Origin of the sequence: Enterobacter cloacae complex sp. XAL002 (assembly GCF_049236805.1) — a bacterium.
Lineage (GTDB): Bacteria > Pseudomonadota > Gammaproteobacteria > Enterobacterales > Enterobacteriaceae > Enterobacter > Enterobacter intestinihominis.
In genome coordinates this window covers 18,783-73,864 of record NZ_JBMKJN010000014.1, presented here as the reverse complement: position 1 = coordinate 73,864, position 55,082 = coordinate 18,783, and the positions used below count along the sequence as shown (strand labels likewise).

Genomic DNA, 55,082 nt, shown 5'->3' with positions numbered 1-55,082 from the left:
GCATGATTGTCGGCATGGGCGTTGGACTGGCGCTGGGCCTTGAGCCGTTCCAGATCTTCTTCTTTATCATTCTGCCGATCATGGCGGGCGGCGTCGGGGAAGGGGCGATCCCGCTCTCTATCGGCTATGCCACCCTGCTGCACATGGATCAGGGCGTGGCGCTCGGCCGCGTGCTGCCGATGGTAATGCTCGGCGGCCTGACGGCGATCATCATCTCCGGTTGCCTCAACCAGCTCGGGAAACGCTACCCGCACCTGACCGGTGAAGGCCAACTGATGCCTAACCGCGCCAACGCCGATGCCACCGTCTCTCAACCCGCGTTCTCCGGCAAAGCGGATGTGACCACCATCGCCTCCGGCGCGCTGCTGGCGGTGCTGCTGTACATGCTGGGCATGCTCGGTCACAAGCTGATTGGTCTGCCAGCGCCGGTCGGTATGCTGTTTATGGCGGTGCTGGTGAAGCTCTGTAATGGCGCCTCTCCGCGTCTGCTGGAGGGTTCCCAGGTGGTGTACAAATTCTTCCAGACCTCCGTGACCTACCCGATTCTCTTCGCCGTTGGCGTGGCGATTACCCCATGGCATGAACTGGTGGCGGCGTTCACCGTCAGCAACCTGCTGGTGATTATCAGCACCGTTTCCGCGCTGGTGGCAACCGGATTCTTCGTTGGCAAAAAGATTGGTATGCACCCGATTGATGTCGCCATCGTCTCCTGCTGTCAGAGCGGGCAGGGCGGTACCGGTGACGTGGCGATCCTGACCGCAGGCAACCGCATGAGCCTGATGCCATTCGCCCAGATTGCTACCCGTATCGGCGGGGCGATTAACGTCTCTGTCTCACTGCTGATTCTGGGCAACTTCCTCGTTTAAGTTTTCAGGAAAGAACAATGAAACTCGCAAGCTTTTTATACCAGGGTAAACGCAGCTACGGCATCGTTCAGGCCGAGGGCGTGATTGATTTAGGCCGCCGCCTGGGCGACCGCTATGGCGACCTTAAAGCGCTGTTGCAGGGGAACGGGCTGGCGCAGGCCACCCGTTTTCTGAACGACGCGGTGGATGTACCGCTGAACGCCATCACCTTCTTACCGGTGATTGTCCAGCCGGAAAAAATTCTCTGCGTGGGCATGAACTATGCCGACAAGCGCAAGGAGTTTGACCAGCACAACCCGGCCCCGACCCTGTTTGTCCGCTTCCCGGATTCACAGACCGGCCACAACGAGCCGGTGCTGAAGCCGCGCCACTCCAGCGAGTTCGACTACGAAGGCGAGCTGGCGGTGATCATCGGCAAAGGCGGGGAGAACATCAGCCGCGACGACGCCCTGCGCCACGTGGCGGGCTACAGCTGCTACATGGACGGCTCCGCCCGCGACTGGCAGCACACCTGGTTCACCGCCGGGAAAAACTGGCGGCAGACCGGGGCGTTCGGCCCGTGGATGGCGACGGCGGATGAGATCCCGGACCCGCACAGCCTGGCGATCCGCACCTGGCTGAACGGCCGCATGGTGCAGGAGGACAACACCAGCAGCATGATCCACAAGGTGGCGGAGCTGATCGAATACATCAGCACCTTCACCCGTCTCAGCCCGGGCGACGTGATCATCACCGGCTCGCCTGGCGGGGTGGGTAAAAAGCGCAACCCGCCACTGTTTATGAAGGAGGGGGATCGCATTGAGGTAGAGATCGAGCATATCGGTCATCTGAGCAACGTGATCGTGGAAGCGCCAGCCGTCGGGCTCGCGGCAGCGCACTGAGTAAGGCGGCAGCATGCAATCGCAACCCATTGATTTTCGCCACACCGTTGTGGCGAAACACCCGGAACGCTTAAGCCAGATCCGCTACCTGCTGGCAGACAGCGGCCTTGGCCTGGACAACGACATCACGCTGTTTGTTGAAGCCTGGTCCGGCGCGCAGCTGGTGGGTTGCGCCGGACTTGCTGCCAACGTCATCAAGTGCGTCGCGGTCAACGAGCAGCTTCGTGGGGAAAACCTCAGCGCGCGTCTGCTGGCAGAGGTGGAAAATGCGGCGCTGGAGCGCGGCCATTTTCACCTCTTCCTCTGCACCCGTCCGTGTAATAAGGAGCGCTTTGGCCGCAGCGGTTTCTGGCCGGTTGCCCAGAGCGGGAACAACGCGGTGCTAATGGAGAACACTCCGCAAGGGATCGTGCGCTACTGCCGATCCCTGCGCGCTAGCCGCAAGTGTGGGGAGAAGATTGGTGCCATCGTGATGAACGCCAACCCATTCACCCTCGGTCACCGTCATCTGGTGGAGCAGGCGGCGGCGCAGTGCGATGCTCTGCATCTGTTCGTGGTGCGTGAAGACGCCTCGTTCTTCCCGTTCAGCGCGCGCTTCGAGATGGTGCGCGCGGGCGTGGCGCATCTGCCGAACGTGGTGGTGCATGAAGGCTCGCAGTACATCATCTCCCGCGCCACGTTTCCGGCCTACTTCCTGAAGGAGACCGGTAAAGTGCAGCAGGCATGGAGCGAGATAGACGTGCTGATCTTCCGGGACTTTATCGCCCCGGCGCTGGGCATCACGCACCGCTTCATCGGCTCGGAGCCGTTCTGCGATATCACCCGCCAGTACAACCAGACGCTGCACGATCTGCTGGCCTCGCACATCGACGTGGTGGAAATGCCGCGCATCAAAGCCACCGGCAACGCTATTTCGGCCTCGGAAGTGCGCCGTTTACTCAAGACACAGCAGTTTTCCCGGATCCGGGAGATTGTTCCGGACTCCACCTTCGCGCACCTCGAAGCACATTATCGTGCGAGTGCGGAAGTCGCATAACTATCAGGAATTTATCATGAATATTGTAAGGGAGGCGCTGGCCGGAACGCAGGAGTCCAGCGACCTGATGGTGAAAATCGCCCCCGCTCACGGTGAGCTGGAGATTGTCATCCACAGTGAAGTGATTAAGCAGTTTGGCGAGCAAATACGCCAGGTGGTCAACGACACATTGCGCGCCATGAATGTGCACCAGGGATTAATCATTATTGAAGACAAAGGGGCGCTGGACTGTGTGATCCGCGCCCGCCTGCAAAGCGCGCTTCTGCGTGCCGCCGATGAACAGGCCATCAACTGGGGGGCGCTGAAATGAGTAAACTCCGCCGCAGTATGCTGTTCCTGCCGGGCGCCAATGCCGCCATGCTCTCCACCGCCTTTATCTACCGCCCCGACTCCATCATGTTTGACCTTGAGGACGCCGTGGCCCTGCGCGAGAAAGACACCGCACGCATGCTGGTGTTCCACGCGTTGCAGCACCCGATGTATCAGGATATCGAAACCGTGGTGCGTATTAACCCGCTGAGCACGCCGTTTGGCCTGCTGGATCTGGAGGCCGCCGTACGCGCGGGCGTAGACGTGATTCGCCTGCCAAAAACCGACACCCCGGACGATATCTACGAGCTGGAGGGCCACCTGGAGCGCATTGAGCAGGAGTGCGGGCGTGAAGTAGGTTCCACCCGCGTGATGGCGGCGATTGAATCGGCCATTGGCGTCATCAACGCCGTGGCGATTGCCCGCAGCTCCCCGCGCCTCATCGGCATCGCGCTGGCCGCCTTTGACTACGTAATGGACATGCAGACCGAGCGCGGCGACGGCACCGAGCTGTTCTACGCCCGCTGCGCTGTGCTGCACGCCGCCCGCGCTGCGGGCATCGACGCTTTCGACGTGGTGTGGTCAGACGTTAATGACGAAGCCGGGTTCCTGCGCGAGGTCGACCTGATCCGCAAGATGGGCTTTAACGGCAAATCGCTGATTAACCCGCGCCAGATTGACCTGCTGCACAACGCCTACGCCCCGACTCAGGAAGAGGTGGATCACGCGAAATGGGTGATTGAAGCGGCAGAAGAGGGCGAGCGTAACGGCCTGGGCGTGGTCTCGCTCAACGGCAAAATGGTGGATGCACCGATTATTAACCACGCGCAGGTGGTGCTGGAGCGCGCGGCGGCCTCCGGCGTGCGTCGGTAAGGATGACATAATGAATCAGACAGAACTTCTCCATGTGAATTTCCCCCATCTGCGGGATCTGAAGCCTTTTGATACCGCCCACAGCGCGACGCCGTGGCTGGCTGACAGCGAGGCGAAACACAACCGTAAGCTTTGCGCCTCCCTCGAAGAAGCCGTCATGCGCAGCGGCTTGCAGGACGGGATGACCATCTCTTTCCACCATGCCTTTCGCGAAGGCGACCGGGTGATCAACACCGTTGTGGCGCTGCTGGCGCGGATGGGTTTTAAAAATTTGACCCTGGCCTCCAGCTCGCTGATGACCTGCAACGACGCGCTGATCGAGCATATTCAAAGCGGCGTGATCGCCCGAATTTACACCTCCGGTATGCGCGGCAGGCTGGCGGAGGCCATCTCCCACGGGTTGATGGACGAGCCGGTACAAATTCACTCCCACGGCGGGCGCGTGAAGCTGCTCCAGGATGGCGAGCTGAATATCGACGTGGCATTTCTCGGCGTGCCGTGCAGCGATGAGTTTGGCAACGCTAACGGCACGCAGGGCAAATCGTGTTGCGGTTCGCTGGGTTACGCCATGGTGGACGCACACTTTGCCCGTAAGGTGGTGCTGCTGACCGAAGAGCTGGTGCCGTTCCCGAATATGCCCGCCAGCCTGGTGCAGGATCAGGTGGACTACATCGTGCAGGTGGAGAGCGTGGGCGACCCGGCGAAAATCAGCGTCGGTGCGGCGCGCGTCACCAGCAACCCGCGCGAGCTGATGATTGCCCGCTATGCGGCGGACGTGATTGAACACTCTGGTTACTTTAAACCGGGCTTCTCGATGCAGACCGGCTCCGGCGCGGCGGCGACCGCCTGCACCCGCTTTATGGAAGAGAAGATGGAGCGCAGCGGCGTGAAGGCGCGCTTCGCCCTTGGCGGTATCACCGGCAGCCTGGTGGATTTGCACGAGAAGGGGCTCATCGAAAAGCTGCTCGACACCCAGTGCTTTGACGGCCAGGCGGCGGCCTCGCTGGCGCGCAACCCGAACCACGTGGAGATCTCCACCAACGTCTACGCCAACCCCGGCAGCAAGGCGGCAAGCTGCGACCAGCTCGACGTGGTGATCCTCAGCGCGCTGGAAATCGACGTCGATTTTAACGTCAACGTCATCACCGGATCCGACGGCGTGATGCGCGGCGCATCCGGCGGGCACTGCGACGTGGCGTCGGCAGCCAACCTGACCATTGTGGTCGCGCCGCTGCTGCGAAGCCGCATCCCGACCGTTGTGAAGCGCGTTACCACGCGCCTCACGCCGGGGGAGAGCATTGACGTGCTGGTCACCGACCACGGTATTGCGGTCAACCCGGCGCGCCCGGAGATCCGCGAACGACTCATGGAAGCAGGCCTGAAGGTTGTAGATATCAACGCGCTCTATGAGCGGGCGATTTCCCTGACCGGCGTACCGAAACCGATTGAGTTCACCGACAAAATTGTCGGGGTGATCCGCTACCGCGACGGCAGCGTGATCGACACCGTTCGACAGGTAAAGGAGTGAATATGACTATTGCGACACCCGTGCGGACGGGTGTCAGCCTGGACGCGCTGCTGGCGGCGAAAGAGCGCCGCGCAGCCCGTCAGGCTGACTGGCTTACGCACCATCAACAACCGGTGATCTCCCTAACGCTGGTCACGCCCGGGCAAATCAAAGACAGCCTGCGCTATCGCAACACCATGGGCGTGGCGTTACAGATGTGTGACCAGCTGCTGTGGGAAAACCGCTGGCAGGTGCTGGACCGCCAGGTGCTCTGGCTACCCACCGGACCTGAAGCGCTGTGGTGCGTCGCGCATCCGGCGGCGGAAATTAAAGCGCACTGTGCTGAACTGGAGCAGACGCACCCGCTCGGCAGACTGTGGGATCTGGATGTGATCTGCCCTGAAAACGGCCACGTTGGCCGTCAGTCGTTGGGTTCACACCTCAGGCGCTGTCTGATTTGCGACGAGCCTGCCCACGCTTGTTCCCGTTCTCGGCACCATCCCGTTGAGCAGGTGGTTTCCCGCGTGGAGAAAATGATAGATGACTGGTTTGCTCGCGACTAAACCGCGCCCGGTTGATGTTCCTGCGCTTGCCGCAGAGGCGCTGTGGCAGGAGCTGGAGCTGACCCCCAAACCGGGGCTGGTGGACAGGCTCAATAACGGCTCCCATCGCGATATGGACCATACCTTATTCCTCCGCAGCATTGCGGCGATTACGCCGTGGTTTGCCCGTTTTGCGGAACTGGGTGAAGCACATGCGGCCAAACCTGCCGATCAGCAGTTGCGGATTATCCGCCCGATGGGAATGGCCTGTGAGCAGGCAATGTACGCCGCCACGGGCGGGGTGAACACGCACAAGGGCGGGATTTTTGCCCTTGGTTTGCTCTGCTTCGCCGCCGGACGTGTAAAAAATATCTCTGCGGATAGCCTCTGTTGTGAGGTAAGTAACATCTGTCGTGGGCTGGTGGCGCGGGAACTGGGCGAGCGCAGCGGACAGGTAACGGCGGGAGAGCGACAGTTTCAACAGTACGGTTTAACCGGCGCGCGCGGTGAGGCAGAAAGCGGCTTCAGCACGGTGCGTAAGGCGCTGGCGCAGTGGAAGGGAAACACCCTTCATGACCTGTTATTGCGCCTGATGGCCATCAACCAGGACAGTAATCTCGTTTCGCGCGGCGGCACTGAAGGGCTGCGCTACGTCCAGGGTTATGCGCAGGAGCTGCTGGCGAACGGCTGGGATCAGGATGCGTTGCTTAGGATGGATAACGCGTTGATTGAACGAAACCTGAGTCCGGGCGGCAGCGCGGATTTGCTGTCGGTGGGGTGGGTGCTGTCTGGAATAAAATAGCCGGGTGGCGCTAACGCTTACCCGGCCTACGGTTTGCGGTTTGTAGGCCCGGTAAGGCGAAGCCGCCACCGGGCACAACAATCAATGCGCGATCGGCTGCGCACCGTGTGGTTCGCGTACGTGCTTGTACTTGAACAGCACGATGAACGCGAAGAAAAGCACCAGTGAGTACCCGGCGAAGATCAGCCACACTGGCTGCCAGTTGGTGATGCCGTTGGTGGTATACATCTCAACCACTTTACCGCTCACCACGCCGCCCAGAATACAGCCGAAGCCGTTGGTCATCATCAGGAACATGCCCTGCGCGCTGGCGCGAATTTCAGGTTTCACCTCTTTTTCTACAAACACCGAGCCGGAGATGTTGAAGAAGTCGAAGGCGCAGCCGTAAACAATCATCGACAGAACCAGCAGCACGGTGCCGAACGCGCTTGGGTCGCCGTAGGCGAACAGACCGAAGCGCAACATCCAGGCAGCGATACTGATCAGCATGACGTTCTTGATGCCGTAGCGGCTCAGGAAGAACGGGATGGTCAGGATGAACAGCGTCTCAGAGATCTGCGAGATGGACATCATCACCGACGCGTGTTCAACGATAAAGCTCCCGGCAAACAGCGGATCGTTATCGAAGCTGTGCAGGAAGGTATTACCGAACATGTTGGTGATTTGCAGTTCCGCGCCCAGCAGCATGGAGAAAATAAAGAAGATCGCCATGCGCTTGTTTTTGAACAGGGCGAAGGCGTCCAGGCCAAGCATGGTGCTCCAGCTCTGGTTTTTCTGCTGGTTAGAAACCGGAATGGTGGGCAGCGTCAGGGTGAACAGCGCCAGCAGCACGGAGAGCGCGGCACCAATATACAGCTGCATGTGGCTCAGCTCGAAGCCCGCGAAGCTCACGCCCCACATTGCCATGATAAAGCCGATGGTGCCCCAGATACGGATTGGCGGGAAGTCGGTGACGATATCCAGACCGGCAGATTTCAGGCGGTAGTAGGAGATGGTGTTGATCAGGCCAAGCGTTGGCATATACGCCAGCGAGTTAAGCAGGATCACCATAAACATCGCCCCCGGCGTGGTCACTTCGGCCGCCATAAACAGCGTCCCCGCACCCACCAGATGGCAAAGCATATACAGCCATTTCGCACTTAACCATTTATCTGCCACGATACCGAGCAGCGTTGGCATGAAAACAGCCGCAATACCCAGCGAGCTGTAGACGGCACCGATTGACGCACCATCGAACTTGAGCGTCACAAACATATAGGAGCCGAGTGTAGTCAGCCAGCTACCCCACAGGCAGAACTGCAGAAACGACAAGATTTTAAGCTGCAGCTTAAGGTTCATGTTACTTTCCTCACAAGTGAGCGGGAGATATGTTGTTATAGGAACATTCAGGGTTGTTATTTGATGCAATTCTATCAGTTGGCAACGATATGTTTTGTTACCTCCCGCAAAAAAATGCAATCCACATTAATTTGCAGTTTGGATTGTGATGCAAATAGCATTTTTGTATGGGTGGGGTGGAGTGAGTGCGGTCTGATGCCCCCTCACCCTAACCCTCTCCCCAAAGGGGAGAGGGAACTTGAACACCCTCTCCCCTTTGGGGAGAGGGTAGGGTGAGGGGTGGTGTTGGTTTCTAGCGACGACGATAGTTCTTCTGCGCCGTATTCACCTTATACAGATAGCGGCGGGATTCCGCAGACGGGTGGCGAGTGGTGAGGGTTGAGTAGACATCCCCCGGCGCCATGCTGTTGATGATGTTCGCGGCCTGCACTTTATCGTTCGAGAAGACGCGCAGGACGCTGCCCGCTCCGCCGTTGTAGGCGGTGATCACCGCATAGCGACGTGAAGTCGGGTTATCAATCCCGCCGAGATAAACATTGTTTAGCATCGCCAGATATGCGGTACCGGTATCAATGTTGCTTTGCGGGTCAAACAGGTAGCTGCGGCTCGGCGTACCGGATTTCCCCTGCGCGCGGAACACGTCTTTACCGGCGCTGTGCTGCACAACCTGCATCAGCCCCAGCGCGTCGGAACGGCTCACCGCATACGGGTTGAACGAGGATTCGGTCTGCATAATCGCCAGGATCAGCGACTCATCCACGCCATACTTACGCGACGCCTGACGCACCATGCCCAGATACTTATGCGCACGCTTGTCGAGGTGGTTCGGCACCAGGTTTATCGTAACGCTATAGATCACCTTCAGGCCATTGGTGCGGCTTTTCAGGCGCGTTTGCAGCAAATAGTCTGCGAAGTTCGTCGCGCGACCTTCCCAGCGAATCGGCTGACCGGTCTGGTCAACGACCTGCCCATACAGGAATGGCTCTTTGGAGATAGTAATGTCATCGGCATCAGAGTAGAGATCGATAGAGCCCGGATCGTCGCCCATCAGCAGGGTTTTGATGATGGCCTGACGTAAATGCGCCGCAGGTTCAGTCCCCGCGATGGTTTCAATCGTAATCGTACCGTCATCGAAGTTGATGTGGCTACGGGTCTGATAGGCGTCGGTATACTTAACGTAGTCCTTCGGTCCGGCAATAAGAACTTCGTTAAATCCCCATATGTTCTCGATGTTATGGGCAAACTGCCCCATCAAAATGTCAAAACCGTTGGTGTCCTTAACCCAGGCTTCGTTATAGCTATCGCCCTTTTTGGAAGAACAAGACACAAGCAACGGCGCAACAAGTGCTAGCGCTAATAGTTTTTTCATCATTCCGGGAGTGCGTGTTGTGTTTGCTTTGAGGTTGCTGTTGCCGGGTGGCGCTGCGCTTACCCGGCCTACATAACCGTAGGCCCGTGCAAGCGCAGCGCCGCCGGGCAGCAGCCGCAGAGTATTATTTTTCCGGTGGCGTATAGCCTTCGATGTGGACGTCTTTACCCTCGAACAGGAAGTTCACCATCTCCTGCTCCAGCAGCTTGCGGTGTTCCGGGTTCATCATGCTGAGCTTTTTCTCGTTGATCAGCATGGTCTGTTTTTTCTGCCACTGTCCCCAGGCTTCTTTGGAGATCTCGTTGTAAATGCGTTTACCCAGGTCGCCCGGGTAGAGCTGGAAATCCTGGCCTTCAGCGTCGCGCTGCAGGAAAGTACAAAAAATGGTTCTGGCCATACTCATTCCTCTTTGTCTTGCCGATGCTAAACCATTGCACCGACACGTAATTGCTGTAACAGGCGCTCCACGGGAGCCGCCAGCCCGACTGATGGCGGTTGCGCTAAGTTATACCAGAGAGCGGTGCCTTCATCCATGCAGGAGGTGAATGAGGACACGGGAAGCCACATAGGCACAATATCCAGATGGAAATGGCTGAAGGTATGACGGAACGCGTTGAGTTGCGTCAGGGTATCGGCCGCAATGCCGCGCTGTTCAAGCCATGCCCGAAGCGAAGCTTCATCCTCAAACTGTGGGAAGCAGTATAGACCACCCCACAGGCCACTCGGCGGGCGCTGGGCGAGAAACACCTCGTCGCCATGCTGCATCAGCAGCATGTACCCGGTGCGTTCAGGCAGCGTCTGCTTCGGTTTTTTCCCCGGATACTGCGCCCAGGAGTGGTTCGCATAGGCCACGCAGAGGTTATTTACCGGGCAGAGTTCGCACTTCGGTTTTGAACGGGTGCAGACCATCGCGCCCAGATCCATCATCGCCTGGTTAAAACGTTCCACCCCTTTCGCCGGAGTGACCGCTTCACTGATCTCCCACAGGCGCTTCTCAACCTCTTTCTTGCCCGGCCAGCCTTCTACGGCGTAGCAGCGTGCCAGCACGCGCTTGACGTTGCCGTCGAGAATAGGGAAATGCTTGCCTAAAGAGAGGGAGAGGATTGCGCCTGCGGTCGAACGCCCGACGCCGGGCAAATCCGCCACCTCGTCGAAGGTTTCCGGGAATTTACCGTTGTGGCGCGTCGCGACCTGCTGTGCGGCCTTGTGCAGGTTGCGCGCGCGGGCATAATAGCCAAGCCCGGTCCACAGGTGCAGCACCTCGTCCAACGGGGCGTTCGCCAGATCGGTGACTGTCGGGAAGCGCGCCATAAAACGCTCGAAGTAAGGAATGACCGTCGCGACCTGCGTTTGTTGCAACATCACCTCGGAGAGCCATACTTTGTAAGGCGTTTTTTCAATTTGCCAGGGCAGGGTTTTACGCCCGTATTTGTCGTACCAGTCCAGCACCTGGGCTGAAAATTGAGAGGCTTGCATGGTCATCGATTCGCTTAATCAGGGAGGCAGATTGCAGCACAGCGTCAATCTGCTGTAAACCGGATCTTTCCCATGCTTGCATAGAAGCCTTAACTTTGGATAATGCCCGTTTCCCGTACACTCTCACAAGCAGACAACTCTTTTATGAAAAACGACGTCATTTCACCGGAATTTGATGAAAACGGTCGCCCGCTGCGCCGTATTCGCAGCTTTGTCCGCCGTCAGGGCCGCCTGACAAAAGGGCAGCAACACGCGCTGGACAACTACTGGCCGGTGATGGGCGTTGAGTTCAGCGAGCAGCCGCTCGACTTTACCGAGCTGTTTGGCCGCGATGCGCCAGTGACGCTGGAGATCGGTTTTGGCATGGGCACCTCGCTGGTCACTATGGCGAAAGCGCGACCGGAGCAGAACTTCCTCGGTATTGAAGTGCACTCGCCAGGCGTCGGTGCGTGTCTGGCAACGGCCCATGAAGAGGGCGTTGAGAACCTGCGCGTTATGTGTCACGACGCGGTGGAAGTGCTGCACAAAATGATTCCTGACAATTCTTTGAACATGGTTCAGCTCTTTTTCCCTGACCCGTGGCACAAAGCGCGTCATAATAAACGCCGTATCGTTCAGGCGCCGTTTGCCGAGCTGGTGAAAAGTAAGCTTAAGCTGGGTGGCGTCTTCCACATGGCGACCGACTGGGAACCTTATGCGGAACACATGCTGGAAGTGATGTCGTCGCTGGACGGGTATAAAAACCAGTCTGAAAGCAACGACTACGTACCGCGTCCGGATTCACGTCCGGTGACAAAATTTGAACAGCGTGGCCATCGTCTTGGTCACGGCGTATGGGACTTAATGTTCGAGAGGGTGAAATAATGGCAAAGAATCGTAGCCGTCGTCTGCGTAAAAAGATGCACATCGAAGAATTCCAGGAAGTGGGTTTCTCCGTTGCCTGGCGTTTCCCGGAAGGCACCAGCGTTGAGCAGATCGATCAGGACGTTGATGCGTTCATCAACGAGGTGATCGAACCCAACAAGCTGGCCTTCGACGGTAGCGGCTATCTGGCGTGGGAAGGTCTGATTTGCACCCAGGAAGTGGGGAAATGCACCGAAGAACATCAGGCGCTGGTACGCAAATGGCTTGAAGACCACAAACTGGAAGATGTCCGCGTCAGCGAACTTTTCGACGTTTGGTGGGACTAATAAAGCAAGAACGGGGCCAGCATTAGCTGGCCCATTTTGTCTGAGGGAGTGTTGAAGATGCGTAAAACGTTGCTGGCGGTTGCTTTACTGGCAATCGGAACCACCGCCCATGCGGAGTATAAATGTAGCGTCACCCCGCGTGACGACGTGGTATTAAGCCCGCAAACCGTGCAGGTTAAGGGCGAGAATGGCAATCTGGTGATCACGCCGGATGGCAACGTGACGTTTAACGGCAAACAGCAAAACCTGACGGCCGCCCAGCGCGAGCAGGCGATGGACTACCAGGCCGAGTTGCGTACCGCGCTGCCATGGATAAACGATGGCGCGCTGACCCGCGTTGAGAAGGGCCGCGTGGCGCTGGATAAAATCATCACCAAAGAGGTGGGGGAGAGCAGCAATATGCGCACCCGCCTGACGAAGCTGGATAAACAGCTGAAAGAACAGATGAACCGCATTATTGAGACGCGCTCTGATGGCCTGACGTTCCACTATAAGGCGATCGATCAGGTGCGAGCCGACGGTCAGCAGCTGGTGAACCAGGCGATGGGCGGCATTCTCCAGGACAGCATCAACGAGATGGGCGCCAAAGCGGTGCTGAAAGGCGGCGGTAATCCGTTGCAGGGTGTACTGGGTAGCCTGGGCGGACTGCAAACCTCAATTCAGAACGAGTGGAAGAATCAGGAAGCCGATTTCCAGCAGTTCGGCAAAGACGTGTGTAAACGCGTGGTGTCCCTGGAAGACAGCCGGAAGGCGCTGGTGGGGACGCTGAAGTAACGCCTCTGCGCGTAGGGCCCCTCACCCCGGCCCTCTCCCCAGGGGAGAGGGAGTAACCAGTTCCCTCTCCCTGTGGGAGAGGGTTAGGGTGAGGGCATCAGGCATTGCAATCGTTGCAGAATAGCCATCAGCATCTCCTCCTCATTAGCCCTGAATTCATGATTCCAGAACCGTACGACTTCCCAGCCGTTCGCATTCAAAAACTCGGTGCGACGAGAGTCATAGGCCTCTTTATCCTGATGTTGCCCCCCGTCCAGCTCAACAATCAGTTTCGCCTTAAAGCAGGCAAAATCCACGATGTACGGCCCAACCGGCATCTGTCGGCGAAACTTATACCCAAAGAAGCGGCGACCTCTGAGCAGATACCAGAGGCGTAATTCTTCGGGTGTCATTTGTTTGCGGAGCTGTTTTGATTTTTCCATCCCCACACTCTGCCAGCCTTTCCCTCAACCAGCAGAACGGGATGTAAAATCCTGAATCAGCCTTCAGGATTTTCAGCGAGGAACAGCTCAAGAAGGGAGTTTAGGAACAGCTTGCCGTGCTCGGTGATCTGCCAGTACTCATTACACTCGGTCAGATACCCCTGCGCCAACGCCTCGTCAATCTGCGGACGAATCACCGACTCTGACAACCCGGTGTAGAGCGCAAACTCCGCGCGCGGTGCGGCTTCCAGCAGACGGAAGCGGTTCATAAAGAACTCAAACGGCTTATCCACCGCCTCGACGTCATGCTGACGCTCCAGGTAGCGGCCTTCCATAAACCCGCGCGGATGACGCGTTTTGGCAGTACGCAGAATGCGCCCGTCCGGGAAGGTCACTTTGCCGTGTGCCCCGCAGCCAATCCCCAGATAATCACCAAAGCGCCAGTAGTTCAGGTTGTGCTGACACTGATAGCCCGGCTTCGCATACGCCGAGGTTTCGTATTGCTGATACCCCGCCGCGGTCAAAAGCTGGTGGCCCTGCTCGAAGATATCCCACAGCGCGTCATCGTCCGGCAGCACCGGAGGACGGGAACCAAACAGGGTGTTCGGTTCAATGGTCAACTGATACCACGACAGATGCGGCGGGTTCAGTTCAATTGCCTGACGCAAATCGTCCAGCGCTTCTTCCAGCGACTGATCCGGCAGGCCGTGCATCAAATCGAGGTTAAAACTGCGCAGCCCAAGCCCCGTTGCCAGGTTCGCCGCGCGCTTTGCCTCTTCCGGGCCATGAATGCGCCCCAGGCGCTTCAGCTTTGGCTCGCTAAAGCTCTGCACGCCGATGGAGATACGGTTCACGCCCGCGCGCTGATACTCGACAAAACGGTCGGCCTCAACGGTGCCCGGGTTGGCTTCCATCGTAATTTCAGCATCCGCTGCCAGGTTCAGGCGTGCGCGCACACCGTCCAGCAGCGTCTGCATCGCCGGGCCTGAAAGCAGGCTCGGCGTACCGCCACCAATAAAAATGGTCTTCACTTCACGTCCCTGTGCGTACGGTACATCGGCATCCAGATCGGCCAGCAGATGCGCGACGTAATCATCGTGCGGCACTTCGCCCTTCAGCGCGTGCGAGTTGAAATCGCAGTACGGGCATTTCTGCACGCACCATGGGATGTGAATATAAAGACTCAGAGGCGGCAAATTAGCCATTACGCAGTGCTTCCAGTAACAGTTTCAGGGCGCGTCCACGGTGGGAGATCGCGCTTTTCTCTTCGCGGGTGAGTTCCGCAGCGGTTTTGCCCTCGGTCGGGACAAAGAAAATCGGGTCGTAACCAAAGCCGCCGTTGCCCGCCGCTTCACGGGTGATCACGCCCGGCCAGCTGCCGTGACAGACAATCGGCGTGGGATCTTCCGCGTGACGCATGTAGACCAGCACGCAGTGGAACTGCGCGGTACGCTGTTCGTCAGGGACGTCGTTCAGGGCCACAAGCAGCTTTTCCAGGTTCTGCTGGTCGGTGGCGTCCACCCCGGAATAGCGGGCGGAGTAAATCCCCGGCGCACCGCCCAGAAAATCCACGGCCAGTCCGGAGTCATCGGCAATCGCGGACAGCCCGGTGATCTGCGCCGCATGGCGCGCTTTCAGAATGGCGTTTTCGATAAACGTCAGGCCGGTTTCTTCGGCGGAGTCCACGCCCAGCTCGGTCTGAGCCACCACGTCCAGCCCAAAATCATGTAATAGCGAGGCCAGCTCGCGCACTTTACCGGCGTTACCGGTGGCGAGAACAACTTTCTGCATGGTTTAGTCCTGTTTTGTCAGAGCCGCGACTTCCGTCGGGATAGATTGCGGGTTAAGGATTTTTACCTGTTTATGCCGGCCAAGTTCACCTTTCTCAATGATGACCTGGCTTTTAGCGACGCGAAACTGTTTTGCCAGATATTTAGTCAGATGCGCATTCGCCTGGCCGTCAACGGGCGGGGCAGTGATGGCGACTTTTAGCTCGTCGCCATGCAGCCCAACAATGCTGTCGCGGCTGGCTTTCGGCTGAATGTACAGCCGTAAAACCAGCCCGTCGGCGCAGGGGCTAACTGCACTCATAACGCCATCCACAGCCCCGGCAGCAGCATATTACCCGTCGCCTGTAACAGTTCCGCGATACCCATATTCAGCACGTACAGCAGCAGAACGAGAAGCATCGGGGAGAAGTCGATTCCGCCCATCGCAGGCAGCAGGCTACGGATCGGACGCAGTAACGGTTCAGTCAGCTGAATCAACGCGTACTCCACCGGGCTACGGCCCCGGCTTACCCAGCTCATAATCGCCATCACCAGCAGGACCCAGAAGATCAGCGAGCCGACGGTTTTAACCAGGATCAGAACGGCTGAAATCCAGATAATCGGCTGGAAAGTGATGACCATAAACAGCACGATCGCTTTGATAACGCTCAGAATAAACGCCATCAGCAGAGATGAGCTGTCAATCGGCCCCATTGCCGGAATGATGCGGCGAAGCGGCCCCACAATGGGCTGCGTGATTTTCACGATAAATTGTGAGAATGGATTGTAAAAATCACAACGGGCCCACTGCATCCAGACGCGCAGTAGCAGCGCCATCGTATACAGTTCAATGACCGTTGAAAGCAGGAAAGTCAACGTCTTCATGGCGTTCCTCAGGTTTCCTTATTATTGGGTGTAATCGCGCGCACCGAAAATTGCTGTGCCGATGCGCACCATGGTGCTGCCTGCCGCGATGGCGGCTTCCATATCGTCCGACATGCCCAGAGAAAGCGTGTCTACCGTGTCATAGCGCGCTTTAAGCGCCTCAAATGCTACAGCCATTTGCTGTGCTACGGCAAACTGCCTTTCATAACTTGACTCTGGTGCCGGAATGGCCATCAGTCCGCGCAGGGTTAAGCGCGGCAACGCCGTCACGTCCGCCGCCAGCGCATCCAGTTCGCTCAGCGTAATGCCGGACTTGCTGTTTTCATCACTGATGTTGATTTGAATCAGCACGTTAAGCGCTGGCATCTCCATAGGGCGCTGGTCGCTCAAACGGGTAGCGATACGCAGACGATCGATGGTGTGACACCAGTCGAAGTGCTCTGCTACCAGACGGCTTTTGTTCGACTGTAGCGGACCGATAAAGTGCCACTGCAGGTCTGTATTTCCCCGCTCCCGGAAAGCGCGAATCTTATCTACGCCTTCCTGCACATAGTTTTCACCAAAGGCACGATGACCGGCGGCTATCGCTTCTGCGATGGCGCTCGCAGGCTTGGTTTTGCTGACTGCAAGCAACGTAATTTCTTCTGAAGCACGGCCGCAACGCGTTGCCGCGGCTGAGATTTTGTCCCGGACCTGTGCCAGGTTATGCGCAATGTCGTTCATTTTCCGAGGAGTTGTCTATGGATGTGGAAGAAATTGTGGCCCTTAGTGTAAAGCATAACGTCTCCGATCTACACCTGTGCAGTGATTCACCACCGCGCTGGCGCAGGTCAGGCCGTCTTGAACCTGCGCCGTTTCCGCCCCCGGATGTGGAGGCGTTATTAAAAGCGTGGCTCAATGACGAACAGCAGGGCGCCTGGTTGGCAAACGGGCAGGTAGATTTTGCCGTTACCCTCACAGGCGGTCAGCGGCTGCGCGGCAGTGCGTTTAAGCATATGCACGGCGTTTCGATCGCGCTACGCCTGTTGCCGCTGACGTGTCCGCAGCTCTCTGCGCTAGGCGTGCCGCGCGCGATCCCGGAGCTTTTGTCCAATGACAACGGCCTGATTCTGGTCACCGGCGCCACCGGCAGCGGGAAATCGACCACCCTGGCCGCGATGGTCGATTTTCTCAATCACCATACGGACGGGCACATTCTGACCCTGGAAGATCCGGTGGAGTTTATGTACCAGAGTGAACGTTGCCTCATCCGGCAGCGGGAGATAGGCCAGCATAGCCCGTCCTTTGCCGAGGCCCTGCGCAGTGCGCTGCGTGAAGATCCGGATGTGATTCTGCTTGGTGAGCTGCGCGACAGCGAGACGATACGCCTGGCGCTGACGGCGGCTGAGACTGGCCATCTGGTGTTGGCCACGCTGCACACGCGCGGTGCGGCGCAGGCGATCGAGCGCCTGGTCGATACCTTCCCGGCGCAGGAGAAAGATCCGGTTCGTAATCAGCTGGCGGGAAGCCTGCGTGCGGTACTGGCGCAGAAGCTGCGTCAGGATGTCCAGGGCGGGCGCGTGGCGCTGTATGAGCTACTGGTGAATACGTCGGCGGCGGCAAACCTGATCCGCGAAGGCAAAACCTGGCAACTGCCGGGCATTATTCAAACGGGGCAGCAGGCGGGGATGCAGAACTTTGAGCAGAGTCTGGCGGAGCGACGGGCGCAGGGGCGGCTGTAGGCCCCGGCGCTCAGTAACCCTGTTCGAAATAGCTTTCGAGGATAATGACGGCTGAAGCTGAATCCACGCTGCCTTTGTTCAACGCCCGGAAGCCACCGTGCTCGAACAGGCCAGCGCGTGCCTCGACGGTGCTCAAACGTTCATCGTGCAGCTTAACGGAGACACCAAAGCGGCCATGAATTTTGTTCGCGAACTTGCGCGCGCGGGCGGTAAGCGGCTGCTCGGTGCCGTCCATGTTCAACGGCAGACCGACAATCACGTCGTCCGGCTGCCACTCTTTGAGCAAGCGCTCAATAAGGTTCCAGTCCGGCGTGCCGTCGTTAGCTTTCAGCGCTGTGAGCGGGCGGGCGGTGCCGGTGATCCGTTGACCCACAGCGACGCCGATGCTTTTGGTGCCGAAGTCAAAGGCGAGAAGGGTGCCGCTCATTACGCGTGCCCCGCAACGCCAGGCATGGTCAGAATATCAATGCCAATCAGTTTTGCCGCGTCACGCCAGCGATCGGCGATAGGGGTTTTAAACAGGATATTCATATCCGCAGGGGCCGTCAGCCAGGCGTTATCCAGAATTTCTTGTTCCAGCTGCCCTTTTTCCCAGGAAGCGTAGCCGAGCGCAACCAGCACCTCAGAAGGCTGATTTGCCGTGCCCAGTGTTTCGAGCACATCGCGAGAGGTGGTGACGACGGTGTTATCGGAGATACGAATGCTGGACGAGAAAACCGGCGGGGTATGCAGGATAAAGCCACGATCTTCTGCAAGCGGTCCGCCGAGCATCACCGGTTTATCAAGACGGATTTCCGGCAGCCGCGCTTCAGCAGGGATTTTCAGCTTGTCCAGAATGCCTTCAACCTGAAGGTTTTCCAGCGGCTTATTGATGATAATCCCCATTGCGCCGTCTTCGTTGTATTCGCAAATATAGACCACGGCGCGGCGGAAAATCGGATCCTGGAGAGCAGGCATGGCAATAAGAAAGTGATGCTGTAAATTCATTGTCAGAGGTACTGTTTCCTGGTTTAAAAAGCGACAGCGCCCAGTATGGGGATAAACACAGGCGCTGTCACAGGTTATTTCTGTAAACGTTTTTCGATAGCGTCCATCAGCATTCCGGTGATCGAGATCGGGAATTCCGCTTCGATCTCACGAATGCAGGTCGGGCTGGTGACGTTCACTTCGGTCAGACGATCGCCGATGATATCGAGGCCAACGAAGATCAGGCCTTTGGCTTTCAGCGTAGGGCCGACGCGGCGGGCAATTTCCCAGTCGCTTTCGCTTAACGGACGCGGTTCGCCACGACCTCCGGCCGCCAGGTTGCCACGGGTTTCACCACCCTGCGGGATACGCGCCAGGCAGTAAGGCACCGGCTCGCCGTCTACAACCAGCACACGCTTGTCGCCGTCTTTAATGGCCGGCAGATAGTTTTGCGCCATGCAGTAGCGGGTCCCCAGCTCGGTCAGCGTTTCGGCAATTACGCCAATGTTCGGGTCGCCCTCTTTCACGCGGAAGATCGATGCGCCGCCCATGCCGTCCAGCGGCTTCATGATGATGTCGCCGTGCTTCTGCCAGAATTCTTTCAGCTGCGTTTTGCTGCGGGTGACCAGCGTTTCCGGTGTCAGGTCAGAGAACCATGCGGTATAGAGCTTCTCGTTGCAGTCGCGCAGGCTCTGCGGCTTGTTGACGATCAGCGTGCCTTTCTCTTCGGCACGCTCAAGGATATAGGTGGAGTAAATGTATTCGGTGTCGAACGGCGGATCTTTACGCATCAGGATGACGTTAAGGTCGGCCAGGGCAATATCCTGCTCGGTGCCGAATTCGTACCATTTTTCGTAGTTCTGCTCGACGTTAACGATGCGGGTACGTGCGCGGGCTTCACCGTTGATCAGGTACAGATCGTTCATCTCCATATAGTGGAGTTCATAGCCGCGACGCTGCGCTTCCAGCAGCATAGCGAAGCTGGAATCTTTCTTAATGTTAATGTTTGCGATGGGGTCCATCACGATGCCGAGCTTAATCATGTTCTTCTCCGGTTATGGGTCAGGCTTTGCTTCAACCCAGATCGCCAAATCGCACCTGTAGGGCGGTAATGGCGGTGAGTGCCGTTGTCTCAGTGCGCAGAACGCGAGGTCCCAACAGAATATCAGTAAACTGGTAACGCGCCGTCATGGCGATTTCGTCAGCCGACAGGCCGCCTTCCGGGCCAATCAGCAGGCGTACGCGCTCAACGGGCAGCGGCAGCGTATTGATGCTGGCGCTGGCGCGCGGATGAAGATTAAGCTTAAGCCCGCTTTCCTCTTCTGCACACCAGTCCTCCAGATCCATCGCCGGGCGGATCTCCGGGATGCGGTTGCGGCCACTCTGTTCACAGGCTGCAATGGCAATTTTCTGCCACTGCTGGATCTTTTTGTTCAGACGTTCCGCATCCAGTTTAACGCCGCAGCGCTCAGAAAAAAGTGGCGTAATGAGGCTTACACCCAGTTCAATGGATTTCTGAATGGTGAACTCCATCTTTTCCCCGCGCGACATCACCTGGCCAAGGTGAATGTGCAGCGGGGATTCCCGGTTGTCCACGTCGCCACGCAGCACCTTCACGTGCACGCTTTTTTTATCGGCGCGCGTAATTTCAGCGTCAAAAATCTGATTAGAGCCGTCAAAGAGCTGAATCGCCTGGCCTGCGCCCATGCGCAGCACGCGGCCTACGTGGTTTGCGGCATCATCAGACAGGGCGATTTCGCCGCCTGGGGTAATCAGTTCAGGGTGATAGATGCGAGGGATGCGCATAGTCAGAAATTCCATGTGTCATGCGATATAAGCGAATTGCCGTAGTGTAGGTTAGCTCTTTTGCGCCTGGCAAGCCCGCTGGACGTAAGGGTTGTGATTCCCCTGGACTTTGGCGATACGTTCGTCGCGCTGGCATTCCCAGTCCGTCACCGGGTAGAGCTTGTCCCAGGCATTGAAGAGCTGCGTCTGCTGGCGGGAAAGGTTGAGATCGTAGCGGTCGCGCATATAGAAGTAAGTGCGGGCGATGCTGCCGCGCGCGCGGGCAGGCGGTTCGGCGAGTTTCTCTTTGAAATCGACCTTCATGGCGCACTGACCGTACTGGCCTTCGCCACCGTTCCACTGGCTGTACATGAAGTTTCCGCGGTCGCCATTGACTTCACCCACGGCGGGTTGCAGGTTGTGCATATCGCTTTCCATCTGGCGGTAGACCGGATCTTTTGCGCAATTTTTACGTCCACCGTCCTGCCAGCACTGGCGCTGGTGGCCAAACTGCCAGGCCGGAACAACGTGTTCCCATTCGATTCGGCTGGCGCGGTTCTCGTTCTTGCGCACCTTATAGCCGCAGGATCCCAGATCCACGACCCCTTTCTTACCCTGCCAGTTAATTTTACAGCCGCAGTAGAAATCACCCGGTACGTCGGCGTTAATCTTTACGCCTGCGGTTTTTGCCTGTGAGAAACTGTGAATACCGTCGGCCAGAGCATGGCCGGAGAGCGCCGTCGCCAGAAAAGCGACTGCGAGAGAAACATTACGGGACATCTTACACTCCGTGTCAAAACGAGCCCGCAACGTAACGAATGTTGTTCCCGTATGCAATCAGTCAGATCAGGAAAGTTCCTGAAAGTTCGAGTGATTATTCCGCCACCAGTGGTTCGCCGCACTTTACGCAGCGATAGGTCGCCTCGCCGCGCACCACGCGGTTGTGACGGCGGACGGTAAGCTGGTGCTGCTGGCACTGGCAGCGGTAGGGAAACGTATTGCGGCGTACCGATTCCAGCTCGAACTGGTGGGTGCGGCGAGCCGGAACGCCGAGCACCGCCTCCATCATCCATTTCCACTCTTTGCCGTGCGGCGCGACGCGGCCAAAGTGTTTCCACACCAGAAGGTGGGCCAGCTCGTGCGGCACCACTTCTTCGATAAACGCCTGCTGATTTTCCATCATCAACACCGGATTCAGGCGGATCTCATACGATTCCAGCCAGGCGGTGCCTGCCGCGGTGCCACGCTGCTGATAGACCAGCTTCGGTTCAGGATAATCGCGGCCGAGCTTCAGGTTGGCCTGGGCGAGTTTTTCCCGCAGGCTGCGCATAACGGCTTGCTGAATGGCGATGGGGAGACGGGGAGATTTCATAGGGGCAGAGCATAAAGCGGGAAGCGGGGAGGCGCAAGAGGCGCCTCCCGCAGGAGGATCAGTCGTGTGCGCCGATTTCGCGCAGAGGACGACCTTTCATCAGGTTACGTTCAATGTGTTCCAGTGAAACATGTTTGGTTTCAGGAACCAGCCAGATCGTGAGAACAATAAAGAACAGGTTCAGACCGGCGTAGACCCAGAAGGTATTGGCATTACCCAGGGTATTGAGCATGGTCAGGAACGTTGCGCCGACGATCATGTTGGCAATCCAGTTGGTTGCGGTAGAGCAGGTGATACCAAAATCACGCCCTTTCAGCGGCTGGATCTCAGAGCACAGTACCCAAATCAGCGGACCGGCGCTCATCGCAAACCCAATAATAAACATCAGCAGCATCGCCACGGCGAAGTACTGTGCCGTTGGGGAGTGAATGCCCATGTGCATCATGGTACCCAGCACGCCCATCCCGATGGCCATGACCAGGAAGCCCAGCGTCAGGGTTGGTTTACGCCCCCAGCGGTCCACCAGACCGATAGCGATAAAGGTCGCCAGCACGTTGGTCAGGCCGACGATCACGGTGCCCCACATCTGTTCGGTGGTGTTGGTGTAGCCCGCCAGTTCGAAGATTTTCGGCGCGTAATACATGATGACGTTCATCCCGGTGAACTGTTGCATGATCTGTAACAGCACACCGAGGAACACCGCGCGGCGGAAGTTGCTGTTCTCTTTGAACAGCGCCCAGCCGGACTGTTTGACCTTCAGGCTTTCGCGGATCTCTTCCAGCTCGTTTTTGGCTTCGGCGCTGGTATCACGCAGGCGTAAGAGCACGCGTTCGGCATCGTGGAAGCGGCGTTTGGCGGCGAACCAGCGCGGGCTGTCCGGCAGGAAGAAGACACCAATCAGCAGCAGAATGGCCGGAATGATGATGACGCCCAGCATCCAGCGCCATGCGCCGCTGTAGCTGAAGGCGGTATCGGAAAGATAAGCCCCCAGAATACCGATGGTGATCATCAGCTGGTACATGGAAATCATGCTGCCGCGGATTTTTTCCGGTGCGATTTCAGACAGGTACAGCGGGGCAGTATAAGACGCCACGCCCACTGCCAGACCGAGCAGCACGCGGGAGAGGATCAGCACTTCAACATTAGGCGCAGCGGCAGAGAACAGTGAGCCGGCAACGAACAGGATCGCGCCGATCATCAGGCTCTTTTTACGCCCGAGCTTAAAGGAGAGCCAGCCGCTGCCGACCGCGCCGACGGCGGCACCGAACATCATGGAGCTGACCACCCATTCCTGAGTGTGTGCGCTAATCTGGAACTCATCGGTGATGAAAGGTAATGCACCGGCAATTACGCCAATATCCAGGCCAAAGAGTAATCCTGCCAGAGCGGCGAGGAAGCAGACGAAGAACGTCATTGCCTTATTGGACGTACGCCCCTGTTTATTATTGTCAGGCATTATGCCCTCCAGTTGGGTTATCAGTTTTTACGATATTAAGAGTAGGTGAGCGGCTCATAAAAATATGTGAGTCAAATCACAACGGTGTAATCGGTTACACTAGTTTGTAACCGTAAAAATAATTAAAGCTTTGAAAATATAGAGGTAAATTAATTGATATGCATCGCGTTTGCACAAATTTCAGACTTAACTGAAAGGGAATGTAACAGCAGAAGAAATGCGATCATGCAAAGAGAATATTCTGAAAGCGGGGTATAGAGAGTGAGGTGTAAACGGTTCCAAACATTGCCGGGTGGCGGCTGCGCCTTACCCGGCCTACCAAAATTCACTACCCGTAGGTCGGGTAAGGCATAGCCGCCACCCGACATAAAAAAGGCCAGCACAAAGGCTGGCCTGTTTAAGCTGCTGGCAGTCGATTATTTCAGACCGGCAGCATCACGCAGCAGGGCGGCTTTGTCGGTTTTTTCCCAAGGGAAATGTTCGCGACCAAAGTGACCGTACGCTGCGGTTTCCTGGTAGATTGGGTGCAGCAGATCCAGCATCTGAATCAGACCGTATGGACGCAGGTCGAAGAACTCACGCACCAGCAGGGTCAGCTGTTCAGAAGGCACTTTTTCAGTACCGAAGGTTTCCACCATGATGGAGGTTGGCTCAGCCACGCCGATGGCGTAGGAAACCTGAATTTCACAGCGGTCAGCCAGGCCCGCAGCAACGATGTTTTTCGCCACATAACGTGCAGCGTACGCCGCAGAACGGTCCACTTTAGACGGGTCTTTACCGGAGAACGCGCCGCCACCGTGGCGCGCCATGCCGCCGTAGGTATCTACGATGATTTTACGACCGGTCAGACCGCAGTCACCCATTGGGCCGCCGATAACGAAGCGTCCGGTTGGGTTGATGAAGAATTTGGTCGCAGAGCTCAGCCATTCAGTTGGCAGAACCGGCTTGATGATCTCTTCCATCACCGCTTCCTGCAGGGATTTCTGGTCAATATCTTCAGCATGCTGCGTGGAAAGAACCACGGCATCAATGCCGACGATTTTCCCGTCGTCATACTGGAAGGTAACCTGGCTTTTCGCATCCGGACGCAGCCACGGCAGGGTGCCGTTTTTACGCACTTCAGCCTGACGCTGCACCAGACGGTGTGCGTAAGTCACCGGCGCTGGCATCAGCACGTCGGTTTCGTTGGTCGCGTAGCCGAACATCAGGCCCTGGTCGCCCGCGCCCTGTTCCAGCGGATCGGCACGGTCAACGCCCTGGTTGATGTCCGGGGACTGTTTGCCGATAGCGCTCAGTACGGCGCAGGAGTTGGCATCAAAGCCCATATCAGAATGTACATAACCGATCTCACGCACCGTGTTACGGGTGATCTCTTCGATATCAACCCATGCGCTGGTGGTGATCTCACCGCCAACCAGAACCATGCCGGTTTTGACATAGGTTTCACACGCTACGCGCGCCTTTGGATCCTGCGCGAGGATCGCATCCAGCACCGCATCGGAGATTTGGTCAGCAATTTTATCAGGATGTCCTTCTGATACGGACTCGGACGTAAACAGGTGTTTTGCCATGTTTTATTTCACCTAAAAGGAATTTGGTTAGCTCGAACTGCTGTGTGGAATAGCCAAAGGAGATAATTCTACCAAGGCCTGCAGGATTTTGACACTGGCAGTCTGAGTGTTAATCGGTATGGATGGATTAACATCTGGACGTCTATTTTAGGTCACTTCTTCACCCGATTTCCAGTTTTTTTTGACTCACCTCTCACTGCGTTGAAAACACGGCTGGAAATTTTTCCTGACGGCGCTGGCAACCTGCGCATTTTTGTTTTGCTTTTTAGCGACCTTCTCGGTATAAAACGCGGCGCGCGGCTCATATAAATTAAGCGCTCGATGAACACATCGTGTCGCCACTTCCAGCCGGGTTAAGCAGTGAACTTTTAGCTTTGGCTTGTGGTCCGTTTCAGCAGAGGCGGCCGTGGAGGTGATACGAGATAATGAACCATTGTTTTCCGCTCATTCAGCGCAGTCGTTCTGGCGCGCATTTGATTCCCACCCGCACTTCTGGTCTAAACACCTGCCGATGTTATACCCATCTCGGTGCTTCTCAGGATTCCAGAGCCGGTCACGCTTTGTGAAAACTGAACAAGGGCGCTCTTGTTAATACAGGAGTTTTCTCGTGGTTTCGCCGAACCTTGTCATACAGAGTTCGGATACGTGTTTTACAATGATATGAATAAGAAACCGGTCGCACGGTCTGGATTTCAGCATACTCTGCTGGGAAATGGAGCCGTTAATGGGTTGTTATCGCCGTATAACGCTGCGATAGTAGTCAACTGTTTTACACTTAATACAAAGAGTTGAGGTTCGCTATGTCTGACGACATGTCTTCGCTTTCGCCTTCGTCAGCAGGCGAACAGGGTGTACTACGTTCTATGCAGGAGGTTGCGATGAGCTCCCAGGAAGCCAGCAAGATGCTGCGCACTTACAATATTGCCTGGTGGGGCAATAACTACTACGACGTTAACGAGCTGGGCCACATCAGTGTCTGCCCGGATCCGGACGTCCCGGAAGCGCGCGTGGATCTCGCTAAGCTGGTGAAAGCCCGTGAAGCCCAGGGTCAGCGCTTGCCTGCACTGTTCTGCTTCCCGCAGATCCTGCAACATCGCCTGCGTTCTATTAACGCCGCGTTCAAACGCGCGCGGGAATCGTATGGTTATAACGGCGACTATTTCCTCGTTTACCCGATCAAGGTAAACCAGCACCGTCGCGTGATTGAGTCCCTGATCCACTCCGGCGAACCGCTGGGCCTGGAAGCTGGCTCCAAAGCGGAGCTGATGGCGGTTCTGGCGCACGCGGGCATGACCCGGTCGGTGATCGTCTGTAACGGCTATAAAGACCGCGAATACATTCGTCTGGCGCTGATTGGCGAGAAGATGGGCCACAAGGTCTATCTGGTGATCGAGAAGATGACCGAAATCGCGATCGTGCTGGAAGAGGCCGAGCGTCTGAACGTGATCCCACGCCTTGGCGTGCGTGCGCGACTGGCGTCGCAGGGTTCCGGTAAATGGCAGTCTTCCGGCGGTGAAAAATCCAAGTTCGGCCTCGCGGCGAACCAGGTGCTTCAGCTGGTGGAAATTCTGCGCGAGCGCGGTCGTCTGGACAGCATTCAGCTGCTGCACTTCCACCTTGGCTCGCAGATGGCCAACATTCGCGACATTGCCACCGGCGTGCGTGAATCGGCACGTTTCTACGTTGAGCTGCACAAGCTTGGCGTAAATATTCAGTGCTTTGACGTGGGCGGTGGCCTGGGCGTGGATTACGAAGGGACACGCTCGCAGTCTGACTGCTCGGTCAACTACGGCCTGAACGAATACGCCAACAACATTATCTGGGCGATTGGCGATGCCTGCGAAGAGCACGGCCTGCCGCACCCGACGGTGATCACCGAATCCGGCCGCGCGGTCACTGCGCACCATACGGTGCTGGTCTCTAACATCATCGGCGTTGAGCGCAGCGAAATCACTGAAGCCACGCCTCCGGCAGACGATGCCCCACGTTCCCTGCAAAGCATGTGGGAAACCTGGCAGGAGATGCACGAGCCGGGCACGCGTCGTTCTCTGCGCGAATGGCTGCACGACAGCCAGATGGATCTGCACGACATTCACGTCGGTTATTCTTCAGGCACCTTTAGCCTGCAGGAACGCGCGTGGGCGGAGCAGCTCTATCTGAACATGTGCCATGAAGTGCAGAAGCAGCTCGATCCGAGCAACCGCGCACACCGTCCGATTATCGACGAGTTGCAGGAACGTATGGCGGACAAAATGTACGTCAACTTCTCCCTGTTCCAGTCGATGCCGGATGCCTGGGGTATCGACCAGCTGTTCCCGGTTCTGCCGCTGGAAGGGTTGAATCATGCGCCTGAACGCCGCGCGGTGCTGCTGGACATTACCTGTGACTCCGACGGCGCGATTGACCACTACGTCGACGGTGACGGTATCGCAACGACCATGCCAATGCCGGAGTACGATCCGGAGAACCCGCCAATGCTGGGCTTCTTTATGGTGGGCGCGTATCAGGAGATCCTCGGCAACATGCACAACCTGTTCGGTGATACCGAAGCGGTTGACGTGTTTGTCTTCCCTGACGGCAGCGTGGAGGTTGAGCTGTCCGACGAAGGGGACACCGTGGCGGATATGCTCGAATACGTTCAGCTGGATCCGAAAAAACTGCTCACCCAGTTCCGCGATCAGGTCAAAAACACCGGTCTGGACGATGCCTTGCAGCAGCAGTTCCTGGAAGAGTTTGAAGCGGGTCTGTACGGTTACACCTACCTGGAAGACGAATAAGCTTTTTATTCCCTCTCCCCTCTGGGGAGAGGGTTAGGGTGAGGGGCAAAGGCCGCACAATGCCCTATACTCACTTGAACCCGTATGAATTAACGGCGATAATTCGCCCCACTATGCGATTTACGAATCAATCCCTTCCTCGTCGGGTTTAACGACGCGGAGGGGATTTTTTTTCATCTGTTTTAATGTATCGACTTTATAAGAGGTCAGGACATGAGCACTTTAGGTCATCAGTACGATAACTCTCTGGTATCTAACGCGTTTGGTTTTTTACGCCTTCCGATGAACTTCCAGCCTTACGACAGCGATGCTGACTGGGTGATCACCGGCGTACCGTTCGACATGGCAACGTCCGGTCGTGCGGGTGGACGTCATGGCCCGGCGGCAATCCGTCAGGTTTCCACCAACCTGGCCTGGGAGCACAACCGCTTCCCGTGGAACTTCGACATGCGCGAGCGCCTGAACGTGGTGGACTGCGGTGATCTGGTGTACGCCTTCGGTGACGCGCGCGAAATGAGCGAAAAATTGCAGGCGCACGCCGAGAAGCTGCTGGCGGCCGGTAAACGCATGCTCTCCTTCGGCGGTGACCACTTCGTGACCCTGCCGCTGCTGCGCGCCCACGCGAAGCACTTCGGTAAAATGGCGCTGGTGCACTTTGACGCGCATACCGACACCTACGCGAACGGCTGCGAATTCGACCACGGCACCATGTTCTACACCGCGCCGAAAGAAGGCCTGATCGATCCGAACCACTCCGTGCAGATCGGCATCCGCACCGAGTTCGACAAAGACAACGGCTTCACCGTACTCGACGCGGGCCAGGTGAACGATCGCGGCGTGGACGATATTCTGGCTCAGGTTAAGCAGATCGTCGGCGATATGCCTGTCTACCTGACCTTCGACATTGACTGCCTGGATCCGGCATTTGCGCCGGGCACCGGTACGCCGGTGATCGGCGGCCTGACCTCAGACCGCGCCATCAAGCTGGTGCGCGGCCTGAAGGATCTGAACATTGTCGGGATGGACGTGGTGGAAGTGGCTCCGGCCTATGACCAGTCCGAGATCACCGCGCTGGCCGCGGCGACCCTGGCGCTGGAAATGCTCTACATCCAGGCGGCGAAAAAAGGCGAATAAGCCTTACGCGCTGATTGCTGCTGCGTGGTGCATGCGCAGCAGCAACATTCCCCAGGCCAGCGTGAAGGTGTAGACAAACCCCGGTTATTTCGCGGGCGATGACCATTCCCGTCAGCGAGCCTAACAAAGGCGAAACCGCGCAGACCGCGGCCCAAATCGCAATGCTGCTTAATAATCCCTGCCGATAATGAAGTTTGCTTTCAATAACCGGCGTTAATAATAGAGCGGAAAAACCATAACCCAGAAGAAAGCAGGTCATGAGTAGACCCTATAACATTCTGTTTTCATTTAACTGAAAATGTTCGGCAAATTCCGAGTTTAAAATCATTACCGAGATATTTACCCGATCGACGTACGAAATAATAATGAGTAATAAAAGCGCAATCGTGCCTTGCCATCTTGCCGTCATCATGTCCGCCTTACGTTTTTTGTAACTTATATTTTTTATCAATGTGATTGTCACGGAGCTAAAATGATTCACCTGTGAAACTCATTGTTTATTAAAGATAAATTAAAAATCAGTTTCACCGGTGAAACGCGAAAGAGGTGACGTTAATTTATTTTTAAAGAGTAAAAAGAAAGGAAGTCAATATCTTTTATTCAAAATAAGAGACCATTAAAAAAACGTATTTCTCACGCTGTAATAATGAAAATTTCATATCGCTGCATTTTTTCGTGATCCCTTGCACACTTAGTTAATTAATTGCCGATCGATTAACAAATTCGTCACATTGTCGCTTGACGAAACATTCATCGCTTTTATATTGACCGTATTAAATAAGAAACAGAGTTTCATATATGAAACAAAAGCCTGGAGGATCGTGATGAGCTGGATAGGCGTATGTGACGCAGAACAAGTACAGGAAGATTTCCCTTTTAGCGGCAACGTCGACGGGAAAGAGATCGGCGTTTACCTGATCGATGGTGAATATTACGCGCTGGAAGACGTATGCCCCCACGCCTATGCCCTGCTGAGTCAGGGCTTCGTAGAAGACGGCAAGGTGGAATGCCCGCTGCACGAGGCGGTGTTCGACGTCAAAACCGGCCAGTGTCTGCACGGCCCCGGAGGACGCAACCTCAACCGTTACCCGGTTCGGGTCTTTGAAAACCAGATTCAGATTACCTTTGTTGAGGAGATCGTGGCATGAGCGACACGCTGAACTACAACCCGGCGCTGCCGGAAAGCCGCCAGTTTACCCCGCCGGCAGAGGGCGGTAATGGCGCCATTCACAAGCCGGGCGAGTACCAGAATCTGATCTGGCAGACCCGCAGCCGCGAGCCGGAAAGCTGGGAGGTGAACCTGATTGCCACGCTGGAAGATCTCTTCGAACAGGGCGTTGAAACGCTACCGGAACTGGTGAACGGGCTGAACGCGGTGCGCATGCATGACCAGCAGGGTGAGCCGTGGCGCGAGGCCAGCTTCCAGGCATTCTTACAGGTTAACGGCTACTGAGGACAACGCGATGACGACGACCGTACAACACTATCTGGATAAAGGCCTGCGCGGCCTCTGGTATCCGGTGCTGGCGAGCTGGGAAGTGCAGTCTGCGCCGGTGGGCATCACCCGCCTGGGCGAGCAGATTGTGGTCTGGCGCAACAAAGACGGCCAGGTGCAGGCGCTGGAGGACCGCTGTCCGCACCGCGGCGCGCGCCTGTCGATGGGCTGGAACCTCGGCGACCGCATCGCCTGCTGGTATCACGGCGTAGAGGTGGCGGGCAACGGCGAGGTGAAAGACGTGCCCGCTGTGGATAAATGTCCGCTGGTCGGCCAGCAGTGCGTGCGCAGCTATAACGTGCAGGAGGCGCACGGCGCCATCTTCCTCTGGTTTGGCGTCACCGCGGATCAGCAGCCGGACGAACTGACCTTCCCGGATGAACTCGCCGACACGGACAGCTTCAGCAACTTCCTCTGCACCGCCGCGTGGAAATGCAATTACCAGTACGCGCTGGAAAACGTGATGGACCCGATGCACGGCACCTATCTGCACTCCTCCTCGCACTCGATGGCGGAAGGGGATCGCAAGGCCGACATGGTGCTCCAGCCGACCAAAACCGGCTTTATCTTTGAGAAGAAAGGGCAGAGCGGCGTCAACTTCGACTGGGTGGAGCTGGGCAACAGCGGCACCTGCTGGATGCGTCTCTCCATTCCGTACAAGAAGCGTTTCGGGCCGGGCGGCCACTTCTTTATCGTCGGCATGGTGGTGCCGGAAGATAACGACAACTGCCGCGTCTTCTTCTGGCGCATCCGCCGCGTGCAGGGCTGGCAGCGCGATATGTGGCGCTTCATGTACCGCAACCGGCTGGAAAAACTGCACTGGGAAGTGCTGGAGCAGGACCGCGTGGTGCTGGAGAGCCTGGCGCCAAACGCCCGCGATCATGAATACCTGTATCAGCACGATGTTGGCCTCTCGCGCCTGCGTCGCATGATGCAAAAGGCCGCCAAAGAGCAGCTGGCGATGCGTGAAGCACAGCAGGGGGCCGCCTGATGAACGGGCTGCTGAGCGGTAAGCGCATCGTCATAACCGGCGCCGCGCGCGGGCTGGGCTTTCACTTTGCCAAAACCTGCGCGGAGCAGGGCGCGGCGGTGGTGATGTGCGACATCCTCAAAGGCGAGCTGGCCGAGAGCGCCCACCGGCTGTGTGAGCAAGGCTATGCGATCGAATCGCACGTTATCGATCTGGCCGATCCGCAGTCCATTGAGCAGGTGTTCAGCGCGATTGGCGAGCAGGGGCAGATTGACGGTCTGGTGAACAACGCGGCGATGGCGACGGGCGTCGGCGGCAAAAATATGCTCGATTACGATCCGGATCTCTGGGATCGGGTGATGAGCGTCAATGTCAAAGGCACCTGGCTGGTGACGCGCGCCGCGGTGCCGCTGCTGCGCGAGGGGGCGGGCATCGTGAACGTCGCGTCCGACACCGCACTGTGGGGCGCGCCGCGCCTGATGGCCTACGTCGCCAGCAAGGGCGCCGTGATTGCCATGACCCGCTCAATGGCGCGCGAACTGGGTGAAAAGCGTATACGCATTAACGCCATCGCGCCGGGGCTAACCCGCGTCGAGGCGACGGAATATGTCCCCGCCGAACGGCATCAACTCTACGAAAACGGCCGCGCGTTAACCGGGGCACAGCAGCCGGAAGACGTCACCGGCAGCGTGGTCTGGCTGTTAAGCGATCTGTCGCGGTTCATCACCGGACAGCTGATCCCGGTCAACGGCGGTTTTGTCTTTAACTAAGGTAGGGCGATGATGGCAAACGATCAGGAAGTGAAGTATCTGGTGCCGGGGCTGGAGCGCGGTTTACAGCTGCTGTTGGCCTTTGGCGAGCAGCATCGCGATCTGACCTTTGCCGAACTGCATCGGCTGGTGGATATGCCGAAGGCCACCGCCTATCGCGTGGTACAGACGCTGGAGTACATGGGATTTCTGGAGCGCAACACGCGCACCAATACCTTTTCGCTGGGCATGAACGTGCTGCGTCTTGGCTTTGAGTACATCGCCTCGCTGGACGTGGCGCAGGTCGGCCAGCCGGTGATCGAGCAATTGCGCGACGTGAGCCAGTGCAGCAGCCATCTGGCGATCCGCGACGGGCGCGACATTATCTATATCGCCCGCGTCAGCGCCGCCGGGTCGCGTATCAACCAGGTCAGCATTGGTACCCGTCTGCCGGTGCACTGCACCTCGCTGGGCCGCATGCTGTTGACCGATATTTCCCGCGCTGATTTCGAACAGCTGTTCCCGCATGAGCGCCTGCCGGGCAACACGCCGGGGCAGCTTCACGACCGCGAAGCCCTGTGGCAGATGGTGCAGCAGGACAAAGCCCGCGGGTATGTCATTGGCGAATCCTTCTTCCGCCACGGCATCTCTTCCATCGTCTACCCGGTGTATGACCGAAGCGGCCGCGTGGCGGCGGTGGTCAGCATTCTGGTGCCGTCGGAGGAGATCCCACTGAGCGACCGCGAGCGCCTGCAAAACGAGGTTCGCCTTGCGGCGGATAAAATTTCTGGCTTCTTAGGGTATCTGTCACAGGCCTGTTAAATCAGTGAGTTAACGTCAGGCGCTTGACTGCGTCGGGCATGTTTTACGCCCAATCTGGGCCAGATGAGGCAACGAACGATGAGTATAACCGGAATTGAAAAGCTGGAATTTGGTGTGGAAGATCTGACGCACTGCGCCAAATTTATGCGTGATTTTGGCCTGACGGGCGATGCCAGCGGCCAGCGTTTCACCACCCTGAGCGGCGCGCGCGTGGAGCTTAACCCGATCGACAGCCCCGACCTGCCGCCCGCGTTTGAAGCGGGCAACACTCTGCGCCGCATGACCTGGGCGGTTGCCAGACAGTCTGAGCTGGACGCGCTGCGCCCGAAGCTGGCGCAACAGCCAGGTTTTCGTGAAGTGGGCGACGCGCTGGAATGCCTGGATCCGAACGGCATGACGCTGCGCGTGCAGGTGACCCAGCAGACCGACGTGGAGCTTAACGTCGAGCCAATAAACCAGTGGGGCGACGCCCGCCGTATCGACACGCCCAGCCCGGTTTACGATCGCGCCCAGCCGATCAACGTGGGGCATGTGGTGTTCTTCGTGGAAGAGCTGGCGGCAGTGGAGAAATTCTACCGCGAGGTGCTCGGCTTCCAGGTCTCGGATCGCTATATCAACCGCGCCGTGTTCCTGCGCTGCGGGGCGCGTGGCGGCCATCACAACCTGTTCCTGCTGCAACTGCCGAACCGCAAGCGCGGCCTTAACCACGTGGCCTTCACCGTGCGCGACATCCACGAGGTGATCGGCGGCGGTATCGCGATGAATAAACATGACTGGAGCACCTTTATCGGGCCGGGCCGTCATCCGGTGTCGTCGGCGTACTTCTGGTACGTCAACAGCCCGACCGGCGGCGCGTTTGAGTATTACACCAACGACGACTACCTGACCGAAAACTGGCAGCCGCGCGAGCTGGAGCATTCCCTGGTCTCCTTTACCGAATGGGCGGTGGAGGGCGGGATTGACCACGACACGCGCCGTCAGCAGAAAAAGCCGGAGGCGGTATGACATCGCGCATTGTCATTATCGGCGGCGGCCAGGCGGGCGGCTGGGCGGCGAAAACCCTGCGTGACGAGGGCTTCGACGGCGAGATTTGCGTGGTGGCGGAAGAGGAATGGGATTTCTACGAGCGGCCGCCGCTGTCAAAAGCGTCTCTGCTGGAGCCGGACTCCGCGCTTCCGCGGCTGTTTAGCGAAGAAGCGCAGCAGGCACTGAACCTGATCTGGTACCGCCCGCTGCGTGCTGAATCAGTCGATCGTGAAGAGAAAATCGTGCGTTTAAGCAACGGCGAACGTCTTAGTTACAACATCCTTTTAATCGCTACCGGCGGGCGGGCGCGCCTGCCTTCGCAGGCGTGGGCCAGCCATCCGCAGGTTTATACCCTGCGCCACTGGCAGGACGCGCAGCGTCTGAAGGCGCGTCTGGCGGAAAGTAACAAACTGGCGATTATCGGCGGCGGCTGGATTGGCCTTGAGATTGCCGCTTCCGCGCGGAAAAGCGGCGTGGCGGTCACCCTGTTCGAGCAGCAGCCTGCGCTGTGCATGCGCTCGGTGAGCAGCGAGGTGTCCCAGCGCCTGGAGGCCATCCACCGCGAGCAGGGGGTGGCGATCCGTACCGGCTGCGGCGCGCTGGAGCTGGAGGACGATAATGGCCTGCCGGTCATCCACTGCGACGGCAACCGTGAAACCTTTGATACGGTCGTGGTCGGGATCGGCGTCGATCTCAATCTGGAGCTGGCGCTTGATGCGGGGCTGAAAACCGGGCGCGGGATTGTGGTGGATGCCCAGGGATGCACCTCGGATCCATTCATCTTTGCCGCTGGCGATGTGGCCCAGCACCATCACTACGGCCTGTGCATCCAGTCCTGGGCCTTCGCCCAGAATCAGGCGGTGGCGACGGCGAAAGCGATGCTCAACCGCGATGCGCCAGGTTATGACGACGCGCCGTGGCTGTGGTCGGATCAATATCAGCACAATATTCAGATCCTCGGTATTCCGCAGCCGGAGAGTAAAACGATAGTGCGTGAAGATGCGCTGTTCTTCTCGCTGGATGAAAACGGGCGGCTGACGCAGCTGGTGGCGTTCAACGATGCGCGCACCGTCAAGCTGGCGAAGCGCTGGATGGCGGCGGGGCGGGATCTGTCGAACGTACCGCTTGCCGACCCGACATTTTCACTGATGTCACTGCGATAGCTAACCCGCACCCGTAGGGGGAGAGATGACCACACTAGAGACGAACACCGCGCCGGTTGAGGCGAGCGGTGAGGGGACCCGCACGCCCGAAAAAGCGGTGCGCTGGGCCATCCCGTTGTCGCTGCTGGCCTGCGTGCTGCTGGCGTTTTTCGACAAAATCAGCATCGCGGCGCTCTTTTCGGATACCCATTTCCAGCAGGCGATGGGCATTGATTTCGACACCACGCGCCTCGGCATATTGATGAGCGCCTTCCTGCTGAGCTACGGCTTTTCGTCGGTATTTTTGAGCGGTTTAGGCGACAAAATCGCGCCGCTGCGCCTGCTCACCGGGATGATGGCTGTGTGGTGCGTGCTGATGGTGGCGATGGGCTTTACCCATAACTACACGCTGATGATCGTCCTGCGCATCCTGCTGGGCGTGGCGGAAGGGCCGCTGTTCCCGCTGGCTTTCGCCATCGTGCGCCACAACTTCCCGCAGCATTTACAGGCGCGCGCCACCATGCTGTGGCTGCTGGGCACACCGGTAGGGGCGGCAATTGGCTTCCCGCTCTCCCTCTGGCTGCTGAACACCTTCGGCTGGCAGAGCACCTTCTTTGTCATGGCCATGCTTACCGTGCCGGTGCTTATCTTTGTACGCATCGGCCTGCGCGGGATACGTCTGGAGGCTAAACCCGGCACCTCGCAGGCGTCTCAGGACGAGCGGCGCGCGGCGCGGCGCGAGCTGTTCGTCAGCCCGCACTTCTGGATCATCTGCATCTTTAACATCGCGTTCCTGACCTACCTGTGGGGCATCAACGGCTGGCTGCCGGGCTACCTGATCAAAGGCAAAGGCATTCACCTTGAGCATGCAGGCTGGCTGTCGTCGATGCCGTTCATCGCCATGCTGGCGGGGGAAGTGATTGGCGCGTGGCTCTCGGACAGGGTCGATAAGCGCGCGGCGGCCTGCTTTATCTCGATGGCGGGGGCGGCGGTGGGGCTGGCGGCGGTGATGCACCTCGATACCCCGCTCGCCGTCATCGCGGCGATGAGCTTCAGCACCTTTATGTGGGGCACCGGCGCGCCCAACATTTTCGCCCTGCTGGCGAAGGCCACCCATCCCCGGGTGAGCGCCACGGCGGGCGGCATTTTCAACGGGCTGGGAAACTTTGCAGGCGCGCTGTCGCCGGCGGTGATGGGCGCGCTTATCGCCTTCACCCACAGCATGGATTCCGGGCTGATTTTTCTGGCGGTGATGGCGGCGGTGGGCTGCGTCCTGTTACTGCCGCTGCTGAGACGTTACTGAGGAGAGTGTCATGACTGATTCAACCGTAACCCACAAAACGGGCATCAAACCTGACCATCTGACGATGGAAGAGTGGGTCGAGTCGCGCATCGCGCGCTTCGAAGGCCGTAAATACGACTGGAACGCGCTGAAGTTCCAGGCCGATTTTGACCCGAAATACCGCCGGGCGCAGATGCGCTACATCGGCACCGGCGCAACCGGCGTGGCGAACGACACCAATACCGTGCAGGCGGACCATTTTACCTTCTCCACCATGGTACTGCCGTCGAAGTGCGAAGGGCCGCTGCACCTGCACGACGACGTGGAAGAGGTGTTCTTCATGCTCAAGGGGCAGATCACGCTGATGATCCAGGACGGCGACAACTACACCGAAACCGTGCTGCGCGAGCGTGACCTGATCTCCGTCCCGCCGGGCATCTATCGCGGCCTGTTTAACCACGGGGAAGAAGAGGCGCTGATGTGCGTCATGCTGGGAACCAACAAGCCGGAAATCCCGACCTATCCGTCCGACCATCCGCTCTCGAAAGTGAAGCGGAACTAAGGGGGCGCCATGACGGGTTTTCGTGAACAGGGAAGCGGCATTCCGCTGATGCTGCTACACGGGATCAGCTCTGGCGCTGCGTCCTGGCACAAGCAGATGGCGCTGAACGGTTTTCGCGTGCTGGCGTGGGACATGCCCGGTTATGGCGAAAGCCCGATGCTGGCCGTCGCGCGGGCAAACGCGGGGGATTACGCCGACGCGCTGGCGGCGATGCTCGACCGCGCCGGTGTCTGGCAGGCGGTGCTGGTGGGCCATTCCCTGGGGGCACTGGTCGCAAGTGCCTTTGCGGCGAAGTTCCCGGATCGCGTCATTCATCTTGTACTGGCCGACGCTGCGCAGGGCTACGGCAATGCCGCGCCGGAGCAGCGGGAGCAGGTCTGGCGCAACCGCGAGCAGCAGATGGCGTTGGGCGGCGAAATCCTCGCCCAGACCCGTGCCGCGAAGCTGCTGCGCCCCGGCGCGCGCGCGGAAGATATCGCCACCGTCGCGGCGGGCATGCGCACGCTGCGCCCGGAAGGCTACCTTGCCGCCGCGTGGATGCTGGCGAATGACGACATTCACGGCTGGCTTAAACGATACTCCGGCACGTTTGAAGTCTGGTGCGGCGAGCAGGACGCGATAACGCAGCCCGAACTGGTGCAGGGGCTGGCGCTGCGCTACGGCATGCCGTTTACCGCCATTCCGCAGGCCGGGCACGCCAGCTATCTCGATAACGAAGTGTTTTTCAACCAACAGCTTTTACGCATTAACGAAGAGGTGCGCGATGAATGCACAAATTGACGGGCGCGTAGCGGTAGTCACCGGCGGTTCTTCTGGCATTGGCTTTGAAACGCTGCGCCTGCTGCTGGGTGAAGGGGCGAAAGTCGCCTTCTGCGGCCGTGACCCGGATCGGCTCGCCAGCGCCCATGCGACGCTGCAAAAAGAATTCCCCCACGGGGAGATTTTTTCTTACCGCTGCGACGTGCTGAACGCCGACGAGGTTCAGGCCTTTGCGGATGCGGTGCAGGCGCGCTTTGGCGCGGCGGACCTGCTGATCAACAACGCCGGGCAGGGCTACGTGGCGCACTTCCATGACACCCCGCGCGAGGCGTGGCTGCACGAGGCAGAGCTGAAGCTGTTTGGCGTCATCAATCCGGTGCAGGCGTTTCAGCCGCTGCTGGAGCAGTCAGACATTGCCTCTGTTACCTGCGTCAACTCCCTGCTGGCGCTACAGCCGGAGGAGCACATGATCGCTACCTCCGCTGCTCGTGCCGCGCTGCTGAACATGACGCTGACGCTCTCGAAAGAGCTGGTGGGTAAAGGCATTCGCGTCAATTCCATTTTGCTCGGCATGGTGGAGTCCGGCCAGTGGCAGCGCCGCTTTGAAAACCGGGCGGACAAAAGCCAGAGCTGGCCGGAGTGGACGGCGGATATCGCGCGCAAGCGCGGCATTCCAATGGCGCGCCTCGGCAGGCCGCAGGAGCCCGCGCAGGCGCTGCTGTTCCTCGCCTCGCCGCTGGCCTCGTTTACCACCGGCGCCGCGCTGGACGTTTCCGGCGGCTTCTGTCGCCATCTGTAAGGACGCATCATGAAAAAGGTAATGTTGATTGGTTTTGGTGCCATGGCGCAGGCGGTGATTGAGCGCCTGCCCGCCGGTGTGGCTATCGGCTGGATCGTGGCGCGCGCATCTCACCATGCCGCCATTCACGACCAGTTTGGCGATGCGGTCGAGGCGCTGACGTCGCCGATGGCGTGCGCGCAAACGCCGGATCTGGTGCTGGAATGCGCCAGCCAGCAGGCGGTGGCCCAGTACGGGGAAGAGATCCTGCGTCGCGGCTGGCATCTGGCCGTCATTTCCACCGGCGCGCTGGCGGACAGCGCGCTGGAGCAGCGTCTGCTCGCGGCGGGCGGAAAACTGACTCTGCTTTCCGGTGCAGTGGCCGGTATCGACGGGCTGGCGGCAGCGAAAGAGGGTGGGCTTGAGCGCGTCACCTATCAGTCGCGCAAAAGCCCGGCCAGCTGGCGCGGCAGCTATGCCGAGCAGCTTATCGATCTGAATGCGGTGTCAGAGGCAAAGGTCTTTTTTGAAGGCAGCGCCCGCGAGGCGGCGCGGCTGTTCCCGGCGAACGCCAACGTAGCGGCGACCGTGGCGCTCGGCGGCGTCGGGATGGATGACACCCGCGTGCAGCTGATGGTTGACCCGGCAACGAAACGTAACACCCACACGCTGCATGTCGAAGGATTATTCGGCGAGTTCCATCTGGAGCTGAGCGGGCTGCCGCTGGCGTCTAACCCTAAAACCTCCACCCTGGCGGCACTGAGCGCGGTGCGCGCCTGCCGCGAGCTGGCCCTGAGCTGAGGAGTGACGATGGACGATCTGAAGATTTTTATCGGCGGCCAGTGGCGACACGGCGGAGGTAACCCGATGCAGAGCCACTTCCCGGCAGACGGGTCGATCAATGCGACGCTGAACGCCGCCAGTCTGGATGACCTGGAGGAGGCGGTAGACGCCGGAGAGCGCGCCTGGCGCGATCCCGCCTGGCGTAACAGCCTGCCGCACGTGCGGGCGAAGATCCTGCACAAGGTGGCGGATCTTATTGAATCCCGTGTGGATGAACTGGCGCAGATGCAGAGCCGGGATAACGGCAAGCCGCTGGCGGAAGCGTGCGGGCTGGTGATGAGCGCGGCGGGAACGGCGCGCTACTTTGCCGCCGCCTGCGAGCTGCTGGAGGGTGAACTTCCGACACCGCGCCAGCCGGATCTGCTGACGCTGAGCCGCTACGAGCCCCTTGGCGTGGTGGCGGCCATCACGCCGTGGAACTCGCCGATTGCCAGCGAAATGCAGAAGGTCGCACCGGCGATTGCCGCCGGGAACGCGGTGATCCTCAAGCCCGCCGAAGCCACGCCGCTGATGGCGCTGGAGTTGGCGCGGATTTTTGAACAGGCCGGGCTGCCCGCCGGGCTGCTGAGCGTGCTGCCGGGCAAAGGCTCGGTGATTGGTGATGCGCTGGCGCGTCATCCTCGCGTGCGCAAAATTTCCTTTACCGGCGGAACCACTACGGGCCGTCATCTGGCGCACGTGGCGGCGGAAAAACTGATCCCGGCCTCGCTGGAGCTGGGCGGCAAATCGCCGACTATCGTGCTGGAGGATGCCGATATCGAACAGGCGGTGCGTGGGATCTGCTACGGCATTTTCAGCTCGGCAGGGCAGGCGTGCATCGCCGGATCGCGGCTGTTTATCCACGAGAGTATTTACGCCCCGCTGATGGCGAGGCTGCTGGAATTAACTCGCGGGCTGCGCGTCGGGCATCCGTTTACCGACGGCGTGCATGTAGGACCGCTGATCGGCGAGAAACATCGCCAGAGCGTGATCGAGTACGTCGAACTGGCGAAGCGGGAAGGGGGCCGCGTGCTGTGCGGCGGCGAGATCCCCGCCGATCCCGCTCTGGCAAACGGCAGCTTCTTCCAGCCAACCATTATCGAAGGGCTACACAACAGCGCCCGCGCATGTCAGGAAGAGATCTTCGGCCCGGTGCTGGTGGCGATGCCGTTTGGCGATGAAGCGGCGCTTATTCGCGAGGCGAACGACTCGGTTTACGGCCTGGCGGCGGGGATCTGGACGCGCGATACCGGGCGCGCCCTGCGTCTCAGCGAGCAGCTGGAGGCAGGCACGGTGTGGATCAACACCTACAAAGTTTTTGCGATTTCGACCCCGTTCGGGGGCTTTAAAGAGAGCGGTCTGGGCCGCGAGAAGGGTATCCAGGGGCTGAAAGCCTGGATGCAACAAAAGAGCATTTATCTGGCGACGGGTAACAGCGTCAACCACTGGTGCGACTGAGAAAGGGTGAGCAATGAGCGAAATGATAACCGTCGGCGACGCCATCGCCAGAACGCTGGAGCAGTATCAGGTTGAGGCCATCTACGGCGTCATCTCCATTCACAACCTGCCGATAGCGGATGCGGTTGGGCAGCGGGGCAATATCCGCTTTGTGCCCGCGCGCGGTGAAGCCGGTTCCGTCACCATGGCCGATGCCCACGGGCGCTTTTCCGGCCTCGGCGTGGCGCTGACCAGCACCGGCGCGGGGGCCGGGAACGCGGTAGGCGCGCTGGTGGAAGCGATGAATGCCTGCACGCCGCTGCTGCATTTAACCGGGCAGGTAGAGAAAGCCTGGCTGGACGCCGACACCGGGTTTATCCATGAAACCCGCGACCAGCTGACCTTCCTGAAGGCCAGCTCAAAACGGGCGTACCGTATCAGCAATGCGAATCAGGCGATAGCCATTCTGCATAAAGCCATCCAGGACGCGCAGACCCCGCCGTGCGGACCGGTTTCGGTGGAAATCCCGATTGATATTCAGGGCGCCAAAATTCCGCTGTCGCTGGTAACTGCCCCGGTCAAACCGGCATCGGTTCCAGCCGTGGATACCGGGATGGTTGACGCGCTGTGGGCGCAGCTCAAACAGGCGAAACAGCCGCTGCTGTGGCTGGGCGGCGGGGCGCTGGGAAGCGCTGAGGCGGTGAAAAAACTGGCGGATGCGGGCATCACCGTGATTTCCAGCACCCACGCGCGCGGCGTGCTGCCGGACGACCACCGCGCCAGCCTGCGGGCGTTCCACAACTCGCCGTCGGTGGAGGCGCTCATTGCGCAGTGTGATTTTACGCTGGTCGCCGGTTCACGTCTGCGCAGCAACGAAACCCGCTCCTGGACGCTTGAGCTGCCGTCCCCGTGCGTGCAGATTGATATCGACCCGGCGGCAGCCAGCCGTAACTACTTGATGGATAGCACGTTGATAGCCGATTGTTCAGCGCTGCTTGGCGCGCTGGCTAAAAAAGTGCAGGGCCGCGAGTGGGGCAACGCGCAGTGGGATATGCAGGTGCAGCAGGCGGTCGGGCAAGCTGAGCAGGGGCTGCGCGAGCAGTGCGGCGCCTATGCGAAGCTTAACGACGCCATAGAAAAAGCCCTGCCGAAAGACGGCCTGCTGGTGCGCGATATCACCGTGTCCGGCAGCCTGTGGGGTAGCCGCCTGTTCAGGGCTAACGGTCCGCTGCTGAACATTCACTCCCTCGCCGGGGCGATTGGTATGGGACTGCCGATGGCCATCGGCACCGCGATTGCTAACCCGCAGCGCAGGGTGGTGGGACTGGTGGGCGACGGCGGCCTGAGCCTCAATTTAGGCGAGCTGGCGACGCTGGCGCAGGAGAAAGCCAACGTGACGCTGCTCATCATGAACGACGGGGGCTACGGCGTAATGCGCGGTATTCAGGATAAATATTTTGGCGGGCGTCAGTATTATAACGAACTGCATACACCGGACTTTACCCTGCTGGCGCAGGCGATTGGCCTACAGGCCTGGAGCGTTGAGCGGGCTGAGGACTTTGATGCGGTGATGACGGAAGCGCTGGCGATGCCGGGGCCGTCGGTGGTGGAAGTGCGGATGGGGCAGATTGGCGCCCTGAAGTTTGCCGGGCCGCCACAGAAAACGCTGTACTGATTGAGCCTTGTTGCCCGGTAGCGCGGCGCGCACCGGGCCGAAGTTTTATTTAATTCCGTCTGCCGCCATGCGGTCACGGATATGCTGCGCGCGTTCAACGGAGGCCGGGTGATCGTCAAACATGGAGCTTTGACGGCCTTCCTCCAGTTTCGCCAGTTTTTCGAAGCTGGTGGCTAAACCCGATGGATTGATGCCGCGTTTGCGCAACAGATCGTAAGAGTAGTCATCCGCTTCCGACTCCTGACGCTGGGAGAACTGGGAGTTAACCAGTTTCTCACCCACGTCGCCCAGCTGCGACTGGGACAGGCTGCCGACAATGCCGCCCGCAGAGGCCGCCGCAGCACGCACGGCATTGGTGCCCAGCGCAACCTGCATCCCTTTCTTCACGTGACCGAGAGCAACGTGACCCATTTCATGGCCGATCACCGCTTCCACTTCGTTGTCGGTCATCATGTCCATCAGGCCGCTGTAAACGCGGATACAGCCGTTAGCCATCGCGAAGGCGTTGACGTCTTTCGCCATATACACCTTGTAGTTAACCGGCTGACCGTTAATGTTGTCGCCCAGCGCGGAAGCAATCTTGTTCAGACGCTGCGTGTAGGTGCTGTTTGCCGGGGCAAGCGTAGCTTTTCCATCCATATCCTTACAGGCCTCGTCGCTCAGCGCTTTCACCTGCGCATCGCTCAATGAGTAGGCCTGAAAAGCTTCTGCGCCTGAGGTCATCAGGCCGTTAGAATCCATATTCTGACAGCCGCTTAGCAGGAGCGTTGTTCCCACAGCCAGCCCAATTGCACGCATTTTCATGATGTTGCTTCCGTACTCGTTAATCTGAATTAATTCCGAAAAATGCACCGTCAACGAAGCCGGTGTCGGGCTAAGTATAAGGAATATCTACAGGGGCGGGCGAGTAGATTGCGCAACATGCGAGCATGATCCAGAGATTTCTTAAGCTGCAAAAGAATGGTCCATGTACATGCCCTGCGGCTTGGGTTACATTGTTGGCACTTTTTTCCGGCGTAGCCCAAAACGCGCTGTCGTCAAGGGCATGGCCTTTAACAGTCCGATCTGGAGTTAAAATGTCCTCACGTAAAGAGCTTGCTAATGCTATTCGTGCGCTGAGCATGGACGCAGTACAGAAAGCCAAATCCGGCCACCCGGGCGCCCCTATGGGCATGGCTGACATCGCCGAAGTCCTGTGGCGTGATTTCCTTAACCACAACCCGCAGAACCCGGCATGGGCAGACCGCGACCGTTTCGTGCTGTCTAACGGCCATGGCTCTATGCTGATCTACAGCCTGCTGCACCTCACTGGCTACGATCTGCCAATCGAAGAGCTGAAAAATTTCCGTCAGCTGCACTCCAAAACTCCAGGTCACCCGGAAGTGGGCTACACCGCTGGCGTTGAAACCACTACCGGTCCGCTGGGTCAGGGCATTGCGAATGCCGTGGGTATGGCGATTGCTGAGAAGACCCTGGCGGCACAGTTCAACCGTCCTGGCCACGACATCGTTGACCACTTCACCTATGCGTTCCTGGGCGACGGCTGCATGATGGAAGGCATTTCTCACGAAGTGTGCTCCCTGGCAGGCACCCTGAAGCTGGGTAAACTGGTTGCGTTCTACGACGACAACGGCATCTCCATCGACGGTCACGTTGAAGGCTGGTTCACTGACGACACCGCCGCACGTTTCGAAGCCTACGGCTGGCACGTTGTGCGCGGCGTTGATGGCCACGATGCTGACTCGATTAAACGTGCCGTAGAAGAAGCGCGCGCCGTGACCGACAAACCGTCCCTGCTGATGTGCAAAACCATCATCGGCTTCGGTTCTCCGAACAAAGCGGGCACTCACGACTCCCACGGCGCACCACTGGGCGACGCGGAAATCGCACTGACCCGTGAAGCGCTTGGCTGGAAACACCCTGCCTTCGAAATCCCATCTGAAATCTACGCGCAGTGGGATGCGAAAGAAGTGGGCCAGGCGAAAGAAGCGGCCTGGAACGAGAAGTTCGCGGCTTACGCGAAAGCCTTCCCACAGGAAGCGGCTGAATTCACCCGTCGTATGAAAGGTGACATGCCGTCTGACTTCGACGCGAAAGCGAACGAGTTCATTGCGAAGTTGCAGGCGAACCCGTCTAAAATCGCCAGCCGTAAAGCGTCTCAGAATGCGATCGAAGCGTTTGGTCCTCTGCTTCCAGAATTCCTCGGCGGCTCCGCTGACCTGGCGCCATCTAACCTGACCCTGTGGTCTGGCTCTAAGCCAATCAACGAAGACACTGCCGGTAACTACATCCATTATGGTGTACGTGAATTCGGTATGACCGCGATTGCCAACGGTATCGCTCTGCACGGTGGTTTCCTGCCGTACACCTCTACCTTCCTGATGTTCGTAGAGTATGCACGTAACGCCGTGCGTATGGCCGCGCTGATGAAACAGCGTCAGGTGATGGTCTACACCCACGACTCCATCGGTCTGGGCGAAGATGGTCCAACTCACCAGCCGGTAGAGCAGGTGGCTTCCCTGCGCGTGACCCCGAACATGAGCACATGGCGTCCATGTGACCAGGTTGAATCTGCGGTGGCGTGGAAATACGGCGTTGAGCGTCAGGACGGCCCGACTGCGCTGATCCTCTCCCGTCAGAACCTGGCGCAGCAGGAACGTACCCCAGAGCAGCTGGCAAACATCGCCCGCGGTGGTTACGTGCTGAAAGATTGCGCGGGCCAGCCTGAGCTGATCTTTATCGCGACCGGTTCTGAAGTTGAACTGGCCGTTGCCGCATGGGAAAAACTGACTGCTGAAGGCGTGAAAGCGCGCGTGGTTTCCATGCCGTCTACCGATGCGTTCGACAAGCAGGATGCCGCGTACCGCGAATCTGTACTGCCTAAAGCGGTCTCCGCTCGCGTGGCAGTGGAAGCGGGTATCGCTGATTACTGGTTCAAATACGTGGGTCTGAACGGCGCTATCGTCGGTATGACCACCTTCGGTGAATCTGCTCCGGCAGAGCTGCTGTTCGAAGAGTTCGGCTTCACCGTTGAGAACGTTGTCGCTAAAGCGAAAGAACTGCTGTAATTGCCGTTTTGCCCGGTGGCGCTAACGCTTACCGGGCCTACAAATGGCATAAAATGTAGGCCGGGTAAGCGTTAGCGCCGCCCGGCTTTTTTGTATGCACGATTCCTCAGACATGTAACTGCTCTGTAAGTTATTCCACCGAAAATGTGATGCAAGTCATATAGCTCGCTTATTCATCTGGACAGAGATTCCTTTTATTCCCCGATTCGCTTATTCTTGCTGAAGCGTTTCAGTCGATTAAATGTTCGACAATTGACCAATCAATCGCAGTTTGTGACAGCAAGGATTCCCCTTCGGGCGTCGCTGGATTACTCTTTCAGCCACCTCAAACTCAGGGATAGCTTTGCAGGAGATCTATGACCGTACGCGTAGCGATTAATGGCTTCGGTCGCATCGGGCGCAACGTGGTTCGTGCTTTATATGAATCCGGGCGTCGTGCGGAAATCACCGTGGTGGCAATCAATGAACTGGCGGATGCTGCGGGCATGGCGCATTTGTTGAAATATGACACCAGCCACGGTCGCTTTGCCTGGGACGTTCGCCAGGAAAGGGAACAGCTGTTCGTCGGTGACGATGCCATCCGCGTGCTGCATGAGAACAGTATTGAAGAGCTGCCCTGGCGCGAACTGGGTGTGGATGTGGTGCTGGACTGTACCGGCGTGTACGGTAACCGTGAACATGGCGAAGCGCATCTGAATGCTGGCGCGAAAAAAGTGCTGTTCTCCCATCCCGGCAGTCACGACCTCGACGCCACCGTCGTGTTTGGTGTCAACCAGCACGAGCTGCAGGCTGAACACCGCATTGTCTCCAACGCCTCCTGCACCACCAACTGCATTATTCCGGTCATTAAACTGTTAGACGATGCGTATGGCATTGAATCCGGTACCGTGACCACGATTCACTCCGCCATGCACGATCAGCAGGTTATCGACGCCTACCATCCGGATTTACGACGCACTCGCGCGGCGAGCCAGTCCATCATTCCGGTGGATACGAAACTGGCTGCCGGGATCACCCGTATTTTCCCGCAGTTTAACGACCGTTTCGAAGCGATTGCCGTGCGCGTCCCGACGATAAACGTCACCGCAATCGATCTTAGCGTGACGGTGAAAAAACCGGTAAAAGCCTGTGAAGTCAACCTGTTGCTGCAAAAAGCGGCACAGGGAGCATTTCATGGTATAGTTGACTATACGGAATTACCGTTGGTCTCAGTAGATTTTAACCACGACCCGCACAGTGCCATCGTGGATGGCACGCAGACGCGAGTCAGTGGTGCGCACCTCATCAAGACGCTGGTCTGGTGTGATAACGAATGGGGCTTTGCTAACCGAATGCTCGACACCACGTTAGCCATGGCCGCAAAAGGTTTCAGGTAGAGCGCACCTTGCGCTTGCAAAACTTTAAGAATCAACGAGAGGATTCACCATGTCTGTAATTAAGATGACCGATCTGGATCTGGCAGGTAAACGCGTTTTCATCCGTGCCGATCTGAACGTACCGGTTAAAGATGGCAAAGTGACCAGCGACGCGCGTATCCGTGCATCTCTGCCAACCATTGAACTGGCTCTGAAGCAGGGCGCTAAAGTGATGGTCACCTCCCACCTGGGCCGTCCAACTGAAGGCGAGTACAACGAAGAGTTCTCTCTGCTGCCGGTTGTTAATTACCTGAAAGACAAACTGTCCAACCCGGTTCGCCTGGTGAAAGATTACCTGGACGGCGTAGAAGTTGCTGAAGGTGAGCTGGTTGTTCTGGAAAACGTTCGCTTCAACAAAGGCGAAAAGAAAGACGACGAAACCCTGTCCAAAAAATACGCTGCGCTGTGCGACGTATTCGTGATGGATGCATTCGGTACGGCTCACCGTGCGCAGGCTTCTACCCACGGTATCGGTAAATTCGCAGACGTCGCCTGTGCAGGTCCACTGCTGGCTGACGAACTGGAAGCTCTGGGTAAAGCACTGAAAGAACCTGCTCGTCCGATGGTCGCTATCGTTGGTGGTTCTAAAGTTTCTACCAAACTGACCGTTCTGGATTCCCTGTCCAAAATCGCTGACCAGCTGATCGTTGGCGGTGGTATCGCGAACACCTTCGTTGCTGCGCAAGGCCACAACGTGGGTAAATCCCTTTACGAAGCGGATTTGGTTGACGAAGCCAAACGCCTGCTGAGCACCTGTGATATCCCGGTTCCAACTGACGTTCGCGTGACGACCGAGTTCTCCGAAACTGCTACCGCAACCCTTAAATCTGTTAATGACATCAAAGATGAAGAGCAGATTCTGGACCTGGGCGACGTTTCTGCACAGAAACTGGCTGAAATCCTGAAAAACGCAAAAACTATCCTGTGGAACGGTCCTGTCGGCGTGTTCGAATTCCCGAACTTCCGCAAAGGGACTGAAATCGTGGCTAACGCTATCGCAGACAGCGAAGCGTTCTCTATCGCAGGCGGTGGTGACACCCTGGCAGCTATCGACCTGTTCGGTATTGCTGACAAGATCTCCTACATCTCCACTGGTGGCGGCGCATTCCTCGAATTCGTGGAAGGCAAAGTCCTGCCAGCAGTAGCAATGCTCGAAGAGCGCGCTAAGAAGTAAGCCATTCAGGGGCAGGGAAACCTGCCCAATTTTCAGCGCGCTTATCAGAGCTCGCACCTTTTCTAACGGCCGAAGATACAGGACTAAGCAACATGTCTAAAATTTTTGATTTCGTAAAACCTGGCGTTATCACTGGTGATGACGTACAGAAAGTGTTCCAGGTAGCTAAAGAAAACAACTTCGCTCTGCCAGCAGTTAACTGCGTAGGTACCGACTCCATCAACGCCGTACTGGAAACCGCTGCAAAAGTTAAAGCACCGGTTATCGTTCAGTTCTCTAACGGCGGCGCTGCGTTCATCGCAGGTAAAGGCGTGAAAACTGACGTTCCTCAGGGCGCTGCTATCCTGGGTGCTATCTCTGGCGCACATCATGTTCACCAGATGGCTGAGCACTACGGTGTTCCGGTTATCCTGCACACTGACCACTGCGCGAAAAAACTGCTGCCATGGATCGACGGTCTGCTGGACGCAGGTGAAAAACACTTCGCAGCAACCGGTAAGCCACTGTTCTCTTCTCACATGATCGACCTGTCCGAAGAGTCTCTGGAAGAAAACATCGAGATCTGCTCTAAGTACCTGGCGCGTATGTCCAAAATGGGCATGACCCTGGAAATCGAACTGGGTTGCACCGGCGGTGAAGAAGACGGTGTGGACAACAGCCACATGGACGCTTCTGCTCTGTACACTCAGCCAGAAGACGTTGATTACGCTTACACCGAGCTGAGCAAAATCAGCCCACGCTTCACCATCGCAGCATCCTTCGGTAACGTGCACGGCGTGTACAAGCCAGGTAACGTGGTTCTGACCCCGACCATCCTGCGTGATTCTCAGGAATATGTGTCTAAGAAACACAACCTGCCGCACAACAGCCTGAACTTCGTCTTCCACGGCGGTTCCGGTTCTTCTGCTCAGGAAATCAAAGATTCCGTAAGCTACGGCGTAGTGAAAATGAACATCGATACCGACACCCAGTGGGCAACCTGGGACGGTATCCTGCAATACTACAAAACCAACGAAGCTTACCTGCAAGGTCAGCTGGGCAACCCGAAAGGCGAAGACCAGCCGAACAAGAAATACTACGATCCACGCGTATGGCTGCGCGCTGCCCAGACTTCTATGATTACTCGTCTGGAGCAGGCTTTCAAAGAACTGAACGCGGTTGACGTTCTGTAATTTGAACTGCTGACAGCACATCAGAAGGCCCGCAAATGCGGGCCTTTTTTTATGCTTTTTCAATATCCTGCAATACCTGATTTTGTGATCTGTTTGGCATTACCCGCTCTTTTTGTTTACCCTTTACTGACCTGCCTGTCCCCTTAAGGGATAGATTTTGTGTTTTGGTTTAGCAAAAGGAAGAATAAATGGAACAACTTGATGTTGTAGACAGCATCAATCACGCGGGTAACTGGCTGGTGCGCAACCAGGCGCTACTGCTGAGCTACGCTGTGAATATTGTTGCCGCTATTGCCATCATCATTGTCGGGATGATCGTGGCGCGTATCGTATCGAACGCGGTCAACCGGGTGATGGTTGCACGTCACATTGACGCCACGGTCGCCGATTTCCTCTCCGCGCTTGTGCGTTACGGCATCATCGCCTTTACGCTGATTGCGGCGCTGGGGCGTGTCGGCGTGCAGACGGCATCCGTCATCGCTGTGCTCGGTGCTGCCGGTCTGGCCATTGGTCTGGCATTACAGGGTTCGCTGTCGAACCTGGCGGCGGGCGTACTGCTGGTAACCTTCCGTCCGTTCCGTTCCGGTGAATACGTGGATTTAGGCGGGATCGCGGGTACCGTGTTGCAGGTACAGATTTTCTCTACCACTCTGCGTACTGTCGACGGTCGTATTGTGGTGGTACCGAACGGGAAAATCATTGCCGGCAATATCATTAACTTCTCCCGCGAGCCGGTGCGTCGTAACGAGCTGATCATCAGCGTGGCGTACGATTCCGATATCGATCAGGTGAAGTCTCTGATTACCAACATCATTGCTTCAGATGACCGTATTCTGAAGGACCGCGAGCAGACCGTTCGTCTGAATGAACTGGGCGCATCATCCATTAATTTTGTGGTGCGCATCTGGAGCAAAAGCAGCGATCTGCAAAACGTATACTGGGATGTGCTGGAGCGCATTAAGCGTGACTTCGATGCTAACGGCATCAGCTTCCCGTACCCGCAGATGGACGTAAACGTCAAAAAAGTCAAAGAAGCAGAGTAACGTCTCCGTAGGCCCGGTAAGCGTCAGCGACACCGGGCTTTTCTTTTATTAGCCTCGCTAATCCCCAATTAATATTATCCATTTCCTCTAATGTCGTTCCCGCAGTATAGTCTGCCCAAGGACAACTCTGCGAGAATTACGTTATGTTATCTTACTATTTTCAAGGGCTTGCGTTAGGTGCGGCCATGATCCTTCCCCTTGGTCCACAAAATGCGTTCGTGATGAATCAGGGCATCCGCCGTCAGTACCATCTGATGATTGCCCTGCTGTGCGCGGTGAGCGATCTGCTGCTGATTTGCGCCGGGATCTTTGGCGGCAGCGCCCTGTTGATGCAGTCGCCGTGGCTGCTGGCGCTGGTTACCTGGGGCGGCGTAGCGTTTCTGCTGTGGTACGGGTTTGGCGCCCTGAAAACGGCCATGAGCAGCAATCTTGAGCTGGCGAGCGCCGAAGTGATGAAGCAAGGGCGCTGGAAGATTATCGTCACCATGCTCGCCGTGACATGGCTTAACCCGCACGTTTATCTTGATACGTTCGTGGTGCTCGGCAGCCTGGGTGGACAGCTGGACGTTGAGCCGAAACGCTGGTTTGCGCTCGGTACGGTCAGCGCCTCCTTCCTCTGGTTCTTTGGTCTTGCGATCCTGGCGGCGTGGCTGGCGCCACGACTGCGTACCGCCAAAGCGCAGCGCATTATCAATACCCTGGTGGGGCTGGTGATGTGGTTTATTGCCTTCCAGCTGGCGAAAGAGGGCATTCATCACGTACAGGGATTGTTCAACTAAGCGTTGTCTTATGGACATCTGAACAAGACCCGCTAAGCTTGCTGGCATGAGCCCTGTTAACAGGGCACTCTTCGCAACATGGAGGAATGACAGTGAAGTTTAAGGTGATGGCCCTGGCGGCATTAGTAAGTTTAGGTGCGGTGTCGGTGCAGGCGAATGAACTGCCAAACGGCCCGCACATTGTCACTTCAGGTACGGCAAGCGTGGATGCGGTACCGGATGTTGCAACCCTGGCAATTGAAGTGAACGTGGCGGCGAAAGATGCTGCTTCCGCCAAGAAACAGGCAGACGATCGTGTTGCGCAATACCTCTCTTTCCTGGAACAGAACGGTGTCGCGAAAAAAGACATCAGCTCTGCGAACCTGCGTACTCAACCGGATTACGATTACCAGAACGGCAAAAGCATCCTGAAAGGCTATCGCGCCGTGCGTACTGTAGAAGTGACCGTGCGCCAGCTTGATAAGCTCAACGGATTGCTGGATGGTGCGCTGAAGGCAGGGCTGAACGAAATTCGTTCCGTCTCGCTGGGCGTTGCGCAACCGGAGAAGTATAAAGACGAAGCGCGTAAAGCGGCGATTGATGATGCAATTCATCAGGCACAGCAGCTGGCATCCGGCTTCAAGAGCAAGCTCGGTCCGGTTTACAGCGTGCGTTACCACGTCTCAAACTACCAGCCAAGCCCGATGGTGCGGATGATGAAAGCGGACGCCGCGCCGGTTTCTGCTCAGGAAACCTACGAGCAGCCAACCATTCAGTTCGACGATCAGGTTGATGTGGTGTTCCAGCTGGAGCCGACTGAAAAGCCAGCTCAGTAACCCGTAGGCCGGGTAAGGCGAAGCCGCCACCCGGCTTGTTTTTCAATCCTGTCTTAACACCTTATGCCCAAACGCCAGCAGCGCGTCGGTGACGTTGCGCATCATGCGGCTTTCCGGCGCAAAACGGTGCCAGTACAGCATCCGGCGCTGATACAGCCCCGGAGTTAAATCAATCAGCTCACCGCTTTTCAACTCTTTCTCAATCTGCAGATGCGGGATCATGCAGCAGGTGGTTCCCTGACGTGCAAGCTGCACGAAGGCTTCGGACGAGTTAACGATATGACACGGCACGCTGCCCGGCGGCAGATCGAAGTTTTGCTGCAGGAAGGCCTGATGCATATCGTCCAGATGGTCGAACGCGACGGCAGGCGCTTTCAGCAGCGCGGCGCGGGTCACACCGTTCGGGAAATAGCGCTCGGCAAAGGCTTTTGAACCGACGAAGAGGTAATCCAGCGCGCCCAACTGATCCACCAGACAGCTTGGCAGCGCCTGAGGCTGAATACTGACGGCACCAACCACTTCGCCGCGACGCAGGCGTTCCTGGGTGCGGGTTTCATCTTCAACCTGGAGATTCAGGCGGATAGGGGAGTCGGCCAGCACCGGCACAAGGGCCGGCAGCAGCCAGGTTGCCAGACTGTCGGCGTTCACCGCCAGCGACAGCAGCAGCGGCGTGGAGCCGGTCTGTTCATCGCCCAGCCACTCGTCTTCCAGCAGTTCAACCTGGCGCAGCAGGGCGAGGAGCTTTTGTCCTTGCTCCGTTGGACGCGGCGGTACGGTACGCACCAGCAGCGGCTGCCCGAACATGTTTTCAAGCTGTTTGATACGCTGTGATACGGCGGACTGGGTGATGCACAGCTTTTGCGCCGCGCGCTCAAAACCGCGTTCACGAATAACTGCATCAAGTGCCTGTAGTGTTCTGTAGTCCGGACGTTTCATTGCTCTGGCTGACTCCTTAATTTTGCTTAATCTGCACTATGACACAATTTTCCCTTCGTGGCAGACGAAATCCATTCGACGTGTTCTATAATGCGCCCTGAGTTTTCACACCACAGGCAAAACGATCATGACGCAGGATGAACTGAAAAAAGCAGTAGGATGGGCGGCTCTCCAGTACGTACAGCCGGGTACCATTGTCGGTGTTGGTACGGGATCGACGGCGGCGCACTTTATCGATGCGCTGGGCACGATGAAGGGGCAAATCGAGGGCGCGGTTTCGAGCTCCGATGCTTCCACGGAAAAGCTGAAAAGCCTCGGCATCACTGTTTTCGACCTCAACGAAGTGGACCGTCTGGGCATTTACGTTGATGGCGCGGATGAAATCAACGGCCACATGCAGATGATCAAAGGCGGTGGCGCGGCGCTGACCCGTGAAAAAATCATTGCCTCCGTGGCGGATAAGTTCATCTGCATCGCGGACGCCTCCAAGCAGGTCGACATTCTGGGGAGTTTCCCGCTGCCGGTTGAAGTGATCCCGATGGCGCGCAGTGCCGTGGCACGTCAACTGGTGAAGCTGGGCGGTCGTCCGGAATACCGTCAGGGTGTGGTGACCGACAACGGCAACGTGATCCTCGACGTTCACGGCCTTGAGATCCTTGATGCCATTGCGCTGGAAAATGCGATCAACGGCATTCCGGGCGTCGTTACCGTAGGGTTATTTGCCAACCGTGGCGCGGACGTGGCGCTGATCGGCACGGCTGACGGTGTAAAAACCATCGTAAAATGATCTGACGGGGGGAGCGCTCCCCCCGCTAAAAAATTTTGAAAAGCTAAATTCGGTGACTTGTGTCACGTTTTTCCGCCTCTTTTGCCGATCCTGCCGCGTTTGTAAATTTCCATAGCATTTTCCTCTGTCATTTTGCTCTGTATGACTTTTCTTCAGAGTGCCGACGCAAACGTTCATATTGCTGCAATAGTTTTTTTTGATATGTTGGCTGCACGGGATTTATATCCAGCACAACATCAGTTCAGATAAAAACAGGGTCGGGTAAATGGCAAAGGTATCACTGGAGAAAGACAAGATTAAATTCCTGCTGGTTGAAGGCGTGCACCAGAAAGCGCTCGATAGCCTTCGCGCTGCAGGTTACACCAACATCGAATTTCACAAAGGCGCGCTGGATACTGAAGAGCTGAAAGCGTCCATCCGTGATGCCCATTTCATTGGCCTGCGATCCCGTACCCAACTGACTGAAGACGTTATTGCTGCGGCGGAAAAGCTGGTGGCGATTGGCTGTTTCTGCATCGGCACCAATCAGGTTGATCTGAATGCCGCCGCAAAACGTGGTATCCCGGTCTTTAACGCGCCGTTCTCTAACACCCGTTCCGTGGCGGAGCTGGTGATTGGCGAGCTGCTGCTGCTCCTTCGCGGCATTCCGGAAGCTAACGCCAAAGCACACCGCGGCGTGTGGAATAAGCTGGCTGCGGGCTCCTACGAAGCGCGTGGTAAAAAGCTTGGGATTATCGGTTACGGCCACATCGGTACGCAGCTCGGTATTCTGGCGGAATCCCTTGGCATGCACGTGTTTTTCTACGATATCGAAAACAAACTGCCGCTGGGTAACGCGACGCAGGTGCAGCATCTTTCTGACCTGCTGAACATGAGCGACGTGGTCAGCCTGCACGTGCCGGAAAATGCGTCCACAAAAAACATGATGGGAGCGGAAGAGCTGGCGCTGATGAAGCCGGGCTCACTGCTGATCAACGCCGCGCGCGGTACGGTGGTCGATATTCCTGCGCTGTGCGATGCGCTGAAGTGTAAGCATCTGGCGGGTGCGGCGATTGACGTGTTCCCGACGGAACCGGCCACCAACAGCGATCCGTTCACCTCTCCGCTGTGCGAGTTCGACAACGTGATCCTGACGCCGCATATCGGGGGTTCTACTCAGGAAGCGCAGGAGAATATCGGCCTGGAAGTGGCGGGCAAGCTGAGCAAATATTCCGACAACGGTTCAACGCTCTCTGCGGTGAACTTCCCGGAAGTGTCTCTGCCGCTACACGGCGGGCGTCGTCTGCTGCACATTCACGAAAACCGTCCGGGCGTGCTGACTGCTATCAACCAGATCTTTGCCGAACAGGGCGTCAACATTGCCGCGCAGTATCTGCAAACGAACGCGCAGATGGGTTATGTGGTGATTGATATTGAAGCGGATGAAGACATTGCTGAGAAAGCATTGCAGAGCATGAAGGCCATTCCGGGGACGATTCGCGCGCGTCTGCTGTACTGATAGTGCGGTCTGTGGTGTCGGGTGGCGCTTACGCTTACCCGACCTGCAATGTTCG

General features: G+C 57.7%; 59 protein-coding genes and 1 pseudogene (1 of these 60 only partly in view). 39 read left to right on the top strand and 21 right to left on the bottom strand.

All coding sequences use genetic code 11. The features are described from left to right. The 8 genes in view from ACOT0L_RS14970 to citG are tightly spaced (at most 17 nt apart) and all read left to right on the top strand, a layout consistent with a single transcriptional unit that may run on beyond the window. A protein-coding gene (locus ACOT0L_RS14970; protein WP_022649371.1) for a 2-hydroxycarboxylate transporter family protein crosses the window boundary here: on the top strand, nt 1-866 show its 3' portion. Its footprint begins 496 nt before the window's first position; only the last 866 of its 1,362 coding nucleotides appear in the window; the start codon falls outside the window, past its left edge; it ends in the stop codon at nt 864-866. Nucleotides 867-883: 17 nt separating this feature from the next. Beyond that, nucleotides 884-1,747, top strand: coding sequence for a fumarylacetoacetate hydrolase family protein (locus tag ACOT0L_RS14965; RefSeq protein WP_015571851.1), 864 nt, complete (start codon nt 884-886; stop codon nt 1,745-1,747). Nucleotides 1,748-1,760: 13 nt separating this feature from the next. Continuing rightward, nucleotides 1,761-2,783: a [citrate (pro-3S)-lyase] ligase gene (gene citC / locus ACOT0L_RS14960; RefSeq protein WP_063201570.1), complete on the top strand. Its 1,023-nt coding sequence runs from the start codon at nt 1,761-1,763 to the stop codon at nt 2,781-2,783. A 16-nt stretch (nt 2,784-2,799) separates the two neighbouring features. Beyond that, nucleotides 2,800-3,093 carry a citrate lyase acyl carrier protein gene (gene citD, locus ACOT0L_RS14955; protein WP_017382935.1) on the top strand — a complete coding sequence of 98 codons (294 nt, stop codon included), beginning with the start codon at nt 2,800-2,802 and terminating at the stop codon, nt 3,091-3,093. Beyond that, the gene (gene citE, locus ACOT0L_RS14950; protein WP_126503477.1) at nt 3,090-3,965 is read left to right on the top strand and encodes a citrate (pro-3S)-lyase subunit beta; all 876 of its coding nucleotides are present in this window, start codon (nt 3,090-3,092) and stop codon (nt 3,963-3,965) included. The genes citD and citE overlap by 4 nt, the downstream gene beginning before the upstream one ends. Nucleotides 3,966-3,975: 10 nt before the next feature. Continuing rightward, the gene (gene citF / locus ACOT0L_RS14945) at nt 3,976-5,493 is read left to right on the top strand and encodes a citrate lyase subunit alpha (RefSeq protein ID WP_045308348.1); all 1,518 of its coding nucleotides are present in this window, start codon (nt 3,976-3,978) and stop codon (nt 5,491-5,493) included. Between the two features lie 2 nt (nt 5,494-5,495). Further along, the gene (gene citX, locus ACOT0L_RS14940; protein ID WP_022649366.1) at nt 5,496-6,035 is read left to right on the top strand and encodes a citrate lyase holo-[acyl-carrier protein] synthase; all 540 of its coding nucleotides are present in this window, start codon (nt 5,496-5,498) and stop codon (nt 6,033-6,035) included. Continuing rightward, complete coding sequence (citG, locus tag ACOT0L_RS14935; protein ID WP_126503475.1) at nt 6,013-6,816, top strand: triphosphoribosyl-dephospho-CoA synthase CitG; 804 nt, start codon at nt 6,013-6,015, stop codon at nt 6,814-6,816. Before citX ends, citG begins: the two co-directional genes overlap by 23 nt. 81 nt (nt 6,817-6,897) lie before the next feature. Here the strand turns inward: citG and ACOT0L_RS14930 are convergent, their stop codons facing one another. From ACOT0L_RS14930 to mutY, 4 genes are all read right to left on the bottom strand, one after another. After that, nucleotides 6,898-8,154, bottom strand: a complete 1,257-nt coding sequence (locus ACOT0L_RS14930) for a nucleoside permease (protein WP_022649364.1) — start codon at nt 8,152-8,154, stop codon at nt 6,898-6,900. Nucleotides 8,155-8,446: 292 nt separating this feature from the next. After that, nucleotides 8,447-9,523: a membrane-bound lytic murein transglycosylase MltC gene (mltC, locus tag ACOT0L_RS14925; RefSeq protein WP_032621902.1), complete on the bottom strand. Its 1,077-nt coding sequence runs from the start codon at nt 9,521-9,523 to the stop codon at nt 8,447-8,449. Nucleotides 9,524-9,647: 124 nt separating this feature from the next. Continuing rightward, nucleotides 9,648-9,920: an oxidative damage protection protein gene (locus ACOT0L_RS14920; RefSeq protein ID WP_003862425.1), complete on the bottom strand. Its 273-nt coding sequence runs from the start codon at nt 9,918-9,920 to the stop codon at nt 9,648-9,650. A gap of 26 nt (nt 9,921-9,946) precedes the next feature. Continuing rightward, nucleotides 9,947-10,999: an A/G-specific adenine glycosylase gene (mutY, locus tag ACOT0L_RS14915; protein WP_185817712.1), complete on the bottom strand. Its 1,053-nt coding sequence runs from the start codon at nt 10,997-10,999 to the stop codon at nt 9,947-9,949. A gap of 144 nt (nt 11,000-11,143) precedes the next feature. On the opposite strand from mutY, the gene trmB reads away from it, so the two are divergent. Genes trmB through ACOT0L_RS14900 form a run of 3 tightly spaced genes read left to right on the top strand, consistent with a single transcriptional unit; the run spans nt 11,144 to nt 12,963 of the window. Then, complete coding sequence (trmB, locus tag ACOT0L_RS14910; RefSeq protein WP_022649361.1) at nt 11,144-11,863, top strand: tRNA (guanosine(46)-N7)-methyltransferase TrmB; 720 nt, start codon at nt 11,144-11,146, stop codon at nt 11,861-11,863. Next, entirely contained in the window at nt 11,863-12,189 is a 327-nt protein-coding gene (locus tag ACOT0L_RS14905) for a YggL family protein (RefSeq protein WP_003862421.1), read from the top strand. The genes trmB and ACOT0L_RS14905 overlap by 1 nt, the downstream gene beginning before the upstream one ends. A gap of 57 nt (nt 12,190-12,246) precedes the next feature. Then, a complete protein-coding gene (locus tag ACOT0L_RS14900) occupies nt 12,247-12,963 on the top strand; it encodes a DUF2884 domain-containing protein (RefSeq protein WP_022649360.1) in 717 nt (238 codons plus the stop codon). A gap of 83 nt (nt 12,964-13,046) precedes the next feature. Here ACOT0L_RS14900 and ACOT0L_RS14895 read toward each other — a convergent pair whose 3' ends face one another. From ACOT0L_RS14895 to ACOT0L_RS14870, 6 genes are read right to left on the bottom strand one after another with little or no spacing between them, the layout of a single operon-like run. After that, nucleotides 13,047-13,385 carry an endonuclease domain-containing protein gene (locus tag ACOT0L_RS14895; RefSeq protein ID WP_023298571.1) on the bottom strand — a complete coding sequence of 113 codons (339 nt, stop codon included), beginning with the start codon at nt 13,383-13,385 and terminating at the stop codon, nt 13,047-13,049. Nucleotides 13,386-13,441: 56 nt separating this feature from the next. Then, the gene (hemW, locus tag ACOT0L_RS14890; protein WP_038416710.1) at nt 13,442-14,590 is read right to left on the bottom strand and encodes a radical SAM family heme chaperone HemW; all 1,149 of its coding nucleotides are present in this window, start codon (nt 14,588-14,590) and stop codon (nt 13,442-13,444) included. After that, complete coding sequence (locus ACOT0L_RS14885) at nt 14,583-15,176, bottom strand: XTP/dITP diphosphatase (RefSeq protein WP_126503471.1); 594 nt, start codon at nt 15,174-15,176, stop codon at nt 14,583-14,585. Before ACOT0L_RS14885 ends, hemW begins: the two co-directional genes overlap by 8 nt. A 3-nt stretch (nt 15,177-15,179) precedes the next feature. Beyond that, a complete protein-coding gene (yggU, locus tag ACOT0L_RS14880; RefSeq protein WP_022649356.1) occupies nt 15,180-15,476 on the bottom strand; it encodes a DUF167 family protein YggU in 297 nt (98 codons plus the stop codon). Then, on the bottom strand, nt 15,473-16,039 hold the full coding sequence (locus ACOT0L_RS14875) for a YggT family protein (protein ID WP_003860024.1): 567 nt from the start codon (nt 16,037-16,039) through the stop codon (nt 15,473-15,475). The genes yggU and ACOT0L_RS14875 overlap by 4 nt, the downstream gene beginning before the upstream one ends. Before the next feature lie 21 nt (nt 16,040-16,060). Then, the gene (locus ACOT0L_RS14870) at nt 16,061-16,762 is read right to left on the bottom strand and encodes a YggS family pyridoxal phosphate-dependent enzyme (RefSeq protein ID WP_126503469.1); all 702 of its coding nucleotides are present in this window, start codon (nt 16,760-16,762) and stop codon (nt 16,061-16,063) included. 17 nt (nt 16,763-16,779) lie between these two features. Between ACOT0L_RS14870 and ACOT0L_RS14865 the strand changes: the two genes are divergently transcribed. Continuing rightward, the gene (locus ACOT0L_RS14865) at nt 16,780-17,760 is read left to right on the top strand and encodes a type IV pilus twitching motility protein PilT (RefSeq protein ID WP_126503467.1); all 981 of its coding nucleotides are present in this window, start codon (nt 16,780-16,782) and stop codon (nt 17,758-17,760) included. A gap of 10 nt (nt 17,761-17,770) precedes the next feature. Here ACOT0L_RS14865 and ruvX read toward each other — a convergent pair whose 3' ends face one another. The 8 genes from ruvX to metK form a co-directional block, all read right to left on the bottom strand. Next, a complete protein-coding gene (gene ruvX, locus ACOT0L_RS14860) occupies nt 17,771-18,187 on the bottom strand; it encodes a Holliday junction resolvase RuvX (protein ID WP_006811925.1) in 417 nt (138 codons plus the stop codon). Further along, nucleotides 18,187-18,747: a YqgE/AlgH family protein gene (locus ACOT0L_RS14855; protein ID WP_022649353.1), complete on the bottom strand. Its 561-nt coding sequence runs from the start codon at nt 18,745-18,747 to the stop codon at nt 18,187-18,189. The genes ruvX and ACOT0L_RS14855 overlap by 1 nt, the downstream gene beginning before the upstream one ends. A gap of 74 nt (nt 18,748-18,821) precedes the next feature. Further along, nucleotides 18,822-19,769 carry a glutathione synthase gene (gshB, locus tag ACOT0L_RS14850; protein WP_003860032.1) on the bottom strand — a complete coding sequence of 316 codons (948 nt, stop codon included), beginning with the start codon at nt 19,767-19,769 and terminating at the stop codon, nt 18,822-18,824. Nucleotides 19,770-19,800: 31 nt separating this feature from the next. Beyond that, nucleotides 19,801-20,532 (bottom strand): 16S rRNA (uracil(1498)-N(3))-methyltransferase, encoded by a 732-nt coding sequence (rsmE, locus tag ACOT0L_RS14845; RefSeq protein ID WP_126503465.1) that lies wholly within the window; start codon nt 20,530-20,532, stop codon nt 19,801-19,803. Between the two features lie 51 nt (nt 20,533-20,583). Further along, complete coding sequence (endA, locus tag ACOT0L_RS14840) at nt 20,584-21,291, bottom strand: deoxyribonuclease I (protein ID WP_022649352.1); 708 nt, start codon at nt 21,289-21,291, stop codon at nt 20,584-20,586. Between the two features lie 94 nt (nt 21,292-21,385). Beyond that, nucleotides 21,386-21,883: a SprT family zinc-dependent metalloprotease gene (locus ACOT0L_RS14835; RefSeq protein WP_032621896.1), complete on the bottom strand. Its 498-nt coding sequence runs from the start codon at nt 21,881-21,883 to the stop codon at nt 21,386-21,388. 58 nt (nt 21,884-21,941) lie between these two features. After that, nucleotides 21,942-23,339, bottom strand: a complete 1,398-nt coding sequence (galP, locus tag ACOT0L_RS14830) for a galactose/proton symporter (RefSeq protein WP_023306911.1) — start codon at nt 23,337-23,339, stop codon at nt 21,942-21,944. 416 nt (nt 23,340-23,755) lie between these two features. Continuing rightward, nucleotides 23,756-24,910 carry a methionine adenosyltransferase gene (gene metK / locus ACOT0L_RS14825; protein WP_022649349.1) on the bottom strand — a complete coding sequence of 385 codons (1,155 nt, stop codon included), beginning with the start codon at nt 24,908-24,910 and terminating at the stop codon, nt 23,756-23,758. Between the two features lie 425 nt (nt 24,911-25,335). Between metK and ACOT0L_RS14820 the strand changes: the two genes are divergently transcribed. The 4 genes from ACOT0L_RS14820 (at nt 25,336) to speB (ending at nt 28,821) form a co-directional block, all read left to right on the top strand. Beyond that, complete coding sequence (locus tag ACOT0L_RS14820) at nt 25,336-25,476, top strand: hypothetical protein (RefSeq protein WP_418251239.1); 141 nt, start codon at nt 25,336-25,338, stop codon at nt 25,474-25,476. 94 nt (nt 25,477-25,570) lie between these two features. Further along, nucleotides 25,571-25,702, top strand: coding sequence for an acid stress response protein YqgB (yqgB, locus tag ACOT0L_RS14815; protein WP_057979949.1), 132 nt, complete (start codon nt 25,571-25,573; stop codon nt 25,700-25,702). Nucleotides 25,703-25,710: 8 nt separating this feature from the next. Beyond that, a complete protein-coding gene (gene speA / locus ACOT0L_RS14810; protein WP_022649348.1) occupies nt 25,711-27,687 on the top strand; it encodes a biosynthetic arginine decarboxylase in 1,977 nt (658 codons plus the stop codon). Between the two features lie 213 nt (nt 27,688-27,900). After that, complete coding sequence (speB, locus tag ACOT0L_RS14805) at nt 27,901-28,821, top strand: agmatinase (RefSeq protein WP_017382921.1); 921 nt, start codon at nt 27,901-27,903, stop codon at nt 28,819-28,821. 76 nt (nt 28,822-28,897) lie between these two features. Here the strand turns inward: speB and ACOT0L_RS14800 are convergent. After that, nucleotides 28,898-29,230 (bottom strand): annotated as a pseudogene (locus ACOT0L_RS14800) (MFS transporter); the annotation flags it as partial. Nucleotides 29,231-29,645: 415 nt separating this feature from the next. Here ACOT0L_RS14800 and ACOT0L_RS14795 point away from each other — a divergent pair. From ACOT0L_RS14795 to ACOT0L_RS14730, 14 genes are all read left to right on the top strand, one after another. Then, nucleotides 29,646-29,969, top strand: a complete 324-nt coding sequence (locus tag ACOT0L_RS14795) for a Rieske (2Fe-2S) protein (RefSeq protein ID WP_108367933.1) — start codon at nt 29,646-29,648, stop codon at nt 29,967-29,969. After that, complete coding sequence (locus tag ACOT0L_RS14790; RefSeq protein ID WP_126503463.1) at nt 29,966-30,274, top strand: recombinase-like helix-turn-helix domain-containing protein; 309 nt, start codon at nt 29,966-29,968, stop codon at nt 30,272-30,274. The genes ACOT0L_RS14795 and ACOT0L_RS14790 overlap by 4 nt, the downstream gene beginning before the upstream one ends. 10 nt (nt 30,275-30,284) lie before the next feature. Beyond that, nucleotides 30,285-31,307 (top strand): aromatic ring-hydroxylating oxygenase subunit alpha, encoded by a 1,023-nt coding sequence (locus ACOT0L_RS14785; protein ID WP_003860047.1) that lies wholly within the window; start codon nt 30,285-30,287, stop codon nt 31,305-31,307. After that, nucleotides 31,307-32,056, top strand: a complete 750-nt coding sequence (locus ACOT0L_RS14780; protein ID WP_023298564.1) for an SDR family oxidoreductase — start codon at nt 31,307-31,309, stop codon at nt 32,054-32,056. The genes ACOT0L_RS14785 and ACOT0L_RS14780 overlap by 1 nt, the downstream gene beginning before the upstream one ends. Before the next feature lie 12 nt (nt 32,057-32,068). Further along, nucleotides 32,069-32,857: an IclR family transcriptional regulator gene (locus ACOT0L_RS14775; protein WP_126503501.1), complete on the top strand. Its 789-nt coding sequence runs from the start codon at nt 32,069-32,071 to the stop codon at nt 32,855-32,857. A gap of 78 nt (nt 32,858-32,935) precedes the next feature. Next, the gene (locus tag ACOT0L_RS14770; RefSeq protein WP_063137629.1) at nt 32,936-33,862 is read left to right on the top strand and encodes a VOC family protein; all 927 of its coding nucleotides are present in this window, start codon (nt 32,936-32,938) and stop codon (nt 33,860-33,862) included. Next, nucleotides 33,859-35,046: an NAD(P)/FAD-dependent oxidoreductase gene (locus ACOT0L_RS14765; protein WP_126503461.1), complete on the top strand. Its 1,188-nt coding sequence runs from the start codon at nt 33,859-33,861 to the stop codon at nt 35,044-35,046. Before ACOT0L_RS14770 ends, ACOT0L_RS14765 begins: the two co-directional genes overlap by 4 nt. 25 nt (nt 35,047-35,071) lie before the next feature. Next, complete coding sequence (locus ACOT0L_RS14760; protein WP_022649340.1) at nt 35,072-36,328, top strand: MFS transporter; 1,257 nt, start codon at nt 35,072-35,074, stop codon at nt 36,326-36,328. 10 nt (nt 36,329-36,338) lie between these two features. Next, nucleotides 36,339-36,869 (top strand): cupin domain-containing protein, encoded by a 531-nt coding sequence (locus ACOT0L_RS14755; RefSeq protein ID WP_022649339.1) that lies wholly within the window; start codon nt 36,339-36,341, stop codon nt 36,867-36,869. 9 nt (nt 36,870-36,878) lie between these two features. Continuing rightward, complete coding sequence (locus ACOT0L_RS14750; RefSeq protein ID WP_126503459.1) at nt 36,879-37,649, top strand: alpha/beta fold hydrolase; 771 nt, start codon at nt 36,879-36,881, stop codon at nt 37,647-37,649. Next, complete coding sequence (locus ACOT0L_RS14745) at nt 37,633-38,427, top strand: SDR family oxidoreductase (RefSeq protein WP_126503457.1); 795 nt, start codon at nt 37,633-37,635, stop codon at nt 38,425-38,427. The genes ACOT0L_RS14750 and ACOT0L_RS14745 overlap by 17 nt, the downstream gene beginning before the upstream one ends. A 9-nt stretch (nt 38,428-38,436) precedes the next feature. Then, nucleotides 38,437-39,207, top strand: coding sequence for an aspartate dehydrogenase (locus ACOT0L_RS14740; protein ID WP_023295404.1), 771 nt, complete (start codon nt 38,437-38,439; stop codon nt 39,205-39,207). 9 nt (nt 39,208-39,216) lie between these two features. Beyond that, complete coding sequence (locus tag ACOT0L_RS14735; protein ID WP_063150138.1) at nt 39,217-40,686, top strand: aldehyde dehydrogenase; 1,470 nt, start codon at nt 39,217-39,219, stop codon at nt 40,684-40,686. 13 nt (nt 40,687-40,699) lie between these two features. Further along, a complete protein-coding gene (locus ACOT0L_RS14730; RefSeq protein ID WP_022649334.1) occupies nt 40,700-42,340 on the top strand; it encodes a thiamine pyrophosphate-binding protein in 1,641 nt (546 codons plus the stop codon). A gap of 45 nt (nt 42,341-42,385) precedes the next feature. On the opposite strand, the gene ACOT0L_RS14725 is transcribed toward ACOT0L_RS14730, so the two are convergent. After that, the gene (locus ACOT0L_RS14725; RefSeq protein ID WP_003860073.1) at nt 42,386-43,144 is read right to left on the bottom strand and encodes a M48 family metallopeptidase; all 759 of its coding nucleotides are present in this window, start codon (nt 43,142-43,144) and stop codon (nt 42,386-42,388) included. Nucleotides 43,145-43,416: 272 nt separating this feature from the next. Between ACOT0L_RS14725 and tkt the strand changes: the two genes are divergently transcribed. The 7 genes from tkt (at nt 43,417) to ACOT0L_RS14690 (ending at nt 51,806) form a co-directional block, all read left to right on the top strand. Continuing rightward, nucleotides 43,417-45,408, top strand: coding sequence for a transketolase (gene tkt / locus ACOT0L_RS14720; protein WP_022649333.1), 1,992 nt, complete (start codon nt 43,417-43,419; stop codon nt 45,406-45,408). Nucleotides 45,409-45,764: 356 nt separating this feature from the next. Beyond that, nucleotides 45,765-46,784, top strand: coding sequence for an erythrose-4-phosphate dehydrogenase (gene epd, locus ACOT0L_RS14715; RefSeq protein WP_022649326.1), 1,020 nt, complete (start codon nt 45,765-45,767; stop codon nt 46,782-46,784). 49 nt (nt 46,785-46,833) lie between these two features. Beyond that, nucleotides 46,834-47,997: a phosphoglycerate kinase gene (pgk, locus tag ACOT0L_RS14710; protein WP_368995062.1), complete on the top strand. Its 1,164-nt coding sequence runs from the start codon at nt 46,834-46,836 to the stop codon at nt 47,995-47,997. A gap of 92 nt (nt 47,998-48,089) precedes the next feature. Beyond that, complete coding sequence (gene fbaA / locus ACOT0L_RS14705) at nt 48,090-49,169, top strand: class II fructose-bisphosphate aldolase (RefSeq protein WP_017692704.1); 1,080 nt, start codon at nt 48,090-48,092, stop codon at nt 49,167-49,169. A 188-nt stretch (nt 49,170-49,357) separates the two neighbouring features. Beyond that, nucleotides 49,358-50,212, top strand: a complete 855-nt coding sequence (locus ACOT0L_RS14700; RefSeq protein ID WP_022649325.1) for a small-conductance mechanosensitive channel MscS — start codon at nt 49,358-49,360, stop codon at nt 50,210-50,212. A gap of 143 nt (nt 50,213-50,355) precedes the next feature. After that, nucleotides 50,356-50,991 (top strand): arginine exporter ArgO, encoded by a 636-nt coding sequence (gene argO / locus ACOT0L_RS14695; protein WP_003860085.1) that lies wholly within the window; start codon nt 50,356-50,358, stop codon nt 50,989-50,991. A 92-nt stretch (nt 50,992-51,083) separates the two neighbouring features. Then, nucleotides 51,084-51,806, top strand: coding sequence for an oxidative stress defense protein (locus tag ACOT0L_RS14690; RefSeq protein ID WP_022649323.1), 723 nt, complete (start codon nt 51,084-51,086; stop codon nt 51,804-51,806). 42 nt (nt 51,807-51,848) lie between these two features. Here ACOT0L_RS14690 and argP read toward each other — a convergent pair whose 3' ends face one another. Next, the gene (argP, locus tag ACOT0L_RS14685; protein ID WP_126503455.1) at nt 51,849-52,742 is read right to left on the bottom strand and encodes a DNA-binding transcriptional regulator ArgP; all 894 of its coding nucleotides are present in this window, start codon (nt 52,740-52,742) and stop codon (nt 51,849-51,851) included. Between the two features lie 127 nt (nt 52,743-52,869). On the opposite strand from argP, the gene rpiA reads away from it, so the two are divergent. Both rpiA and serA read left to right on the top strand, forming a co-directional pair. Next, on the top strand, nt 52,870-53,529 hold the full coding sequence (rpiA, locus tag ACOT0L_RS14680; protein ID WP_022649322.1) for a ribose-5-phosphate isomerase RpiA: 660 nt from the start codon (nt 52,870-52,872) through the stop codon (nt 53,527-53,529). Between the two features lie 265 nt (nt 53,530-53,794). Further along, nucleotides 53,795-55,027 (top strand): phosphoglycerate dehydrogenase, encoded by a 1,233-nt coding sequence (gene serA, locus ACOT0L_RS14675; RefSeq protein ID WP_126503453.1) that lies wholly within the window; start codon nt 53,795-53,797, stop codon nt 55,025-55,027. The last annotated feature ends 55 nt before the right edge of the window (nt 55,028-55,082 follow it).

Coding starts and splice junctions, on each gene's coding strand:
- ACOT0L_RS14965 (WP_015571851.1), top strand. CDS start 884: ATGAAACTCGCAAGCTTTTTATACCAGGGTAAACGCAGCTACGGCATC.
- citC (WP_063201570.1), top strand. CDS start 1,761: ATGCAATCGCAACCCATTGATTTTCGCCACACCGTTGTGGCGAAACAC.
- citD (WP_017382935.1), top strand. CDS start 2,800: ATGAATATTGTAAGGGAGGCGCTGGCCGGAACGCAGGAGTCCAGCGAC.
- citE (WP_126503477.1), top strand. CDS start 3,090: ATGAGTAAACTCCGCCGCAGTATGCTGTTCCTGCCGGGCGCCAATGCC.
- citF (WP_045308348.1), top strand. CDS start 3,976: ATGAATCAGACAGAACTTCTCCATGTGAATTTCCCCCATCTGCGGGAT.
- citX (WP_022649366.1), top strand. CDS start 5,496: ATGACTATTGCGACACCCGTGCGGACGGGTGTCAGCCTGGACGCGCTG.
- citG (WP_126503475.1), top strand. CDS start 6,013: ATGACTGGTTTGCTCGCGACTAAACCGCGCCCGGTTGATGTTCCTGCG.
- ACOT0L_RS14930 (WP_022649364.1), bottom strand. CDS start 8,154: ATGAACCTTAAGCTGCAGCTTAAAATCTTGTCGTTTCTGCAGTTCTGC.
- mltC (WP_032621902.1), bottom strand. CDS start 9,523: ATGAAAAAACTATTAGCGCTAGCACTTGTTGCGCCGTTGCTTGTGTCT.
- ACOT0L_RS14920 (WP_003862425.1), bottom strand. CDS start 9,920: ATGGCCAGAACCATTTTTTGTACTTTCCTGCAGCGCGACGCTGAAGGC.
- mutY (WP_185817712.1), bottom strand. CDS start 10,999: ATGCAAGCCTCTCAATTTTCAGCCCAGGTGCTGGACTGGTACGACAAA.
- trmB (WP_022649361.1), top strand. CDS start 11,144: ATGAAAAACGACGTCATTTCACCGGAATTTGATGAAAACGGTCGCCCG.
- ACOT0L_RS14905 (WP_003862421.1), top strand. CDS start 11,863: ATGGCAAAGAATCGTAGCCGTCGTCTGCGTAAAAAGATGCACATCGAA.
- ACOT0L_RS14900 (WP_022649360.1), top strand. CDS start 12,247: ATGCGTAAAACGTTGCTGGCGGTTGCTTTACTGGCAATCGGAACCACC.
- ACOT0L_RS14895 (WP_023298571.1), bottom strand. CDS start 13,385: ATGGAAAAATCAAAACAGCTCCGCAAACAAATGACACCCGAAGAATTA.
- hemW (WP_038416710.1), bottom strand. CDS start 14,590: ATGGCTAATTTGCCGCCTCTGAGTCTTTATATTCACATCCCATGGTGC.
- ACOT0L_RS14885 (WP_126503471.1), bottom strand. CDS start 15,176: ATGCAGAAAGTTGTTCTCGCCACCGGTAACGCCGGTAAAGTGCGCGAG.
- yggU (WP_022649356.1), bottom strand. CDS start 15,476: ATGAGTGCAGTTAGCCCCTGCGCCGACGGGCTGGTTTTACGGCTGTAC.
- ACOT0L_RS14875 (WP_003860024.1), bottom strand. CDS start 16,039: ATGAAGACGTTGACTTTCCTGCTTTCAACGGTCATTGAACTGTATACG.
- ACOT0L_RS14870 (WP_126503469.1), bottom strand. CDS start 16,762: ATGAACGACATTGCGCATAACCTGGCACAGGTCCGGGACAAAATCTCA.
- ACOT0L_RS14865 (WP_126503467.1), top strand. CDS start 16,780: ATGGATGTGGAAGAAATTGTGGCCCTTAGTGTAAAGCATAACGTCTCC.
- ruvX (WP_006811925.1), bottom strand. CDS start 18,187: ATGAGCGGCACCCTTCTCGCCTTTGACTTCGGCACCAAAAGCATCGGC.
- ACOT0L_RS14855 (WP_022649353.1), bottom strand. CDS start 18,747: ATGAATTTACAGCATCACTTTCTTATTGCCATGCCTGCTCTCCAGGAT.
- gshB (WP_003860032.1), bottom strand. CDS start 19,769: ATGATTAAGCTCGGCATCGTGATGGACCCCATCGCAAACATTAACATT.
- rsmE (WP_126503465.1), bottom strand. CDS start 20,532: ATGCGCATCCCTCGCATCTATCACCCTGAACTGATTACCCCAGGCGGC.
- endA (WP_022649352.1), bottom strand. CDS start 21,291: ATGTCCCGTAATGTTTCTCTCGCAGTCGCTTTTCTGGCGACGGCGCTC.
- ACOT0L_RS14835 (WP_032621896.1), bottom strand. CDS start 21,883: ATGAAATCTCCCCGTCTCCCCATCGCCATTCAGCAAGCCGTTATGCGC.
- galP (WP_023306911.1), bottom strand. CDS start 23,339: ATGCCTGACAATAATAAACAGGGGCGTACGTCCAATAAGGCAATGACG.
- metK (WP_022649349.1), bottom strand. CDS start 24,910: ATGGCAAAACACCTGTTTACGTCCGAGTCCGTATCAGAAGGACATCCT.
- ACOT0L_RS14820 (WP_418251239.1), top strand. CDS start 25,336: ATGAACCATTGTTTTCCGCTCATTCAGCGCAGTCGTTCTGGCGCGCAT.
- yqgB (WP_057979949.1), top strand. CDS start 25,571: ATGAATAAGAAACCGGTCGCACGGTCTGGATTTCAGCATACTCTGCTG.
- speA (WP_022649348.1), top strand. CDS start 25,711: ATGTCTGACGACATGTCTTCGCTTTCGCCTTCGTCAGCAGGCGAACAG.
- speB (WP_017382921.1), top strand. CDS start 27,901: ATGAGCACTTTAGGTCATCAGTACGATAACTCTCTGGTATCTAACGCG.
- ACOT0L_RS14795 (WP_108367933.1), top strand. CDS start 29,646: ATGAGCTGGATAGGCGTATGTGACGCAGAACAAGTACAGGAAGATTTC.
- ACOT0L_RS14790 (WP_126503463.1), top strand. CDS start 29,966: ATGAGCGACACGCTGAACTACAACCCGGCGCTGCCGGAAAGCCGCCAG.
- ACOT0L_RS14785 (WP_003860047.1), top strand. CDS start 30,285: ATGACGACGACCGTACAACACTATCTGGATAAAGGCCTGCGCGGCCTC.
- ACOT0L_RS14780 (WP_023298564.1), top strand. CDS start 31,307: ATGAACGGGCTGCTGAGCGGTAAGCGCATCGTCATAACCGGCGCCGCG.
- ACOT0L_RS14775 (WP_126503501.1), top strand. CDS start 32,069: ATGGCAAACGATCAGGAAGTGAAGTATCTGGTGCCGGGGCTGGAGCGC.
- ACOT0L_RS14770 (WP_063137629.1), top strand. CDS start 32,936: ATGAGTATAACCGGAATTGAAAAGCTGGAATTTGGTGTGGAAGATCTG.
- ACOT0L_RS14765 (WP_126503461.1), top strand. CDS start 33,859: ATGACATCGCGCATTGTCATTATCGGCGGCGGCCAGGCGGGCGGCTGG.
- ACOT0L_RS14760 (WP_022649340.1), top strand. CDS start 35,072: ATGACCACACTAGAGACGAACACCGCGCCGGTTGAGGCGAGCGGTGAG.
- ACOT0L_RS14755 (WP_022649339.1), top strand. CDS start 36,339: ATGACTGATTCAACCGTAACCCACAAAACGGGCATCAAACCTGACCAT.
- ACOT0L_RS14750 (WP_126503459.1), top strand. CDS start 36,879: ATGACGGGTTTTCGTGAACAGGGAAGCGGCATTCCGCTGATGCTGCTA.
- ACOT0L_RS14745 (WP_126503457.1), top strand. CDS start 37,633: ATGAATGCACAAATTGACGGGCGCGTAGCGGTAGTCACCGGCGGTTCT.
- ACOT0L_RS14740 (WP_023295404.1), top strand. CDS start 38,437: ATGAAAAAGGTAATGTTGATTGGTTTTGGTGCCATGGCGCAGGCGGTG.
- ACOT0L_RS14735 (WP_063150138.1), top strand. CDS start 39,217: ATGGACGATCTGAAGATTTTTATCGGCGGCCAGTGGCGACACGGCGGA.
- ACOT0L_RS14730 (WP_022649334.1), top strand. CDS start 40,700: ATGAGCGAAATGATAACCGTCGGCGACGCCATCGCCAGAACGCTGGAG.
- ACOT0L_RS14725 (WP_003860073.1), bottom strand. CDS start 43,144: ATGAAAATGCGTGCAATTGGGCTGGCTGTGGGAACAACGCTCCTGCTA.
- tkt (WP_022649333.1), top strand. CDS start 43,417: ATGTCCTCACGTAAAGAGCTTGCTAATGCTATTCGTGCGCTGAGCATG.
- epd (WP_022649326.1), top strand. CDS start 45,765: ATGACCGTACGCGTAGCGATTAATGGCTTCGGTCGCATCGGGCGCAAC.
- pgk (WP_368995062.1), top strand. CDS start 46,834: ATGTCTGTAATTAAGATGACCGATCTGGATCTGGCAGGTAAACGCGTT.
- fbaA (WP_017692704.1), top strand. CDS start 48,090: ATGTCTAAAATTTTTGATTTCGTAAAACCTGGCGTTATCACTGGTGAT.
- ACOT0L_RS14700 (WP_022649325.1), top strand. CDS start 49,358: ATGGAACAACTTGATGTTGTAGACAGCATCAATCACGCGGGTAACTGG.
- argO (WP_003860085.1), top strand. CDS start 50,356: ATGTTATCTTACTATTTTCAAGGGCTTGCGTTAGGTGCGGCCATGATC.
- argP (WP_126503455.1), bottom strand. CDS start 52,742: ATGAAACGTCCGGACTACAGAACACTACAGGCACTTGATGCAGTTATT.
- rpiA (WP_022649322.1), top strand. CDS start 52,870: ATGACGCAGGATGAACTGAAAAAAGCAGTAGGATGGGCGGCTCTCCAG.
- serA (WP_126503453.1), top strand. CDS start 53,795: ATGGCAAAGGTATCACTGGAGAAAGACAAGATTAAATTCCTGCTGGTT.